Annotated in this window: 50 protein-coding genes, 1 tRNA gene and 2 pseudogenes (2 of these 53 only partly in view); 31 read left to right on the plus strand and 22 right to left on the minus strand. The window is 54.9% G+C overall.

The window, feature by feature from the left end; all coding sequences use genetic code 11:
- A protein-coding gene (gene aceE, locus BJ985_RS04895; RefSeq protein ID WP_179386772.1) for a pyruvate dehydrogenase (acetyl-transferring), homodimeric type crosses the window boundary here: on the plus strand, positions 1-2,679 show its 3' portion. The gene continues 69 nt to the left of window position 1, outside the view; only the last 2,679 of its 2,748 coding nucleotides appear in the window; its start codon lies off the left edge, out of view; it ends in the stop codon at positions 2,677-2,679.
- Positions 2,680-2,793: 114 nt separating this feature from the next.
- Here aceE and BJ985_RS04900 read toward each other — a convergent pair whose 3' ends face one another.
- Positions 2,794-3,792 (minus strand): alpha/beta fold hydrolase, encoded by a 999-nt coding sequence (locus BJ985_RS04900; RefSeq protein ID WP_179386773.1) that lies wholly within the window; start codon positions 3,790-3,792, stop codon positions 2,794-2,796.
- 27 nt (positions 3,793-3,819) lie between these two features.
- Between BJ985_RS04900 and BJ985_RS04905 the strand changes: the two genes are divergently transcribed.
- Together BJ985_RS04905 and BJ985_RS04910 are read left to right on the plus strand one after the other, a co-directional pair.
- A complete protein-coding gene (locus tag BJ985_RS04905; protein WP_034668319.1) occupies positions 3,820-4,113 on the plus strand; it encodes an acyl carrier protein in 294 nt (97 codons plus the stop codon).
- Entirely contained in the window at positions 4,110-4,895 is a 786-nt protein-coding gene (locus BJ985_RS04910; protein ID WP_005324369.1) for an HAD-IIA family hydrolase, read from the plus strand. Before BJ985_RS04905 ends, BJ985_RS04910 begins: the two co-directional genes overlap by 4 nt.
- Positions 4,896-4,974: 79 nt before the next feature.
- On the opposite strand, the gene BJ985_RS04915 is transcribed toward BJ985_RS04910, so the two are convergent.
- Positions 4,975-5,385 carry a hypothetical protein gene (locus BJ985_RS04915; RefSeq protein ID WP_179386774.1) on the minus strand — a complete coding sequence of 137 codons (411 nt, stop codon included), beginning with the start codon at positions 5,383-5,385 and terminating at the stop codon, positions 4,975-4,977.
- Between the two features lie 475 nt (positions 5,386-5,860).
- Entirely contained in the window at positions 5,861-6,655 is a 795-nt protein-coding gene (locus tag BJ985_RS04920; protein ID WP_005328174.1) for a serine hydrolase domain-containing protein, read from the minus strand.
- Positions 6,656-7,007: 352 nt separating this feature from the next.
- Between BJ985_RS04920 and BJ985_RS04925 the strand changes: the two genes are divergently transcribed.
- Entirely contained in the window at positions 7,008-8,678 is a 1,671-nt protein-coding gene (locus tag BJ985_RS04925) for an alkaline phosphatase D family protein (RefSeq protein WP_179386775.1), read from the plus strand.
- A gap of 147 nt (positions 8,679-8,825) precedes the next feature.
- Here BJ985_RS04925 and BJ985_RS04930 read toward each other — a convergent pair whose 3' ends face one another.
- Positions 8,826-9,914: an alkene reductase gene (locus BJ985_RS04930; protein WP_179386776.1), complete on the minus strand. Its 1,089-nt coding sequence runs from the start codon at positions 9,912-9,914 to the stop codon at positions 8,826-8,828.
- 58 nt (positions 9,915-9,972) lie between these two features.
- Between BJ985_RS04930 and BJ985_RS11700 the strand changes: the two genes are divergently transcribed.
- A complete protein-coding gene (locus BJ985_RS11700; RefSeq protein WP_257020384.1) occupies positions 9,973-10,107 on the plus strand; it encodes a hypothetical protein in 135 nt (44 codons plus the stop codon).
- Here the strand turns inward: BJ985_RS11700 and BJ985_RS04935 are convergent.
- A complete protein-coding gene (locus tag BJ985_RS04935) occupies positions 10,104-11,696 on the minus strand; it encodes a mechanosensitive ion channel domain-containing protein (RefSeq protein ID WP_179386777.1) in 1,593 nt (530 codons plus the stop codon). The genes BJ985_RS11700 and BJ985_RS04935 overlap by 4 nt on opposite strands.
- Positions 11,697-11,839: 143 nt before the next feature.
- Between BJ985_RS04935 and BJ985_RS04940 the strand changes: the two genes are divergently transcribed.
- Positions 11,840-12,376 carry a hypothetical protein gene (locus tag BJ985_RS04940; protein WP_236587101.1) on the plus strand — a complete coding sequence of 179 codons (537 nt, stop codon included), beginning with the start codon at positions 11,840-11,842 and terminating at the stop codon, positions 12,374-12,376.
- 54 nt (positions 12,377-12,430) lie between these two features.
- On the opposite strand, the gene BJ985_RS04945 is transcribed toward BJ985_RS04940, so the two are convergent.
- A complete protein-coding gene (locus BJ985_RS04945) occupies positions 12,431-13,486 on the minus strand; it encodes a trimeric intracellular cation channel family protein (protein WP_179386779.1) in 1,056 nt (351 codons plus the stop codon).
- A gap of 108 nt (positions 13,487-13,594) precedes the next feature.
- A tRNA-Ile gene (locus tag BJ985_RS04950) sits at positions 13,595-13,668 on the minus strand.
- Between the two features lie 111 nt (positions 13,669-13,779).
- On the opposite strand from BJ985_RS04950, the gene BJ985_RS04955 reads away from it, so the two are divergent.
- Together BJ985_RS04955 and BJ985_RS04960 are read left to right on the plus strand one after the other, a co-directional pair.
- Positions 13,780-14,775, plus strand: coding sequence for a DUF5067 domain-containing protein (locus BJ985_RS04955; RefSeq protein ID WP_179386780.1), 996 nt, complete (start codon positions 13,780-13,782; stop codon positions 14,773-14,775).
- Positions 14,776-14,848: 73 nt separating this feature from the next.
- Positions 14,849-15,460 (plus strand): hypothetical protein, encoded by a 612-nt coding sequence (locus BJ985_RS04960; RefSeq protein WP_179386781.1) that lies wholly within the window; start codon positions 14,849-14,851, stop codon positions 15,458-15,460.
- Between the two features lie 54 nt (positions 15,461-15,514).
- Here BJ985_RS04960 and BJ985_RS04965 read toward each other — a convergent pair whose 3' ends face one another.
- A complete protein-coding gene (locus BJ985_RS04965) occupies positions 15,515-16,084 on the minus strand; it encodes a Panacea domain-containing protein (protein WP_179386782.1) in 570 nt (189 codons plus the stop codon).
- A gap of 98 nt (positions 16,085-16,182) precedes the next feature.
- Complete coding sequence (locus tag BJ985_RS04970) at positions 16,183-16,665, minus strand: MarR family winged helix-turn-helix transcriptional regulator (RefSeq protein ID WP_236587102.1); 483 nt, start codon at positions 16,663-16,665, stop codon at positions 16,183-16,185.
- 90 nt (positions 16,666-16,755) lie between these two features.
- On the opposite strand from BJ985_RS04970, the gene BJ985_RS04975 reads away from it, so the two are divergent.
- From BJ985_RS04975 to BJ985_RS04985, 3 genes are all read left to right on the plus strand, one after another.
- Positions 16,756-17,175 (plus strand): organic hydroperoxide resistance protein, encoded by a 420-nt coding sequence (locus BJ985_RS04975; protein ID WP_179386784.1) that lies wholly within the window; start codon positions 16,756-16,758, stop codon positions 17,173-17,175.
- Between the two features lie 54 nt (positions 17,176-17,229).
- A complete protein-coding gene (locus BJ985_RS04980; protein ID WP_005328206.1) occupies positions 17,230-17,649 on the plus strand; it encodes an organic hydroperoxide resistance protein in 420 nt (139 codons plus the stop codon).
- 490 nt (positions 17,650-18,139) lie between these two features.
- Positions 18,140-19,105, plus strand: a complete 966-nt coding sequence (locus tag BJ985_RS04985) for a Fic family protein (protein ID WP_179386785.1) — start codon at positions 18,140-18,142, stop codon at positions 19,103-19,105.
- A 464-nt stretch (positions 19,106-19,569) separates the two neighbouring features.
- Here BJ985_RS04985 and BJ985_RS04990 read toward each other — a convergent pair whose 3' ends face one another.
- Positions 19,570-20,109, minus strand: a complete 540-nt coding sequence (locus tag BJ985_RS04990; protein ID WP_236587103.1) for a zinc-binding dehydrogenase — start codon at positions 20,107-20,109, stop codon at positions 19,570-19,572.
- Positions 20,110-20,334: 225 nt separating this feature from the next.
- Here BJ985_RS04990 and BJ985_RS11705 point away from each other — a divergent pair.
- The 6 genes and pseudogenes from BJ985_RS11705 to BJ985_RS05015 form a co-directional block, all read left to right on the plus strand.
- Positions 20,335-20,490: pseudogene (locus BJ985_RS11705) on the plus strand (OsmC family protein); the annotation flags it as partial.
- 469 nt (positions 20,491-20,959) lie between these two features.
- Entirely contained in the window at positions 20,960-22,432 is a 1,473-nt protein-coding gene (locus BJ985_RS04995) for a DUF3375 domain-containing protein (RefSeq protein WP_179386786.1), read from the plus strand.
- Complete coding sequence (locus BJ985_RS05000) at positions 22,429-23,079, plus strand: DUF4194 domain-containing protein (protein WP_179386787.1); 651 nt, start codon at positions 22,429-22,431, stop codon at positions 23,077-23,079. Before BJ985_RS04995 ends, BJ985_RS05000 begins: the two co-directional genes overlap by 4 nt.
- Complete coding sequence (locus BJ985_RS05005; RefSeq protein WP_179386788.1) at positions 23,072-26,434, plus strand: ATP-binding protein; 3,363 nt, start codon at positions 23,072-23,074, stop codon at positions 26,432-26,434. The genes BJ985_RS05000 and BJ985_RS05005 overlap by 8 nt, the downstream gene beginning before the upstream one ends.
- Positions 26,421-27,551, plus strand: a complete 1,131-nt coding sequence (locus BJ985_RS05010) for a DUF3322 domain-containing protein (protein ID WP_179386789.1) — start codon at positions 26,421-26,423, stop codon at positions 27,549-27,551. Before BJ985_RS05005 ends, BJ985_RS05010 begins: the two co-directional genes overlap by 14 nt.
- Before the next feature lie 159 nt (positions 27,552-27,710).
- The gene (locus BJ985_RS05015; protein WP_150850208.1) at positions 27,711-28,379 is read left to right on the plus strand and encodes a hypothetical protein; all 669 of its coding nucleotides are present in this window, start codon (positions 27,711-27,713) and stop codon (positions 28,377-28,379) included.
- 183 nt (positions 28,380-28,562) lie between these two features.
- On the opposite strand, the gene BJ985_RS05020 is transcribed toward BJ985_RS05015, so the two are convergent.
- Entirely contained in the window at positions 28,563-29,441 is an 879-nt protein-coding gene (locus tag BJ985_RS05020; protein ID WP_179386790.1) for a hypothetical protein, read from the minus strand.
- Positions 29,442-29,877: 436 nt separating this feature from the next.
- Here BJ985_RS05020 and BJ985_RS05025 point away from each other — a divergent pair, with 436 nt between their 5' ends.
- Positions 29,878-30,015, plus strand: coding sequence for a CPBP family intramembrane glutamic endopeptidase (locus BJ985_RS05025; RefSeq protein ID WP_179386791.1), 138 nt, complete (start codon positions 29,878-29,880; stop codon positions 30,013-30,015).
- 191 nt (positions 30,016-30,206) lie between these two features.
- On the opposite strand, the gene BJ985_RS05030 is transcribed toward BJ985_RS05025, so the two are convergent.
- Complete coding sequence (locus BJ985_RS05030) at positions 30,207-31,973, minus strand: DUF726 domain-containing protein (protein WP_179386792.1); 1,767 nt, start codon at positions 31,971-31,973, stop codon at positions 30,207-30,209.
- 511 nt (positions 31,974-32,484) lie between these two features.
- On the opposite strand from BJ985_RS05030, the gene BJ985_RS05035 reads away from it, so the two are divergent.
- The 4 genes from BJ985_RS05035 (at position 32,485) to BJ985_RS05050 (ending at position 36,048) form a co-directional block, all read left to right on the plus strand.
- Positions 32,485-33,144: an RNA-dependent RNA polymerase family protein gene (locus tag BJ985_RS05035; RefSeq protein ID WP_179386793.1), complete on the plus strand. Its 660-nt coding sequence runs from the start codon at positions 32,485-32,487 to the stop codon at positions 33,142-33,144.
- 57 nt (positions 33,145-33,201) lie between these two features.
- Positions 33,202-34,418 (plus strand): IS3 family transposase gene (locus tag BJ985_RS05040; RefSeq protein ID WP_101679514.1). Its coding sequence is split into 2 segments (ribosomal slippage): positions 33,202-33,463 and positions 33,463-34,418, totalling 1,218 coding nucleotides; the frame shifts between segments, so codons are not numbered across the junction.
- 20 nt (positions 34,419-34,438) lie between these two features.
- Entirely contained in the window at positions 34,439-35,215 is a 777-nt protein-coding gene (locus BJ985_RS05045) for a reverse transcriptase domain-containing protein (RefSeq protein WP_179386794.1), read from the plus strand.
- Complete coding sequence (locus BJ985_RS05050) at positions 35,212-36,048, plus strand: RNA-dependent RNA polymerase family protein (RefSeq protein ID WP_179386795.1); 837 nt, start codon at positions 35,212-35,214, stop codon at positions 36,046-36,048. The genes BJ985_RS05045 and BJ985_RS05050 overlap by 4 nt, the downstream gene beginning before the upstream one ends.
- Here the strand turns inward: BJ985_RS05050 and BJ985_RS05055 are convergent.
- Positions 36,035-37,227, minus strand: a protein-coding gene (locus BJ985_RS05055) for an IS3 family transposase (protein WP_100067808.1) whose coding sequence is annotated in 2 segments (ribosomal slippage) — positions 36,035-36,948 and positions 36,948-37,227 — 1,194 coding nt in all. Because the reading frame shifts where the segments join, the coding sequence is not laid out codon by codon here. The genes BJ985_RS05050 and BJ985_RS05055 overlap by 14 nt on opposite strands.
- Positions 37,228-37,317: 90 nt before the next feature.
- Here BJ985_RS05055 and BJ985_RS05060 point away from each other — a divergent pair.
- The gene (locus tag BJ985_RS05060; protein ID WP_179386796.1) at positions 37,318-38,640 is read left to right on the plus strand and encodes an RNA-directed DNA polymerase; all 1,323 of its coding nucleotides are present in this window, start codon (positions 37,318-37,320) and stop codon (positions 38,638-38,640) included.
- Here BJ985_RS05060 and BJ985_RS05065 read toward each other — a convergent pair.
- Together BJ985_RS05065 and BJ985_RS05070 are read right to left on the minus strand one after the other, a co-directional pair.
- Positions 38,627-39,819 (minus strand): IS3 family transposase gene (locus tag BJ985_RS05065; RefSeq protein ID WP_100067808.1). Its coding sequence is split into 2 segments (ribosomal slippage): positions 38,627-39,540 and positions 39,540-39,819, totalling 1,194 coding nucleotides; the frame shifts between segments, so codons are not numbered across the junction. The genes BJ985_RS05060 and BJ985_RS05065 overlap by 14 nt on opposite strands.
- An 837-nt stretch (positions 39,820-40,656) precedes the next feature.
- Entirely contained in the window at positions 40,657-41,013 is a 357-nt protein-coding gene (locus BJ985_RS05070) for a hypothetical protein (protein ID WP_179386797.1), read from the minus strand.
- 293 nt (positions 41,014-41,306) lie between these two features.
- On the opposite strand from BJ985_RS05070, the gene BJ985_RS05075 reads away from it, so the two are divergent.
- From BJ985_RS05075 to BJ985_RS05085, 3 genes are read left to right on the plus strand one after another with little or no spacing between them, the layout of a single operon-like run.
- The gene (locus BJ985_RS05075) at positions 41,307-41,639 is read left to right on the plus strand and encodes a helix-turn-helix domain-containing protein (protein WP_179386798.1); all 333 of its coding nucleotides are present in this window, start codon (positions 41,307-41,309) and stop codon (positions 41,637-41,639) included.
- Positions 41,632-42,435, plus strand: coding sequence for an ImmA/IrrE family metallo-endopeptidase (locus BJ985_RS05080; protein WP_179386799.1), 804 nt, complete (start codon positions 41,632-41,634; stop codon positions 42,433-42,435). Before BJ985_RS05075 ends, BJ985_RS05080 begins: the two co-directional genes overlap by 8 nt.
- A 7-nt stretch (positions 42,436-42,442) precedes the next feature.
- A complete protein-coding gene (locus BJ985_RS05085) occupies positions 42,443-43,033 on the plus strand; it encodes a PIN domain-containing protein (RefSeq protein ID WP_179386800.1) in 591 nt (196 codons plus the stop codon).
- Positions 43,034-43,171: 138 nt separating this feature from the next.
- On the opposite strand, the gene BJ985_RS05090 is transcribed toward BJ985_RS05085, so the two are convergent.
- From BJ985_RS05090 to BJ985_RS05105, 4 genes and pseudogenes are all read right to left on the minus strand, one after another.
- A complete protein-coding gene (locus BJ985_RS05090) occupies positions 43,172-43,597 on the minus strand; it encodes a hypothetical protein (RefSeq protein WP_179386801.1) in 426 nt (141 codons plus the stop codon).
- Between the two features lie 484 nt (positions 43,598-44,081).
- The gene (locus BJ985_RS05095) at positions 44,082-44,507 is read right to left on the minus strand and encodes a hypothetical protein (protein WP_179386802.1); all 426 of its coding nucleotides are present in this window, start codon (positions 44,505-44,507) and stop codon (positions 44,082-44,084) included.
- A gap of 731 nt (positions 44,508-45,238) precedes the next feature.
- Positions 45,239-45,454 (minus strand): annotated as a pseudogene (locus BJ985_RS05100) (UTP--glucose-1-phosphate uridylyltransferase); the annotation flags it as partial.
- 182 nt (positions 45,455-45,636) lie between these two features.
- A protein-coding gene (locus tag BJ985_RS05105; RefSeq protein WP_101679514.1) for an IS3 family transposase occupies positions 45,637-46,853 on the minus strand; the annotation gives its coding sequence in 2 pieces (ribosomal slippage) (positions 45,637-46,592 and positions 46,592-46,853; 1,218 coding nt in all).
- Positions 46,854-47,161: 308 nt separating this feature from the next.
- On the opposite strand from BJ985_RS05105, the gene BJ985_RS05110 reads away from it, so the two are divergent.
- Entirely contained in the window at positions 47,162-47,935 is a 774-nt protein-coding gene (locus tag BJ985_RS05110) for a glycosyltransferase family 92 protein (protein WP_179386803.1), read from the plus strand.
- Positions 47,936-48,077: 142 nt separating this feature from the next.
- Here the strand turns inward: BJ985_RS05110 and BJ985_RS05115 are convergent, their stop codons facing one another.
- Positions 48,078-48,983 (minus strand): UTP--glucose-1-phosphate uridylyltransferase, encoded by a 906-nt coding sequence (locus BJ985_RS05115; RefSeq protein ID WP_179386804.1) that lies wholly within the window; start codon positions 48,981-48,983, stop codon positions 48,078-48,080.
- A gap of 734 nt (positions 48,984-49,717) precedes the next feature.
- Here BJ985_RS05115 and BJ985_RS05120 point away from each other — a divergent pair.
- Both BJ985_RS05120 and BJ985_RS05125 read left to right on the plus strand, forming a co-directional pair.
- Positions 49,718-51,715 carry a glycosyltransferase family 2 protein gene (locus tag BJ985_RS05120; protein WP_179386805.1) on the plus strand — a complete coding sequence of 666 codons (1,998 nt, stop codon included), beginning with the start codon at positions 49,718-49,720 and terminating at the stop codon, positions 51,713-51,715.
- Positions 51,705-52,310 (plus strand): hypothetical protein, encoded by a 606-nt coding sequence (locus BJ985_RS05125; protein ID WP_179386806.1) that lies wholly within the window; start codon positions 51,705-51,707, stop codon positions 52,308-52,310. Before BJ985_RS05120 ends, BJ985_RS05125 begins: the two co-directional genes overlap by 11 nt.
- A 48-nt stretch (positions 52,311-52,358) precedes the next feature.
- Here the strand turns inward: BJ985_RS05125 and BJ985_RS05130 are convergent, their stop codons facing one another.
- The gene (locus BJ985_RS05130) at positions 52,359-53,303 is read right to left on the minus strand and encodes an NAD-dependent epimerase/dehydratase family protein (RefSeq protein ID WP_179386807.1); all 945 of its coding nucleotides are present in this window, start codon (positions 53,301-53,303) and stop codon (positions 52,359-52,361) included.
- A gap of 335 nt (positions 53,304-53,638) precedes the next feature.
- Here BJ985_RS05130 and BJ985_RS05135 point away from each other — a divergent pair, with 335 nt between their 5' ends.
- Together BJ985_RS05135 and BJ985_RS05140 are read left to right on the plus strand one after the other, a co-directional pair.
- Positions 53,639-54,682 (plus strand): ATP-binding protein, encoded by a 1,044-nt coding sequence (locus BJ985_RS05135; RefSeq protein ID WP_179386808.1) that lies wholly within the window; start codon positions 53,639-53,641, stop codon positions 54,680-54,682.
- Between the two features lie 168 nt (positions 54,683-54,850).
- A complete protein-coding gene (locus tag BJ985_RS05140) occupies positions 54,851-56,014 on the plus strand; it encodes a hypothetical protein (RefSeq protein WP_179386809.1) in 1,164 nt (387 codons plus the stop codon).
- A gap of 53 nt (positions 56,015-56,067) precedes the next feature.
- On the opposite strand, the gene BJ985_RS05145 is transcribed toward BJ985_RS05140, so the two are convergent.
- Positions 56,068-57,671: the 3' portion of a hypothetical protein gene (locus BJ985_RS05145; RefSeq protein WP_179386810.1), read on the minus strand. 244 nt of this gene lie beyond the right edge of the window; the window shows 1,604 of its 1,848 coding nt (coding positions 245-1,848); its start codon lies beyond the right edge, outside the window; the stop codon is at positions 56,068-56,070.

The following is a 57,671-nucleotide window of genomic DNA, read 5'->3' on the forward strand; positions in this document are numbered from 1 at the left end:
CTTCACGATAATGATCCAGAAGAGACCCGCGAGTGGATGGACTCCCTCGATGGTCTGCTGGACCACTCCGATCCGGAGCGCGCACGCTACCTGATGCTGCGCCTGCTCGAGCGCGCCACTGCGAAGCGCGTTGAGATGCCATCGCTGACGTCTACGGACTTCGTCAACACCATCCCCACCACCATGGAGCCGGAGTTCCCAGGTGACGAGGAGCTGGAAAAGCGCTACCGCCGCTGGATCCGCTGGAACGCAGCCATCATGGTGCACCGCGCACAGCGCCCGGGCATTGGCGTGGGCGGCCACATCTCCACCTACGCAGGCGCTGCCCCGCTGTATGAGGTCGGCCTGAACCACTTCTTCAAGGGCAAGGGCGATCCTTCGGGCGGCGACCAGGTCTTTTTCCAGGGCCACGCTTCCCCAGGCATGTACGCGCGCGCATACATGGAAGGCCGCCTGACCGAAAAGGATCTGGATAGCTTCCGCCAAGAGGTCTCCCGCGGTGAGGGCGAGGGCCTGCCGTCCTACCCGCACCCGCGCCTGATGCCATGGTTCTGGGAATTCCCCACCGTGTCCATGGGCTTGGGCCCGATTAACGCTATCTACCAGGCACGCTTTAATAAGTACCTGGAGACCCGCGGCATCAAGGACACCTCCAACCAGCACGTCTGGGCATTCTTGGGCGATGGCGAGATGGACGAGCCAGAATCCCGCGGCCTTCTGCAGATCGCATCCCTCTACGAGCTGGATAACCTCACCTTCGTGGTCAACTGCAACCTGCAGCGCCTCGACGGCCCGGTTCGCGGCAATACCCAGATCATCCAGGAGCTGGAGTCCTTCTTCCGCGGCGCCGGCTGGGAGGTCATCAAGGTCATTTGGGGCCGCGGCTGGGATAAGCTGCTGGAAAAGGACACCGAGGGTGCCCTGGTCAACGTCATGAACACCACCTCCGATGGTGACTACCAGACCTTCAAGGCCAACGATGGCGCCTATGTACGTGAGCACTTCTTCGGCCGCGATGAGCGCACGGCCAAGCTGGTAGAGGACATGTCCGATGATGAGATTTGGGCACTGCGCCGCGGCGGCCACGATTACCGCAAGGTCTACGCCGCCTACGCTCGCGCGCTGGAGAACAAGGGCACCGGCAAGCCAACCGTCATCCTGGCGCACACCATTAAGGGCTACGGCTTGGGCCACAACTTCGAGGGCCGCAACGCTACCCACCAGATGAAGAAGCTGACCCTGGATGACCTGAAGCGCTTCCGCGATAAGCAGGAGATTCCGTTCTCCGATGCGGAGCTGGAAAAGGATCCATACCTGCCGCCGTACTACCACCCGGGCAAGGATTCCCCGGAGATCAAGTACATGCTGGAGCGTCGTAAAGAGCTCGGCGGCTTCCTGCCGGAGCGCCGTGAGGACTTCACCCCGCTCGAGGCGCCGGCGCTGGATAAGCTGCGCTCCGTGCGTAAGGGTTCCGGCAAGCAGGAAGTAGCTACCACCATGGCCCTGGTGCGCACCTTTAAGGAGATCATGCGCAACAAGGAGCTGGGCAAGCGCGTTGTGCCGATCATTCCGGACGAGGCCCGCACCTTTGGTATGGACTCCTGGTTCCCCACCATGAAGATTTGGAACCCGCGCGGCCAGAACTACGTCCCGGTTGACCATGACCTGATGCTCTCCTACCGCGAGGCCACCGACGGCCAGATCATGCACGAGGGCATTTCTGAGGCCGGCGCCGCTGCCTCCTTCACCGCGGCAGCTACGTCCTACGCCACCCAGGGCGAGGCCATGATTCCGCTGTACATCTTCTACTCGATGTTCGGCTTCCAGCGCACCGGCGATGCCTTCTGGGCGGCCGGTGACCAGATGGGCCGCGGCTTCATTATCGGCGCTACCGCCGGCCGCACCACCCTGACCGGTGAGGGCCTGCAGCACATGGACGGCCACTCCCCGGTCTTGGCCGCTACCAACCCGGCCGTGGTTTCTTATGACCCGGCCTTCGGCTACGAGGTTGCGCACCTGGTCACCCGCGGCATTGAGCGCATGTACGGCAAGGACAACGAGGCCATCATGTACTACCTCACCGTCTACAACGAGCCGGTGCACCAGCCTGCCGAGCCGGAGGACTTGGACGTGGAGGGCCTGCACAAGGGCATCTACCACTACAACACCGCTGAGGGCGGCTCCATTGCCGCCAATATCTTGGCTTCCGGCGTGGGCGTGCACGAGGCGCTGCGCGCGCAGCAGCTGCTTGCCGACGACTTCGATGTCAAGGCCTCCATCTTCTCCGTCACCTCCTGGAACGAACTGGCCCGCGACGGTGCCCGCCGCAACAAGGAGGCCCTGCGCAAGGGCGAGGAGCCGACCGAGGCATTTGCTACCTCCCAGCTCAAGGGCTACGAGGGTCCGTTCGTTGGCGTCTCTGACTTCACCACCGAGCTGCAGGAGCAGATCCGCCCGTACGTCCCAGGTACCTACATCACCTTGGGCGCGGATGGCTTCGGCTTCTCCGATACTCGCGAGGGCGCACGCCGCTACTTCAACATCGACGCCGAGTCCATCGTCGTCGCAGTGCTCGATGGCCTGGCTCGCGAGGGCAAGATTGAGCGTTCCGTTGTGGAGAAGGCAGCCAAGGATCTCAAGCTGGATGATCCGACCGCTACCACCCACATCGAGGACTAATCCCCGCATTGGTGCGAGCTAGAACCGCACCAATGCGTTACAAGTAAGGCGCCGCCGGCTTCCCGCCGCGGCGCCTTTTGCATGCCTCCAGAGTGGCTCTATCGAGCAGCCTGCCTATATCGCGTCGAGGACGCGGCCGAGGGCCGCGGAGATGGCCTCAGGGTCTTCGAGGATCACCATGTGTCCGGAGCCTTCCACTGTCTGCAAGCTCGCGGCGGGCCAATTCTCACAGAGCACTTCGGATTGCGAACGCGGGGTGACGATATCGGCGGTGCCCACCACTACCTCACCATGGAGTTTTGCCAGCCGTTCTGCGGCACCATACTCGGCGTGATCCAAAAGGTCATCGAAGAAGCCGGAATAGGAGGCCAAGGGGGTATCGAGAAGCATGGCAACGTGGAACTGCAGCTTCTCCATCTGGGGAAAGCCGGCTAGGGTCACGGCAAAAAGCGGGGCAATAAAGCGGGCAGCTTCGAAGCGGGCACTATCGACGCGGCCAGGTAGGCGCAGGCACAGGCGGTAGAGCGCGTGCAGGGACTTGGACTGCAAGATCTGGGCCACGCCCTTGGCCGCAAAGCGGCGCATAGAGGTAGAAATCAGCAGAGCGCCCTTGATGCGCTCATAAACCTCGGCCGGCGCACGACGGATGAGGTTCAAGGCAACCATGCCGCCCAGGGAATGGCCCACGATGACCAGATTGCCGTGGGGAGCACGCTCGCGGATGACGGCTAGGACGTCGTCGGCAGCCGCGTCAATGGTGCACTCTTCTGGGGCGACCGTGGAGGATTGCCCATGCCCACGCAGGTCCACCAACAGTGCGCGCGCGTTGCGGCCGCGCAGGTAATTGGCCTGGTCATAATAGGCCTCTGAAGACAGGCAATAGCCGTGAATGAAGACCACCGTCACTGGGGCGTCCTCTTGGCCAACTTCGTACCAGGCGATGTCTAAGCCATCGTGGTCCACGGTGCCGGACGCGCTGATGTGGGTAAGCCCCGGCTCGGTAGAGGGATCATGCAATCCGCCATAGAGCTTTTCCAGCTCGGCGCGGTGTGAGGGGCGCAGGCGCTTGAGCCAACTACGCGCCACAACGGAAGAACGTTTTCTCAATGCCATAACGGGATCAATACTAGACTGGTGGGCATGGCAAACGACCTCAGTGCCCAATTGCAGGCAAAGTTTAATGCGAGTGCGCCGGACAAGGAGCCGGAGCGCGATACTCTCGGCCAGCTCATCGCACTCATCCACAAGGTCACCGGGATCGAGGAAGACTTGGGCCGCGAGACCCGCCTGAAGGATATCGGCGTGGAGTCGCTCGATCTGGTGGAGCTTACCGTTCGCGCGGAAGAGGCTTTCCAGGTGCGTTTTTCTGAGGAGACGATGCTCAACAGCGAAACCATCGGCGATATCGCCGAGTATGTGGAGGATCACCAATGATTTCTTACCTATCAGACATGGACGGCGTACTCATCAAAGAAGGTGAGATGATCCCTGGTGCCGATAAATTTATCCAGGCACTCAAAGACAATGACATCGAGTACATGGTGCTCACCAATAACTCCATGTCTACCCCGCGGGACCTATCTGCACGCCTGCGTAATACCGGCCTGGATATCCCTGCAGAGCGCATCTGGACCTCCGCTACCGCTACCGCGAACTTTCTTTCCAGCCAGGTAAGCTCCAGCAAGGCCTACGTAGTGGGCGAATCCGGCCTGACCACCGCCATGCACGAGGCGGGCTGGATCCTCACCAACGATGACCCGGACTTCGTTGTACTTGGCGAGACCCGCACTTACTCCTTTGAGGCGATTACCACCGCCATTAACCTCATCCGCGATGGTGCGCGTTTTATTGCCACCAACCCGGATGTCACCGGCCCCGCCCCCACGGGCGTACTTCCAGCTACCGGCGCCGTAGCTGCGCTCATTACCGCCGCCACCAACCGCGAGCCTTATTACGTGGGCAAGCCAAATCCGGTCATGATGCGTTCGGCGCTGAATAATATCGGCGCCCACTCGGAGGAGACGATCATGATTGGTGACCGCATGGATACCGATGTGAAGGCGGGCCTTGAGGCCGGTATGCGCACGGTACTGGTACGTTCCGGCATTTCCGATGACCACGAGATTTCCCGCTACCCGTACCGCCCGTCGGCCGTGCTGAAATCCGTGGCAGAGCTGCCAGACAGGATCCTGGATCCTTTCGCAGAGGCGGAATAGTCCATAGCCGAGCGCACCACCCGGCGGCAGAAGCAAAGGGGTTGGCCAGCAGCAGCTGGTCCAACCCCTTTCGTGCCTTCTACGGCAGGCGCACGGCAGCACTAAAGCCGTGGCGCTGCGCGAGGTAGCGCACGACGCAATCAAGCGCGTCCAGCTCCTCGCGGGTGCCGGTAAGCACCTGGTGACAGCCGATACCGCTGCCTGCGTTGGCGCAGGCGTTGCCGCCTTGGGCAAGCGCCGCTACGGAAAGCCCATCCCGGAACCAACGAGTGCACCACTGAGCGGTCAGTGGGTCATCGCCCGGAATGATAAATTCCGACTCGGTACGGATGCACCGATCCATGGCGTGTTCAATCTCCGAGCGCAGCGTGCGCGGCATCCCGGAAATCTTGAGCATACCGGTGACCACGGTGGCGCCGCCGTTGACGGAGGGCCACGTGGAGGTGGAGGCCGGCTGTTCAACCGGCGCAGGGTTAACGCACGTATTCATAGCCGATTCTCCCTCGACATAGATCACCACCGCACGAGGCCTGCCGGCCCGGCGCGATGCAAGACGAGCTTCGTCTTCCCCAACGAACTGTCTGATGCGTCTGCTCACAATTTTCCTGCGTCACACCCCTCCCTACAACCCTCAACTTTCACTTCAACCCCCATTCGCTAAACCTCAACCCTAGGTACAGACTGGGGCCAAAGTTGCAGGTGAAACCAATGTTACAAATGTGAAATTTGGAGTTTGCTGAGAAAATTCTGCCCCTTCTTGACGGAAGGAAACAGAAGCCCTGCTCACGCACGAGAACGCGCAACTAGAATCTCACGCAACCGCCGCCCGTGCGCTCGCGCCGGTCTCCTGCGCCGGATGGCCCCTTCTCGCACGAAATTCCCCGACTTCTCCCCGCCCCGCGGGGGAGCCTTCCACCGCACCACTTCCCCCAGTGGAAGGCGCTCGCTCCACCAAAGCGGGCAGATTACAAAGAGTTCCAGATGGCGGTATTCGTATCGTGCCAGAGCGGCTTGCACCATTCGCCAAAGTCGCGGTTTGTGAGCGCGACCATGGCATAGTCGCCGGCGACCCAGAGGTAGGTGCCGGACATGCCGAAGTGACCGACGGCGTCGGCAGGCAGGGCGCCCATCCAGTGATCTTTGTCGCCGTGGATTTCAAAGCCTAGGCCCCAGGTGCAGTCTTTGAAGCTGCCGTAGCCCGGAACAATGCCGCGCAACCCGTCGAAATGCACGCGGCGCATGTCGGCCACGGTGGATGGGTGCAAAAGCTGTGGGTCCTGGACTTCCGTAGCAAAGGCCGCGAGGTCCTCCACTGTGGAGACCAAACCGTGGCCGGCCGAGCCTTCGAGCCGGGTGGACTCCATGCCCAGCGGGGCCAATATGCCTTCACGCAGGTACTCGGCAAAGTCCATGCCCGTGGCTTCGGCCACGGTATCCGCGGCCCACTCATAACCGGCCGAGGAGTAGATGCGGCGCTCGCCCACCGGCTTTTGCGACTCCCGGGAATCAAAGGAAATCCCAGAGGCATGCGCAAGCAGGTGCTCGAGCGTGGAGCCTTCCGGGCCGGCTGGCTGCTCAAGCTCCACGGCTCCTTCTTCCACGGCCAGCATCACGCCGTAGGCTGCGACCAGCTTGGTCACCGATGCCACCGGGAACTCGCGGGCGGTATCCCCCACCGTTTCTTGCACTTCGCCGCGGTGCAGCAAGGCTCCGGCCACCGTATCCGCGGGCCACTGGCTAATTTGGCTAAATTCACTCATACTCTCTAGCCTACTGAGCCGCATTCGGAAGGAATGGACCGCTTTGGGCGCGCCTTTTCGAGCCGGTCACTCCTTAGGTCTACTGGGTTCCGCACACCTTAGGTCCAAGGTGATCGGGCCGATCTGAGCGAATGGCCCCCTCAATTCAGCCCTAAAGTCCTCAAATCAGCCCGATCAGAATGGACCTAAGCCACAGAAGCCGGCGAAAGCCCCTCGAAACCGCCCAACCGCCAGACGCGTCAGGCCCACAGGAGGCCACCCAAGTAAACCACCGGTTAAAACAACAAGAACATTTTATGGAATCGGGCAGGAAACGGTTGCACACCCAATAGACATGAGAAAACTTTCAACCATGTCTAATAATTCTAAGAACACGGGCAACGCAGTTAACCGCCGCCGCTTCCTGCAATCCACCGGTACCGCCGGTGCCGCCATCGCTCTGTCCGGTGCAGCCGCCAACGCACAAAGCAGCCTCTCGCCGCGCGTGGAGCAGCACATGGTGGAGCCCAAGCTGGGCGAGCGGCCCTTCCTCCACGGAGTTGCCTCGGGTGACCCGATCCCGGATTCGGTCATCTTGTGGACCCGCGTGACCCCGGAGGCCGATGCGATGCCGGGCTCCGAGCTGGGCGAGGCCACCCGGGTGGAGTGGGAAATTGCCAAGGATGAGGGCTTTGGGGACGTCGTCAAGCGGGGCGAGGTGAACACCGACGCCAACCAGGACCACACCGTGCACGTGGACCCACACGGCTTGGAGCCGGAGACCGTGTACTTCTTCCGCTTTAAGGCGCAGGATAAGTACTCGCCCATTGGTCGCACCAAGACCGCCCCGGCGCTGAGCGCCTCCCCGGAGGAGCTGACCTTTGGCGTGGCTAGCTGCGCCAATTGGGAGTCCGGCTTCTTCAATGCCTATGGCGATATTGCCCAGCGCGGCCGCGCGGACCAGCTGGATTACATGATTTTCTTGGGCGACTATATCTACGAGTATCCGCAGCGCGAATACGCCGGCTATGGCCCGGTGCGCCTGCACCACCCGGCGCACGAGATTATCTCGCTGGAGGACTACCGCATCCGCTTCGGCCGCTACCGCACCGATGAGAACCTGCAGGCCGCACATGGTGCACTGCCGTGGGTTGTGGTGTGGGATGACCACGAGGTGGCCAACGATAACTGGCGCGAGGGCGCCGAGAACCACACCGAAGGCGAGGAAGGAGCCTTCCTGGACCGCCGCAAGGCCGCGATGCAGGCCTACTTCGAATGGATGCCGGTGCGCGCGACCAACCCATCCGAGCAGGGCCACCTCTACCGCAGCCTGACCTTCGGCGATCTGGTGGAGCTGACCATGATGGACCTGCGCACCTACCGCGATGAGCAGGTGCGCTTTGGCCCGCGCAAGATGGCCGCTGAAGGCCGCACGATGCTCGGCTCTGAGCAGTACAACTGGCTGCTCAATAAGATCGAGACCTCTTCTGCCAAGTGGAATATGCTGGGCAATTCCGTCATGTTCTCCCCTATGAACCTGGCTACCCTGCAACAAGATGACAAGACCAAGCCGGTCTCTTCCTCGCTGTCTTCCAATATCACCGGCATTCCGGTCAACGGCGACCAGTGGGATGGTTACTCGGCGGAGCGCCGCTTGCTTATCGACGCCCTCTCTAAGCACGACTCCCACACCCTCTTTGTCACCGGCGATATCCACTCCGAGTGGGCGCACAATATCAGCAAGGATGGCCGCATTTTCGGCGCCGAGATGGTCTGCGCCTCCGTATCAGCGCCTAACGTGAACGAGCAGCTGAAGCTGCCGGAGGGCAATGAGCTGTCCAAGCTGGCCGAGCGTTACTTGATGGGCGCCAACCCGCACACCCGCCACGTGGATCTGGACCACCACGGCTACAGCTTTGTCACCGTGCGCCCGGATTCGGCGGAAATGCACTGGTTGCGCGTGGATAACCTGCTCACTGCCAAGTCCCCGGTGCGCGAGGCCGTGACCATGACCTGGCGCCCGGGTGAGGGCTACAGCAAATAGTTGTAAGTTCTGTCACATGACAGGTACTCGGTGTTAACGAACGGGTAGTACACCTTCGATAGAGATAGTGAAAGACCCTCTCTGGGGAATTTCACTACCTATCACTCGCCCGCCTTTCGGGCCCCCTTTGGTGCCGCGGATTCTTCCCTAGTCCGCGGCATACTCATAGTCGATGTAGCCGCGCTCGCCGCCCAGGTAGAACGTATCCTGGTCCGGCTCGTTAAGCTCGAGGCCTTCGCGCCAGCGGCGCACCAGATCCGGGTTGGCGATGAGCTGGCGGCCTACTACTGCGGCATCCACGTAATCCAGCTCGATTTCGCGCTGGGCATCCTCCTTGGAGGTCATCGTGGGGAAGCCATCATTCATGAGCACCTTGGTCACGCCGTTTGCGCGTGCCTTCTGTGCCAGCGTGGCGATGAGCTCGCTGTCCGGCTCGCCATGCAGCAGGGATACGTAGGCCAGGTTCAGCGGTGCCAGGGCGTCGAGAAGCCCGCCGTAGGTGGCCAGCATGTCTTCCTGGTCGTCTTCGATAACGCCCTGCACGTTGTGTGCCGGGGAGAAACGCACGCCCACGCGGTCGGCACCGATTTCTTCTACCACGGCGCGAATGACCATCTCTGGCAGGCGCCAGCGATTTTCCGGGCTGCCGCCAAATTCATCTTCGCGCTTATTGGCAGACGGCGCCATAAACTCGTGCAGCAGGTAGCCATTGGCGCCGTGGATCTCCACGCCGTCGACACCAGCATCAATAGCCCGGCGCGCGCCCTGGCGGAATTCGTCCACGATGCGCGGCAGCTCTTCCGTCTTCAGCTCGCGCGGGACCGGCGCATCCATCTTGCCGGCGAAGCCACGCACGGTTCCGCCCCAATCGAAGGCGCTCGGCGCCTCCGGGTTCGCACCGTCGATCAGGTCCGGGTGGCTGGTGCGGCCGCCGTGCATGATCTGCATGAACAGGGTGCCGCCTTCCTCGTGCACGCGGTCTGCGACGGCGCGCCAGCCTTCTGTCTGCTCGTCGGTCGCAATGCCTGCCTGGCCCGGGAACGCGCGGTTGGTCCACGCCGGGAAGGTTCCCTCCGTAACCACCAGACCGGCCGTGGCACGCTGCGAGTAGTACTTCTGGTGCAGCTCGGTAGGTACACCGCTTTCGCCTGCACGCTGGCGGGTCAGTGCCGCCATGGTGACGCGGTTCTCTAGCTTGAATCGGCCAAGTTCCAGTGGTTCGAAAAGTGAAGTCATGCCCAGTGCAACGCGCAGCCGGTCCGGTCTATTTCACCTCTGCCAAACACAATCCTTTATGCACTTCAAAAGCTCAGACGTGCGCACATTCCATTGCCAAAAGGATAATGACACCAGCGTGTATGCCAGCTTTACCTCGCCCAATAATGAGCGCTGGACGGACCGACTCACTGTAGAAGGCCAGCCCTACTAGCGCGGCTCTGCCGGGATTTCTTGGCCGGTGCTGCCGGCAGTTCCGGAAGCTTGGGTGCCGTCGCCGGCATCACTTCCGGCAGTGGGCGCAGTGCCGGCCCCGTTGCCGGAATCGGTTCCGCCGTTGGCGGCGCTCGGGGCGGGTGAGGCATTGCCGGTAGCGTCAGTTCCCTGGCCACCGCCGCCACCGCCGCCGGCAGGTGAATCGGTAGCGCCAGTGCCATTAGAACCTTGCGGGTTGGCGGTCTCCGTGGGAGTAGCGCTGTCTTCCGTCGGCTCGTACTTCGTGCCGGTCTCGGTGGTTTCGGGGGTGGGGTTGGTAGAGGGGGCGTCGGAAAGCTGCGAGGAAGAGGCCTCCGCGCCGCTATCGCGCCAATGCTCGGGCGAAAGCCAGCCCGCATCCGCATTTTCGGGGTTGCTTGAGGCCAGGGCCAAGGCACCGACGACAAGCAGAGCCAGTATGAGGCCCGTGGTAGAGGCGCGGACCCGGCCGCCAATGGTGGCGATCTTCTGGAACTTGGTATTGGTCTCCAGCGCGCGCCAGATGCCCTGGGTGGGCTCGGGCTCCTGGTCCTCCTCATCCGGCAGCGCGGGCTTTCCGGGGCCATCGCTTTTCGGGCCATCCGCCTCGGGTGACTGGTGTTCTGGCCGGGAATCGGGGCGCGAGCCCTCCCCTGCCGCGGAGGCATCCTTGACGGATTCTTGGGCCGCGGCATTGTCGCCCACCGGAAGAATCGGGCGCTGGATTTCGTCCAAGTCGGTCACGTTGTAGTGATCCCAGAACTCGGAAAGCAGCGCGGAGCGAATGGCGCGCTCCACCGCCCACTGGCGGGCGGGGGTTACGGTAACCAACACGCGGTAGGTCACGTGCCACGACTGTCCGGCCGCCTGCGGGGCAACCAGCTGGGTGGCCGGCAGCACCTCGAGCCCGCCATTGACGTCTACGGCGATGGACGGTTCCTGGATGGCCTGCTCGGAAATCGTGCGCACCCGGCGCGTGATTTCTGGCAGGGTCTCGCCTTCTTGCACCGGCACATCAAAGTTGACCACGGCGCGCGACCACTCCTGGGAGTAGTTGGTGACCGCGCCGGCCGAGCTATTGGGCACGGTGACCAGCTCGCCGGTGGGTGTGCGCACCTTGGTAGTGCGCAGGGTCAGCATCACCACGGTGCCTTCCACGTCAGTCACGCCATCGAAGCTGACATAGTCGCCCACGCCAAATTGCTTTTCCGAAAGGATGAAGAAGCCAGAGAGGAAATCCGCAATGATGGACTGGGCGCCAAAGCCCACGGCGGCCGAGACTATCGTCGCCGGCACCGCCGCACCTACCGCAGGCACGCCGAGATTGGTCAGCGCAGCCCAGATGATGAGGAAGTACGCTGCTGCCTGCACGATGTAGACCAGCGCACCGGTCAGTGCCAGGCGCGCCTTGGTGGCTTCTTCGTCTTCATCGAGGCGGCGCTCCATAATGCGGATGGCCAGCCTGCCGATGCGCGGGATCAAAATGCCTATCAGCAATAGCGCGATAAGCGGCAAGCCATGGTCAACAAAAAGGCTCCACAGCTCGTAGAAGTAATACTTCAGATTCATGCCTCTAGATTAAGCCGCGTGCCTGAAAACTAGATGCCAGTTGACTGCCAGCAACCGTGCAAAGCCCTCCCCTGCTGGCGCGCACCCTCTATGCCCTGCGCAAACTCCTGCGGGCTCGGCCGGGCTTGGCTACTCTGTGGGGCATGAAGAAATCATTCCTTATCCCTTTCTTTTCCCTTGCCCTCTTTACCACCGGCTGCGGCGGCAGCGATGACACCGCCACCACCATCTCCACGGTGAAGGAAACCGTAACGGAGACCGCCTCCGAGACCAGCACCACCGAAACAAGCACGGAGGAATCGACCACGGAAGAAACCACGACCGAAACTCCGCAGGAGCGCGAGCCGCGCACGCAGACCCCGGAGCCGGCGACGAATAATCAGCAGCCGGCCAATACCGCGGGGTATCAGTGCGCGGACGGCACCTGGGTGGAGTTTGCCGGACTGTGCAAGGAATCCAATAACCAGCCACCGGTCCAGCCCGCACCACAGCAACAGGCACCGCAGCAGGGCCAGGCCAATAACGGCGGCCCGAGCGCGGATTGCCCGGCCTACCTGTGCGGCTATGGCAACGATGCCAATGGCAACCGGAATAAGACCTCGGGCGAGACCCAGGCACAGTGGGGCTGCGAGCAGGGCTACATCACGGATCCGCAGGTCTGCGGTGCGGTGGGGCGCTAAGCCGTTTCCCGCGAGGCCTCCGCGAACTAGGCCGCCGCGCCCGAACCCACAGACCTAGTCGCGAGAGTTATAACGCTTCATGAGGCGGTCAATGAGCTCATCGGTAAGCTTGTCATCTTCCAAGATGGAATCCAGCAGGCGCTGCGATTCCTCATGGGAGGCCTGCTCTTCTGCCTCGTAGGAGTCACCGCTAAGGTCCATACCAAAGTCGGTGTTCTCGGACTCCGCGGTCTGGGCACTGAGCTGATCGACGTCCGATTCAAACGACTGCATAAACTCGCTGGCCTCCGCCGCGGCCTCCTTGCGACGCTTGCCGGAGCGCACTTCCTTTTCAATGCGGCGCTGCAGTGCAGCCTCCATCTGACGGTGGCGCCACGAGCGCACGCGGTGCGGCTCCAAGCGGCGGCCCACCGCGCGGCTCTTATTCTCGGCCTTCTTCGCCAGCACCTTCACCTGCGCCGCGGTGTGATTAATCGGCGCCCATTCCTGATACGCCGGCACGCGCCAGCCGGCCCAAATGCCCAGCAGAGCCAAGAAGATGGAAACCAGCGGCCCGATAATCATGCCCACGGCCATCATGTCATAGTGGTGGCCCACTAAGACGATGATTGCGCAGGCCACGGCCGGGATGACCGTTGGCTGGTTATCGCCAAAGACGCTAGGCTCGCGCCCCATGACGATGTCACGAATCATGGATCCGCCGGTGGCGGTAAACACACCCATCATGATGCACGGAATAAGCGGCAGCCCATAGGTAATGGCCTTCACGGCGCCGGTGGCAGCCCAGAGGCCGGATACGACGGCGTCGCCATGCGCTTGCAGATAGTCCCAGGTCTTGCCCTTGAAGTAGACAAAGCGGGCAATGAGCGCGCCGGCAAAGGCCAGGTAAAGGTATTCCGGCTGGCTCATGGCCGCCACGGTGCCGCGGTTAATAAGGACGTCGCGCACCATACCGCCGCCCAGGGAAGAAAACATCGCGATGAAGAAAAAGCCGATGATGTCATAGCCGCGTTTGCGCGCCATAGTGCCGCCGATGATTCCCATCAGCAGCACGCCGCTGATATCGGACCAGCGGTAGAGAGATTCAATGAGCGGATCCACTTCAACCATATGGTTATTAGACTTCACCGCCCGCCACCGCGCAATTAACACACCCATATGCGCAGCCAGGCACGAGAAAAGGCGCCGGCCTTGCTTGCCGACGCCTCCTCCTCACCGTGGGGCCAGCGGGGCTCGAACCCGCGACCAACGGATTATGAGTCCGTAGCTCTAACCGACTGAGCTATAGCCCCACGCGGATCACACACCACTAGGGCGAAGATCCGCTCCCAAAAGAGTAGCCAATGCGGGGCTAAAGACCAATTTGCCCAGCGCAGTGCAGCCCCATCCGGTATAAGTAAATTATGCGCCACATCACAGCCTCTTTCCTTATCGCAGCTGCCCTGACCCTCTCCGCCTGCTCCGCCGACTCGGACCAGGCCTCCTCCACTAACTCCGACGAAAACTCCTCTAACAGCCAAGGTTCTGCCAAAGACGCGAAAGCCGTCATTGGCACGTGGGAACAAAAAATTGGCGAAGGTGAGCACACATCTACCTTCACCGCTAGCGTGACCGAAGATGTCATTACCGTAGAGTGGGATTACGGCTCCGGCAATAATGAGCCACTATGGATTGGAACCTTTGACGCCGCCAAGGCAGCCAAGGGCGAAACGGTAGCCTCCAAGAAAGACGCCGGCGGCGTGGATCCCGTATCCGATGGCATGATGCCGGACACCCTGGACTTCAAGCTCGAAGACGATCAGCTCAAATTCAAGTTCAGTACGGAAAGTGTCCCACTGGACGTCGCGCTGAAGAGGATTGACGACGAGCCCAAGACCACAAGTGAGCTCCAAAACACCGATTCCACCCGATCCTTCAAAGACAACGTTCTGGAAATCCCAACCGCCACGGTCAAGATCACCGGACACCACGTCATCGACCCGGGCTCGCCCGGCAATAGGCTTGGCGATAAACCCATCGTTGTCTTCGACTACGAGATGACCAATAAGACTGACAAAGAGCTGCGCACCGCGGATTTCACTTCCATGTTCACCGCAATCCAGGACAACGACGAGAACTCCGTCAACGAGCTCAAGACCGGCTTCAGCGAAAACATCGACACTGACAACTTGATGGACAAGATCAAAAAGGGCGGCACCGTCAAGAGTTCCGCTGCCTTCGAGCTCGATGACCTCACCACCCCAGTAGAACTCGTAGCCAGGGAAAAATACGGCGAAGAAGAAGTGGGCTCACAGACCTACAAGCTGGAGGAATCCACACCGATGGAAAAGTCTCCCGAGAAGGATGACTTACCACCTCGTCCGTCTCAGAAAGAAAAGGACTCCACGCATTCGGTTTAGCGACTCGTTAAACGGGATACCTCGCCAACCGTTCACCCCGCACCACACCCCAAAGGGCGCTACAGTATCCCCTATGCAGCGCCCTTCCTTATTTCCCGTAGCGTCCATCCTTCTCGTCACTGGCCTCACCGTGAGCGCCTGCGGCTCCGGCTCCGATTCCGATAACAACTCCGCGCCGGCAAATGAGCCGGCCTTTTCCACCGCACAGGACAATAGCTCCGCCGCGGACGAAGCCGAAGAAGAATCCGGCCCAGAGAAGGACACGAAGCAACGCCGCACCGAAACGGTCACCAAACAGGCCGAACCGGAGCAGCCCGCACCGCCGGCCGGCGGCAACCACAACATCAACGCGGGCCAGATTGGCGGCTACTGCGGAACGTCCTCGTCTGGCGATTCCATCGACGCCGGCGACCTGACCTCCTGCGAATTCGCCGCCGCGGTCTTCGACGCCGCGATGCAGGCTAGCTACACCATGCGTTCGAAAGATCCCACGGTGACGGCGGTATACCACGCAAATATCACCGCCAGCAGCCCAGTGACCAAGCAGTCCTATAACCTGGACTGCCGCATGGGCAGCGACCAGCGAATGCTCACCTGCGAAAAGCCCGGCGATAGAACGGTGCGCGCCTCATTCCAAACCGCGGACAAAAGCGTGTGGACCAAGCGCGTAGCCACCACCAACTAAAGAAGAGTTGACGGTTCAGTCGAATCACGTCTTCCACCGGAAGGCAGTACTCATTCATCGGGTTGCAAGAATCTCAAGAGCGCCCTTCCAGCGTTCTACTGAAGCTTGCAAGCGCTGCTGCAGGTCACTGCCGGAAAGATGCTGCACCGAAAGCATAGGCCGCGTCGGACCCTGAGCTCCACGTGCTTCCTGCAAGGCATAGTATTTTTTCATTTCCAGCTGTGAAATCGGCTCGTTAGCATTCGCCTCGGGGCCCATCTGACCACGAGCGACAATCCATGGACGTTCCGAGTGCGTAAGTTCAATCAGCTCGTTGGATGTCTTATCACCATAAAAGGCAATCACAGCATCGATGATCTTTTCGGCTTCGTCCCCTATTGCCTCTACATCAGCTCCCGGTAACACCGTGGAGGTTTTCTCGGAGCGTTGATATTTATTCTCGCGATAGAGGTCGGGTTCAACCGGACCGTCTTTCCACGCCTGAAATTCATTCGAGACAAGAGGTCGCCCGTACCAGCCCAAGCTCCATGCTTGGCAGTAATACGCAAGCTTCTCCAGCTTCCACGCATCGACCCACCCCAGTTTGTTGTAGATAACCTGCGCGACGTCTATTGCTGTAGCCATGACCCCTCCTCTCATAGTGCGAAACAATTTTTACGTGTAAAGAGCCAAAATTCTTAAGCCAGTATAGCCGTCCTCATCTGCTATATGAAGGCCACACTTTAACCCACAAAGTCATCCTCAGAAGGCCACGGCAGCTCTACGTCCACAGGCACTCCGGCGAGGATGTCCAGCGATTCCTTGAACTCGGCGAGGTCGAGGCCTACCTCCTTATAGGCCCCCGCCATGGCTTCGGGGATGCATTCGGCACGGGTGCGGAGGGAGGCGCCGTCGGCAGTCAGGGCAGCGAGGGTGCGCCGTTCATCGTCCGGGTCGCGCCAGCGCTGCACATAGCCCTGCTTTTCCAGGCGTTTCAGCAGCGGAGTGAGCGTGCCGCTATCTAGGCCCAGGCGGGAGTCGATGAATTTCAGCGGCACCGGCTCATCCGCCTCCCACAGCACCAGCATGACCAGGTACTGCGGATAGGTCAGGCCGAGCTCCGCCAACAGCGGGCGGTAGGAGCGCACCACTGCCCTATTGGCGCGGTAGAGCGCAAAGCACAGCTGACTATCCAGGACGAGGCGATCAGTGGGCGCGTCATTCATGGCAAAAAGTATAGACGTCAGCAAAACATTGCATCCGATTTAATTGTGTACAATCAAAACCGTTTCGAGCACCCACTGAAAGGAGCAATCATGGACGCCATGTACACCGCCGAGGCCCTCGCCACCGGAGCAGGCCGCAACGGCCACGCCGCAGTCAAGGGCTCGGACCTGGACTTTGCCCTGGCCATCCCCAAGGAAATGGGCGGCAGCGGCGAGGGTGCCAACCCGGAGCAGCTCTTTGCCGCCGGCTATGCCGCCTGCTTCCACTCCGCGCTGCAGGCCGTGGCTCGCAACCAGAAGGTCGAGCTGGGAGACTCTGCGGTGGGGGCGCGAGTGGGCATCGGAAAGCAGGGCGAGGGCTTCCAGCTCGCAGTAGAGCTGGAAGTATCCATCCCCGCCCAGGACAAGGACACCGCCCAAAAGCTTGCCGACGCCGCCCACGAGGTCTGCCCCTACTCCAACGCCACCCGCGGCAATATCGAGGTCACCGTCAGCGTCGTCGAAGACTAGCGTTCTTGCGTACAATCGGCGGACGTACAAAGACCCAATAGAAAAGGAGTCATCATGGACGCCGTTTACACCACCGAAGCACTCTCCACCGGCGCGGGCCGCGACGGCCGCTCTGTAGTCAAGGATTCCGATCTGGATTTCACCATGACCGCCCCGAAGGAGATGGGCGGCAGCGGTGAGGGCGCTAACCCGGAGCAGCTCTTCGCTGCCGGTTACGCCGCTTGCTACCACTCCGCCTTGAAGGCAGTGGCCAAGGACAAGGGCGTAGACGTGGAGAACTCCACCGTCGGTGCCCGCGTTTCCCTGGGCAAGAACGACGAGGGCTTCTACCTCGGCGTGGACCTCGAGGTCACCATCCCAGGCGTTGAGGACGACAAGGCACAAGAGCTTGCCGACGCCGCCCACCAGATGTGCCCTTACTCCAAGGCCACCCGCGGCAACATCGAAGTCAACGTTGGTGTTGCACAGGACTAATCCCTAGTCCTCTCCCCCAGCCCACGCCGCGCTACTTTCAGCGCCGCGTGGGTCTTTTTATGCCTTACGCGACCTCTCAGATTGGTATTCTGCTCTGGAAGATGGCTCGGCGCGGCGGCCAGTCCAGAACTTTATTGATAAAAACGTGCCGTTTCATCAATAAGCCCGCCGTAGGGTGGAGCTAAATTATAAAAAGGCGCGTTTTTAACAAATAGAAAGAACCTCGATGGCACACTCTTATCACTCTTTAAAGTCTATTTTCCATCAGTCTTCACACGGACAATCCTCCGTCGACGAGGCTCACGCTCTTAGGCTGCAGAGTCCGAGTACAATCCGTTGGGACTATCAGGTGCGCGGAAAAGACCTCTTTGTTGTTGTTACCACTCGGCTCCACTCCTTGTGTGAACAGGTCTGGCGCCGAGAAGTTATTATTTCCCGGTTATGGTCCCTGTTACCTAAAGCTGCGACGCGCCACTACATTTTTCAACTCTTGATTGAAGAAATTCAATCTTCGAACGAGATTGAAGGCGTTCATTCCACAAAGAAAGAAATCGCGGAAGCTTTATCCAAGGCGGATTCTACTTCCACCAAGCGCTTCGAGGAAATGTCAGCGCTATATTCTTCGCTTACCGGACTCGATGGAAGTGAGGTCAGCTTTCCCACTCAGCTTGAAGATATTCGCGCGCTCTACGATTCTCTCCTCAAAGGAGAAATCGATGCTGAGAATGGTATCGACGGTGAGCTGTTTCGAAATGGCGTTGTCCACATCTTTGGCGGCAGCACCCAATTCACGTCCGAGGCTCACAACGAGCAAGATATTCGAACCAGACTCCAACAGTTCCTGGCGTGTCAAGCGTCTACTTCAAACGGCCTCATTAATGCCCTAGCAGGGCATTTTATGTTCGAGCACACGCATCCATTTTATGATGGCAATGGCCGTCTCGGCCGGTTTCTCATGGGCTTGAAGCTGCGAGAAATACTTTCTGTACCCACCGCGATGTCTCTTTCTCGAGAGCTCTCGAAAGACCGGCAAAAATACTACAAGTCCTTCACGGTCACCGAAGAGCCTCTCAATCGTGGCGAGGCAACGTTTTTTGTCATTGCGCTCCTAGAGATGTTGAGCTCGGCGCAAGAATCTCTATTAAACTCGCTTGAGCGAAAAAAGTTCGCCCTCGAGAAACTCGAAGGCCGAATTCAAGAACTGCGAAATGGGCCTGGAACTTCCAAAGAGGATCGCCGACTTAATATCCTCTTCATAATGGGACAAGCCGCGCTTTTTGGCCCTCTCTTAGGACTCGATCTCGACACTCTAGCGACCTACTTGGATAAAAGTAAGCAAACCGTCCGTGCCGATACGAAACGTCTAGTTAAGGAAGGGCTCTTGGAAGAGCGGTCACACAAGCCGCTCTCTTTTGCACTCACGGAAGAAGCCCGTGAGTTTCTAGACATTGAATAGCAACACTCGTAGTGAGAGATACTGCCCTTCTTGTCGAGTTCTCAATGCTGATAATGAGAAAGGGGCCAACCTAGCAGTCGTAGTACATCTAATCCTTAACACCTGGTGCCCAACACGCCGTGCCCCTTCGCGCTGCTGTGCATTCCACTCCTGTAGTCACCGCTGCGGATCCTTATTGATAAAAACGCGGGTTTTTAGCAATAAGATCCCCAGAGTGGATGGCTATTTTATAAAATCGTCGATTTTTAATAAATAGGGTTTCTCTGTCCATATCTTAGCCCCGCTAATTCTTCCTAGTACTCTCCCCAGCGAGAAACGTGGCTATTCAGGTTCAGGTGGCATAGAGGGCGAGTGCCACGCCGCGCTTCGCGGCGGATTCCCAAGCACAGTGGACGAAATCGGCGGAGCTAGCGTCGCGGAAGAAATACGTTGCCTACAAAGCTAAGGCGCTGCTCTCCTGCGATTTATGACTCGCTAAGGTCAACCACCCTCCGCATCCCCTCCCCTGCCGAACGGTGAAATGCCTCGGGAACTTGGGAGAGGGTGATAGGGCCATCGGTGACAGATTGCCAGTCAATGCGGGAGCCGGCAAGTAAGTCGACGGCCTGCTCAAGGTGATGCGGCTCGTAGTTATGCACGCCGGTAACAGTGCGCCAGCCGCGGACAATCCATTCGGGGTCCAAGTCGATAGCAGGGCTGTCCGCAACGGAACCGGCGAGTACGGCCACGCCATTAATGTCGAGAGGCTTCAAACAGGTGATAACACCTTGGGGCGAGCCGGAGAATTCCAGCGCGACGTCGAAGTTCTCAACAATATCTAAAGCGGGATCGAAGTCACTAAAACCGGAGATGCAGGCACCCAGCTGAGCAGCGTACCTGCGCCGATGAGAGTTGGGATCCGTCGCGGTGACGGCAGCGCCCGCGCGCAAAGCGGCCTCCACTGCAAGGAGACCGAGCATGCCTAAGCCCACGACTAGGACCCGCTTTTCCTTCAACGAGTCCATGGAGGGACAGGCCGTATCGAGGGCAGCCATAACGGTGGCTCCGGCACAGGAGACGATTGAGGCGGGGACATCGCCAAGCGCGGCCTTCGCCCCTCTTAGGCAACGAACCCGCAGTGCTCCCGCCAAAACACTCTCCATCGGAGCAGACCGAGGCGAGCGCGTAATAGTCAAGAATTCCGATCCAGATTTCACTATGACCAACCAAAGGACGTAAGCAGCTGCAGTGAGGGCTTCTACCTCTGCGTCAATCTCGAGGTCACCAATCCAAGCATTGGGGACGACAAGGCACAAGAGCTTGCCGACGCCGCCCACCAGATGTGCCCTTACTCCAAAGCCACCCGCGGCAACATCGAGGTCAACGTTGGTGTTGCACAGGACTAATCCTGGCGTCTAGCCTCTAGCCCCTCGCTACAGCATTGCTGTGGTGAGGGGTTTCTTTTCACAATTTACTGCCAACCTTGAAATAACGGAGTCTTGAATACAGCCGACACTATCTGCGGGAAATTCAAAATCATTGGGCTTGCTTAGATAAATTAATCCGCACTTTGAGAAAGCGGAAGTATGACTGGTTTCATCATCTTTTACAAACGAAAATCAGGCGAATCCTATATCACGCAATACCCTGACTCTGCTCCGTCTTTGGCGTCGGTGAAAACCAATTCCCGGTACTTCATTGGAGTTGTCCACATCGTCGACGGTTCGGACGGGCTAAATGACCTGTCACCGGCACGGCGAATACTGCCACATGTCGTGCACGGATCCTCTTTACACCCCTACTCGAAAACCCAAAAATCGAATAAATGAACCAGACACCACTGCACATGTCCGCCACAGCTGTCAAAATCGAGTCATGTCTGTTGAAGCTAGGGCCCTCTCACTGCGACGGTTAATGCACAATTCTGCGGCGGTACGACTGCTTGCGGCTGATAACGCGCCGGTAATTTTGGCGCTGATCGCAGAGTACTTCCCCCGCGGTACCCGAGCACGGCCAGCGGCGGAGGTATACGAGTTGATGGTCACTGATTTTGAGGTTATTGCCAACGATTTTGCCATGCCCCGTACGCCCCAGAGTTATTGCACTGACTGGGTAAAAGCAGGATGGTTGGTGAGAAAATCAGGTAAAAGTTCACACGGCGAAACGTTGGAACCAAGCGAAGACGCGCTTTCTGCTCTAGAGGCCATCAAGCGGTGGGAGTCACCGGTATCTGCCGTCACAGCATCACGGGTGGAATCCATTAGCTCGGCCCTGCAACGGTTAGCAAGGGACACGAATAAGGATATCGCCAGTCGCGTTGCCAGTCTCGAGGCAGAACGGAACCGCATTGACCAGGAGATTGAAAAGGCACGTTTAGGACAGTTCGAATCCTTAACCTCAGCAGAGACAGAAGAACGTGTACAAGACGTGCTGAATATGGCAACGGCGGTACCGAGTGATTTCGCCCGAGTGCGCCACGAACTTGAGGCCCTCAATCATCAACTACGCCGGCAGTTATTAGACCCAGAGGGATACCGCGGCGATGTGCTCGAAGAGATCTTCACCGGCGTGGACCATATTGCTGAATCTGAGGCTGGACGCAGTTTCCGCGGATTCTATTCCCTTCTTATGGATAGGGAACGCAGTGCATGGTTGGACCAGTGGATAAAAGAAGTTTTAGAAAGCGATACCGGCCAGGAGCTGGCGCCAGAAATGCGGCAGCACCTGCGAAATCTTTTCCGCGATATGGAAGACACGAGTTTCGATGTCAACCAGACGATGACTGGCTTGGCGCGTAGCTTGCGCAACTACGTTTCCTCAGAGCAGTTCGCAGAAGACAGGCGCATGATTGAGCTCCTAAGAGAGGCGCGCGGTATGGCCATTGATGCTGCGCAGAACTCTGAGCTCAAGGCCTTTCACCGAATGGAGACGCCGCTGCAGCGCATCGGTATGTCCATCCACTCCGTTTCACGCATTCGCTTAGCCAACCCAGGTCGAGAGGTAGTAGAGGAATCACCTGAGGCGTTCCAGCCAGGCGAGGAAAACGCAGAAGCATTACTCGAGCTAGTGCGCGAATCAGAGATTGACTTTGAAGAGTTGCACGAGATGATTCGAAAGGCCGTCGATAAGGCGGGCCCGTGCACCATTGGCCAAGTATTGCAGGCCTACCCTGCCACGCAAGGCTTAGCTAGTGTAGTGGGCTTGGTGCACATTGCGGATCAGCACCCCCTGCCTGACTTGAGAAATTCCACGGAGAAGGTCTTTTGGACCGAAGAAAACGGCACAACACGCGCCGCCTTGATTCCCACTATGTATTTCGACCGCACCACCATTGAGGAGCTATCGTGACCGCTGCACTTAATCACCGCGTCGATTCCGAGCATGAACCGCCGCTTTGGAATTGCGATAAAGGGACGCTGACGTATAACTCACGCCGCGCGTTGGTACAGCTGCTAAAAGGACCACTTATTCGAGCACAGAAGGAACCTGTCTTGTGGGCTGCGATTATTTCAGACGAAGAAAACCTGCGGGCTAGACTGCACGAGTTATTTCTCGAGCTCGTTATCGATGAAGCAGAAGGATTCGCCTTCACCCGAATGGTGGAAGAAGAAACGTTAGCTATTCCGCAGGTGCTGCGCACGGATAAGCTCAAGCACATCGACACAGCCATCTTGTTAAACCTGCGCCAAGAACTGGGGCTGGCGCTACCTGGCGAACGTGTAATCGTGGACGTGGAAGACCTGCGAGAGGGAATCGGGTACGTCCGCGCGGTTGATAACCGAGACGAGGCCGGATTCAATAATCGCTTCAATGCAGCAATCAAACGCATCCGCAATGAATATTCACTGTTAAGCGCTACTGAGACTGAAGGCCGGTTTGAGGTTTCACCCGTATTGCGCCAGCTTTTCGATTCCGCCACAGTTACCGCCATCCGGGACGAGTACGCCCGCCTAGCGGAGACAGGGAATGGCCAAGAGGATGATTCCAATGACTAATATTTACCCAGGCCAATACCGGATAAGCCGCATCCAATTAATTAACTGGGGCACATTTCACGGATACTTTTCCATCCCCGTAGCTAGAAAGGGTTTCCTAATCACCGGCGGATCCGGTTCCGGCAAATCTACCTTATTGGATGCAATGTCGGCGGTGTTAGTACCGCAGAAAGATCTGAAATTTAACGCGGCATCGCAACAGGACCTTGGGCGGCATGATGGTCGCAATCTCGTATCCTATGTGCGTGGTGCATGGCGGCAACAGGAAAATACACAGACGGGTGAGATTGCTCCCGAGTACCTGAGAACGGGCGCAACGAATTCAATTGTGGCGCTGACCTACGATAACGGAGCTGGAAAGCAGCATACCCTCATTGCTATTTTCCGCCTCAATGGCGGTGAAAATTCCGTGAGCCAGGTTAAGAAACTCTACGGAGTGGTGCAAGGAGATGAGGACATCGATAAGCTGAGTTCCCTGCTCACGCGGAGCCTAGATACCCGCAAGATTAAAGCTTTATATAAGGGACCAGGGGCATCTTTCACACAGACGTATAGTACGTTCGCAGATCGCTTTCGTAAGCGCCTTGGGATCAAAAGCGAACTAGGCCAGGTGCTCCTGCACCGCACTCAATCCGCTAAGTCCCTATCCAGCCTGGATCAGCTCTTCCGAGGCTACATGCTGGACAAGCCCTCTACTTTCGAGCGAGCCGATGAAGCTGTGGAGCAATTCGAGGATCTCCGCCAAGCTTACCTGCGGGTGGAGGATGTCAAAGCACAGATTGACACACTCGCTCCCCTTCCCCGTCTGCATGCGCAGCGAGATGTTGCAGAATCTGCCAAGCACAAGGCCGAGGCCATGAGTGAAGCGCTACCAGCGGTCCGAGCTCGCATGGTGGCAGAGGAATTGGACTATCAAATCAGAGCGCTAAACGCACAATTGGCTGAGGCTCAATCAGATGCCGAGTCTCTCGAGGACGAGGTCAAACACCTCGACGAGACGGAGCGGTTAGCAGCAGTGGCTGTGTCTCAACTTAGTGCCGGCGAGCTCGATGCCCTAAGCGCAAAAATGGAGACTGCTGAAAAAGAAATCGAGCACCGCTCCAAAGAATTCCGGCGCTTGGCCACTGCCGCCGGCCGGTGGACCGACAATTATGAGTTCAATCCGCATGGCTTTGCGGAACTTCAGGCTAATGCGAAGCTGCGCATCGCGGACTTCGAATCTGACTCTGCCAAGCTCATCAATCAGCAGCAAGAGGCTGGAGTAGCTGCTCGCGACGCCGCGACAACGTTTGCCACTCTGAAAAGCGAACTCGCTTCTTTCGGTTCGCGAAACACCAACATAGATAAAGCATTGGTAGAGCTACGGTCCCAGCTCGCTCACGATACGGGGTACGCCGAGTCAGAACTTCCCTTTGCTGGTGAGCTCATGGATATTAGTCCACAACAGACGGAATGGGAGCCGGTCCTCCAAAAGCTTCTTCACGGGTTTGCTGCTACCCTGCTGGTTCCGGAAAGCGCACGGAAAGCGATTAATCAGTGGGTCAATTCTCGGAACGTGGGGACCCGGCTCGAATACCGCACCATCCCTGAGTTTGCACCCGCACCAGCAACTGCGCGTAGCCCACAACAACTCATTCACAAGCTGGATTTCCAAGACCACCCTATGGCACCGTGGGTCCGCCATCATATTTCACGCCGATTTAACTATGAATGTGTCAGTTCAGTCGCGGCGCTCGAACAGGTAACTAAGACCCCAGCGGTTACTCGCGATGGCTTAGAAAGCCGCCCTAAGGATAAAGATGGGTCTACCCGCTTTATTAAAGACGACCGCAGGCGTTTTTCCGGCACCAGCTGGTACCGGGTGGGCTCTACCAATGACGCCAAGATTGAGCTGCTGCGCACGCAACTCGATAAAGCAAAAGCCCATGCCAGTGCCACCGCCAAGCTAGTTCAAGACTTAAACCGAAAAATGGATATCCTGCGCACTCAACGTGATAAAGCGAAACTGGTGTTAGAGACTAAGTTTCAGGATATTGATACCGCATCTGCAGAAACTCGCAAACGAGATCTGCAACGGCAATATGATTCTCTTGCCTCGTCACCCGAGGCGAAAGCCCTACATGCCGCGCATAATCGAGCAAAGGATAGGCTAGCTGCAGCCCGTGCCCGCCTTAAGCAATCTCAAAAGCACCTTGGAAGCATTGAGGGCGATCTCCAGCGCTCCACACAGCGTCGCCAGAACATTGGCACCGTACCGACCATCGCTGACGAAGCTATTGCCAAGGAGGTCAAAGAGGCCCTCCACAACGGAAGGCGCAAGCTTTCCATCGATGACATCGATTCCCGGCGCGATGCAGTACAAAACAGCCTGCACGATACATCCCGCGCGGCTGCACGAAACATCGAGGAGATAAATGCCAAGATTGTCTCCGTTCTCCACAAATACTTGTCTCAGTGGCCAGCGGAATCTGCGGATTTACAGCCACAGGCAAACTTTGCCGGTGAGGGCATTGAAAAGTTGAAGTTCCTTCGGGCCGATCGCCTTGCCGATTTCCGTGCTCAGTTCTTGGAACTACTCAACGGAACAACGGTGCAAAATCTGTCTCACCTTGCTTCTTCGTTGCGCCACGCTCGCAGCGATATCGAGCTGCGTATGGAATTTATCAATAAGTCGCTGGAGCGCTCGCCCTTTAATGGCGACCGTATCTTGCGAATTGATGTGAAAGACGCTCGCGGCCAGGTAGTACAGGATTTCCAGCGAGATCTAGATTCCGCGACTTCGCATAGCCTGGCCGAGATCAGCGCAGATGAGCCGGAAGCGGCGTTGCGGCGCTACCATGCTTTGGATAAAATTCTCAGCCGCTTGGGTTCAACCCAACCGGAAGATATTCGTTGGCGCAACCTGGTTCTTGATACCCGAAAACACGTAAGCTTCATCGGCCGCGAATGCTACCCCGATGGAACAACCGCCAATACGTATCAGGATTCTGCTTCCCTCTCTGGTGGCCAGGCACAAAAGTTAGTTTTCTTCTGCCTGGCTGCGGCCCTGCGTTTCCGGCTAGCGGAGCCGGATCAGGATGTTCCCACCTATGGTTCCATCATTTTGGACGAAGCTTTTGACCGCGCAGATCCAGCCTTTACCCGCACGGCAATGTCTGTGTTTGAATCGTTTGGTTTCCACATGATTTTGGCAACGCCATTCAAGCTGATTCAAACATTATCGCCCTACGTCGACGGCACCATCGTGGTCAACTACGACGAGCCCATCATTCATGGCCGTCCACAGGCACGCACAGGCTATTCACTTATCGACGCCGCCTCGTATCCCCAGGAGGACCCCAATGCGGATTCCTAAAGACCTACAAGCACATGCGGCAAAGCTCTTGCGCAACCACTTTGCGGAGGCGCTATCTTCGCCGGATTCCCTCCGTTTGGACTGGCCGCTACATCCACCGACGGCAGCCACCGCCAAACGCGATTTACCAATGACCCAAGAATTCATCCGCGCCTGGCAGCGCTGGCCGCACCAGGAAGAGGTTATCTACGAGTCCCGCAATTGGTCGCGTACTGGGCTGGGCACCAATTCCGTGCCTGTACGCGTGGTAATTGATGGACCTGAACGCATCGCTTCCGCAGCAGGCATGGCCACAACATACTCGCATGCGGTTCAAAGAGCTCAAAAGATCGCCTCGATTTTCCCCGAGCACCCTGACTTCGCTCACACCGTTCACCGTGCTTACAAGCAGTGGAAAGACTTAAGCGCCTACGACCTGCATTGCTTGAGACCGTGTTTGAACTGGTTGCTCACCCATCCCGATTCGGGTGAGTGGGAACGCGCCGTCCCCGTAGAGGGCGTTGATGGCAAGTGGATCGGGTCCCACCGGCGCCTGCTGCTAACCCTGCTTTCTCCTTTCGGCATCGCGGATCTAGGACTGCGCCGCAGCGACGCCCGTATTCGCTTTCGCTATCTCAACCACGTCCCGGCAGTGTCCGACCTCGAGATTCCACTCTCCCACGCCGCATCCCTTTTCTCCACCAGGCCACCGCGAGTGCTCATCGTGGAAAATAAACAAACTTTTCTGGCTTTACCTGTGCTTTCGGACGCCGCTCCGCCCACCATTGCTGTCTTAGGTTCCGGCACCGCAGCACATCAGCTCCACGCCCTCAACTGGCTCCACCAATCCGAAATTACCTACTGGGGTGATCTCGACGCTGCGGGCTTCAGCATCCTCAACGCCGTGCGCGCCTGCTTCCCCCACACCGAATCTCTGCTCATGGATACTGCTACCGTAACTGCGTTTAAGCACCTCGCTGTCCCTGATCCAGGCGACGGTTCAGCCACGCTCACTCACCTCACCACCGAAGAACAGGAAGCCTACCGTCTACTCTTCACCGAGGGCAGGCTGCGAATTGAGCAAGAGCGAATCCCTTTCACACACGCGAGCGACGCTATCCACCACAAATTAGATTGATCTAACGTTTAAAATCGCGCTCGGAAACCGAATGGCGCGGCTGTCGCATAATTGAGCTCGGAACCGTTACACAAATTAGCTCTCAACATTGTCTGGCCCTGATACATATGCTTAGGTAGTATTCGAACATATAATTCAATCTTTCATTTGGAGAGGCCTTTGCCAGACCGGATTCACCCTTCCCTATTACGTATTTTCCAACGCTCGAAACCTGATGACATCATTGCCTTCATCGACGAAAGCTACGTTGCACCGGAGGAAGACTTTTCAGAATCTTTCTATATCTTGGTCGGCACGGCCATCAAATTCGAACACCTTAGTAACACCCGGATCCTCCTCAGGGAGACTGCGCAGTCGAACTATTGGCATACGACCGAATCGATGCGCAGTTGTGATGGCCGGAAGAAAGTCGAAGAAATGCTCAAGTTATGCGATGACTTTGAGGATTTGCAATATATAGCCTGCCTTCGACCACTGCAACGAAATCAGGATATTGAGCATGCTCGTCAAGATTGCCTTGAACTGCTCATTACTGCACTCACCAAGAATGAGCCTTCTCTGAAAGGCATAATTTTCGAAGCACGCCACGCTCAGTCAGATAACGATAAAGACAGAAATACCCTCAAGCGCATGCGCAAGAAAAAGTTACTGCACTCTGGGATCAGTTTGGCATGGGTTAGCCCTGCCGATGAAACTTGCCTTTGGATACCGGACCTCGTCGCTTTTACATACAGGCGCACTTTTACCCACGGAGGGCAAAGCACATCTCTTTACCAAAAATACTTGGAAGAGCATTGTGAAATTCTAAAGGTAACTCCGAAGCAATGATTCCCGAAGCCGAACCGGAATTCACAATAAAATGACCCTCACCTGCCGGTAGCCTCGGTGAGGGTCGAGCAGCTGTACATGATGTAGGGCTGCTCCTGCTAAAGATTATGCCCTACCAACCTCTTTAGAGTCAATAGCAGCTCTATAGGAGCATCATGACGAGTTACATGCGAGCTGACGGAGCTAGTCAACAAATCCCTGTTTACCCAGGCGATCGAGATAAGAATTCCAGTCCTCAAAGACATCTCTTAAGGCATGGATCGGGTCGACATCGATACCGCTGCAGTGTCTAAACTCTTGAAGGCTAAATGCCGCTGCACCGACCGCAATTGCAGCCCGAATAGCAATTTCAAAGGTTTCAACTGCATTCTGACGCTCATCTCTGTCTTGAGCTAATGCGAGCTCAATTTGTCTCACCACATTATGATGCACGGACCGATTGAACCGGCTGTACATTTCTCCGCCCTGGAAGCCGTCGAAATATTCCGCTACCAAATCTGTGTAGTTCAAGAGTTTCTGCGATTTCCCATACCCCTGAGAAGCGAATGCCTGCTTCATCTTTATGTGATCTGCTGTCGCTTCACTGTAGGGTGACGCATTATTCCTCCCACCCGAGTTTTCGTAGCCGTTAACAACAACATTAATTGCACGTACAGTCCTGATCCATGGATCTGCGTCCTCATTCAAATACATCACCAATGCTGAGTTCTCCAAAGCCGACCTTGCAAGAATTGATGGCGTAAGCGGGTAGCGAATATCAGATTTCAGGAGCAGACCAAGAGAATGCAAGATTCCACCTGCGGTTTGCAGCGAAGCCGCAGACAGATCATCAGCTAGACGGGCTATTTTCCATTTCTGGGCGCCACGAATCTTCGGCTCAAATTCAATATCAAGAGAATCTGCCTCTTCTGTTGTAAGGAGCCTAGGAGAGCAAGCAATCTCGTTAACGGTATGGGCGACGGCCTCACAATGGGCTCCAAGGCCTTTCAATGGAAAATATTGCTCGTACTCGGCGAATGAATTCTTCCTTGGCTTACCTCGCCTAGATACGTGCTCGAACACTCTTCTCATGTATCTGTTTTAGCAATTGGTGGAGCACACTGGCGAAAGAGAAATAGTCAAGGACTTAGCCCACCTACAGGCCAATCCGTAGCCCGAGAAAACTCCACTAATGCACCCCTATTGATAAAAACGCGGATATTTATCAATAGGGGCGCGGGCCAGAACGCCCAATTTATATAATCGGCGCTTTTAACAATTAGGGTTTCTCCGTTCACGACTTAACTGCACCAACCCGCAGAAGCAATCTCCCTCCCGAGAAGAGTGGTAATGCCGACCAAATGGAAAACAACGCGACCGACGGACTGGTGCTTGGCCACATGAGCTGGCCTACAGCATCGCATCGGAGGTCGTTCTCATAGTTCTGCTTACCTTCGGCGGGATCGACGTACGCCACATACCACTCCTAGCCGGACTGGTTAGCAACCTCCTAGATAGTATGCGCCACGGCAGCGCGCCCATTACCCTAACCACGCTGGTGATCAACGGCGTAGGCGAAGAGCTATTCTTCCGCGACGTTGCCCGCCGCCAACTTGCCGACGTCCTCTCCCCCGCCCCGCCATCCTCACCCAACTAACGCTCTACATCGCCGTCACCGCCGCAATGGGTATTCCCTTCCTGCTCGTTGCCTCCGTCCTTATCGGAGGCAACGACGCACTAGAAGCCCGCCGTGCCGACAGCCTCATCTCCGCCACTACACTGCACCTAGAGTGGAGCATCGGAATGGCACCTTTCTTGCCGGTAGCAGATTAGGCAGCGGCCCGCCGCCTAGTCTTGAACGGCGCGAGCTAGCTGTACGTTCTCGTAGTAAGCAGAATGCGATTTAACCGCATCGCTCACGTCATGATTGACCGCGAACGAGGCGTCCAGGCCCTCGAAACCAATCGGCTTTCTGCCGCCCATCGCTGCAGGATATAGATACCCGAGAACCCTGTCATTCTGGGAGTGGTAGTTGTGAACAACCCCAGAAAGGGCTTCCCCAACAGAATCCCACGTCTTATCTTGACCAATGGCCGCACCTAGAAGATGCACGGCCTCAACGCGGACCTCATTCTCAGTTCCGGCAGCGCCTGCTAGCGCAGTAGCAAGGTTGAGCATGACACGGCCACCCAAACTATGGCCTACGAGCACCACGGATTCTAGGTTGGAGCGCTGAATAATTGCCGCGAGCGTCATGGCTGTCTTATTTGCACGGTTAACCGCAACTGTCCACGGGTTCTTGACCAAGTCCAGGGCGCCTAGAGCAAAGCCTGCAGGCGTTGCCTTCTTGGCCAACTTCTTTCCGGCATGTTTGACCATTCCCTTCAGCACGGCTCCGCCGGCGAAACCAGCTCCCGGAGCTAGGAAACCGGCAAGCTCCAGCATTTCCTTGCTTCCCCATGTCACCAGGTAAATCGGAGAATCAGGGTAGGCAGCTTCGACCGCCTTAACTTCGGTACGCCAATCGAGCTTCTTCTCAGTGGTAAAACCACGTGCGATGAGAACGGGCGTACCGCTCCCCTTGCGGACGCACTGAATATCAAAGGAGTCATCCTCGCCAATATAGGAATTAAGCGCCTTTACTCCGTAGGCAGAGCCAAGCAGTCCACCGGCAGCAGCAACAACCATGCTGCCACCGGCCATACCTAAACCACCTGAAGCCAGGGAGCCGAAGCCGAGCGCTGCCAGGCCCGCGTTTTGTGCTACTGCGCCAGAAAAGCCTAGGAACGTAGTACCTACCGCACCACCGACCATGGGAGCTGCCAGCAATCCACCGGTAGCGCCCAGGGCTAGAGTTGCGACGCCGGCGGCCGCCAGCTTGGCGGCACGACCAACATTGGCTGCCTTGAATTCACGGAGCTCGCGCCACTGGGTGAGGTCAGCAATGCGATGGTCGAGGCGCTCAAAGTCTGGAACCTGGTGAAGGTGTTCTGCACACACGGTCGGCAAAGCCACCAGACCAAGGCCGGCGGCGGCGAAGTTATCGCACTGAGGGACGGTGCAATGGGACGTCGCCGAGCCGCAGTTCTCGCACACGTACAGGGATTTAGTCTTGGATTTCCTGTGAGTGGACTTGGTCAGGCAGCGGGAGCACCAGCCTTCCTCGGTGGCGTCACTAAGCGTGTCCATAAGCTCAGCCAAAGTGGTAGCCAACTTTGCCGAAGCAATGGCTTGCTCCCTAAGCTCTTGGACCTCTCCTTCGTGGCGCTTGACCGCACGCTTTACCGCTTTTGCCGCAAAATCCCTTTGATCAGCCGGGCTAATAAACTCGTTGGTGAAATTGAAGTCTTCCTGGACCGCAGCCACGGCTGCAGGAAGTTGGGCCTCCAAGTCATCCGACTCTTTCTGCCCCACCGCTGCAAGCCACAGCGCATCAACAATTGCCGGCGAGCCAGTCAGCTCGGCATCACCCTCTACCTCAGGCGCCTGCACATCACCACGCCGCGCAACACGTACAAACCGGCCAAGATTGGAACGCAGCTCGCAAGAAAAAGAGCCATCATCCTCAGGGTTAAACGAAATTGCGGCAGACTCAATCGAGTTCTTCTTGGCCATGGCGTTCAACCTTTCAGTAAAGGAATAGGACGTATATAAACTTTAAACCAACGTTTGTACAATCCCCGAGTAAGCTTGCAAATTAGCCTATCGTTTCAAGAAGCCTTGACCTCTTTAACGAATTCCGGTGTATGGTCCGCACAACCCCGCGATTATAATATCCATTAACCTCATTGACGCGGGACCCCATCAAATGCAACATTTAAATTCTCTAACTAGCGCGTCGGGTGGCCGTCCTCAACCACTAGTAACTTATAGAATTACTTTGCAGGGATCTTCCGCATATCCCCAAAACCGTTTCTCGATCAAATTGGAACGCGGAAGACCTTCAAAAATTACCCCTAGAAGGATTCTAAGACACGCCAGAAAAGTAGCGAGCACCTAGCCATTATAAGAAAGCCCCTTACTCGAAATAGCCCCGAAGGAAACACCTTTGCAATCCAACTTGACTCCCTTTTCCAAAAGCTCCCTTAGAACGCGGTGCATCCTGGCAGCACGAGGCAAGAATGATTTGAGAAAGCTTGACCGGCAGCTGGCAAAGCTCCTTGAACAAGCCGCAACACTGCAACGACGGGAATCCAATTACCGATCCCAATTAGAAAAGCATCAAAATGATCCGCGCTCTAATGAATCTGCGACAAAAAAGCAGATCGAAGCCATTAAGAACCAAAGACTTGGCACGCATAGAGACATTCAAAACAACACAATCCGCTTGTCCGACGAAGTCCGGTCCCGATTAAATCATGAGCTTGGAAATGGCTGTTTTTCTTGGAACCTTTCACTCGGCCCAACAGTGGGGCGACGACAGACATATCAAATTCCTAACGACTTTTATACCCGCTTGTTGGCCCAAGAGGTAATTGCGGATCTGAGGCGACTTAAAGGAGGGAAGCAACTCGACAGAATGTCGACGGTTCGCGCGCTTAAAACGGCTCTAGAACGGGTCCCAAACTACTCTGTTCTTCGCTTGGACATCACTAAATTTTTTGAATCAATCCCACATATGAAGCTAGAGGAAAAAATATCGCGCGAGTCAAGTCTTTCTGCAACCACCCAAGATCTGGTCGCGCTCCTACTTAAGGAGTACAGAAAAGTAAATACCCACGGCACCAAGAAAGTCGGTGTCCCTCAAGGAGTAAACTTCAGTTCAGCCTTGGCCGAAGCATACTGAGGTTACCCTCGTTTAGTGGACACCCTATTTGTGCGGATCTTGTGTCCGTAGGAGAGGATGTTCATTGTGAGTCAACAGCGCAAGAAGTACACGCCGGAGTACCGGCGTGAAGCCGCGAACCTTGTAATCGAGTCAGAGCGCCCGATCGCTCATGTGGCTAAGGAGATTGGCGTCTCCGCCGGGCTTTTAGGCCGGTGGGTCAAACTCGAGCGTGAACGCCGAGGGGCCTCGGATGGGATGAGTGAGGCTGATCTTCGTGCTGAGAATGCTCGTCTGCGCCGTGAGTTGGCGGAAGCCAAGATGGATAATGAGTTCTTGTCAAAAGCGACAGCCTTCTTCGCCGCGAAGCAACGCGAGCAGAAAAGTTCGAATTGATGCAGCAGGAGAAGGCAAACTACAGCATCAAACGCATGGCACGGCTATTAAAAGTGTCTCGGTCTGGATACTACAAATGGGCTGATACGCAGCAGAAGCGACTATCTGGCGAAAATGATCGTGCTGCATTTTACGATGGCGTTGACCGAAAGATTCATCAGATTTGGAAAGACTCCGATGAGGTTTATGGTGCTCCGCGGATCACCGCAGAACTTACCGAGCGCTACCAGATCACCCTGAATCGCAAGACTGTGGCTAAGCGGATGCGCATGATGGGCATTGAAGGGATTTCACCGCGTGCCTTTGTCCCGGTGACAACGATTCAATCCAAGCGTAAGTCAGCTCTTCCTGACCTGGTCAAGCGCATGTTTGATACTGGTGAGCTCAACCGAGTGTGGATGTCGGATATTACCTACCTACGCACCAGCGAGGGATGGTTGTACTTGTGTGCGGTCCGCGACGGCCATTCCCGCAGGGTGCTGGGATGGGCAATGGATAGCGTTCAAGATACATGCCTGGTCGAACGGGCCCTGCGGATGGCACATACACTGCGCGGTGACGTTCCTAATGGGCTGGTGTTCCACGCTGACCGCGGAACGCAATTTACCAGCGAGAAGCTCTGGGAAGTCTGCCATAACCTGGGCATTGCTCAGTCTGTGGGGCGTACTGGTGTGTGCTTTGATAACGCGATGGCTGAGTCGTTCTGGTCGACGCTTAAAACCGAGTTCTACGACCGTAAGCGTTGGCCTACCCGCGATGCTGCGCGCAAGGCCGTTGCCTACTGGATGGAAGTCGTTTACAACCGTCGGCGCCGGCACTCTGCACTAGGGATGGTCAGCCCCGTCGACTTCGAAAACCACATTGGTCTAACCACCAGTAGAAAAGAAATAGCTGCCTAAGCACTAGGTAGCCCCACTACGTGTCCACGATTTGCGGGCAACCCCAATACATGCATGATTTCGATACGCGGTGGTCAGAGCACCCAGGAGTGGCGTTCTATTGCCGCTACGTAGATGACATCATCATTATCGTCGACCCCGACGGGAAAGATGCATTAAAGCTCGCCGTACAAATGGAAAAACAAATTATTCGAGATCTCGGCCGATTAGGCCTTACTATTAACAAGAAAAAGACTGACAGGATCGACGTCTGCACCAACAATTCAGACGAACAAAACTGGCAATTCAATTATCTTGGCTATTCATACCTAATCCGGAACTCAGAAACCCCGCCCATAGTCGTAAAACTTACCCCTGAGCGATTGACACGAATTAAAGAACGCATTCGGCTAAGCTTCAAGTCTTGGAGACGGAGCACTCGCAAAGCGCAAAAAAATAATGACCGCCAAAAATCGCTAGATGCTATCAAGTCTAGCAATGCTCTCCTCCTCAAACGATTAAGGTTTTTGGCTGGAAATACAAAAATCCCCAGCTCACAGGGGACAGTGTCCGTAGGAATCTACTTCTCCAATTCAGCGATTACTTCAACAGATCAGATTCAAACACTCGATAGCTATCTCGAATATCTCCTGTCCGAAAATAGCGAACTTGTCCAAAGCTTCTTTACAAGCACAAAACAACGACAAAGGTTAGACAATATCTCCTTTATTGAGGGCTTCGAGTCAAAAAAATTTCAAATCCTTAAGCCGGGGGAAGTAAAGGAGATTTCTAAATGCTGGAAGGAAAAAGTTAAATGACTAGCAAAAAACGCAATGGCAGGAAGCGGAAATCAAGAATCAAGAACAGCCCTCTCCGCGCAATCATTAGCGATGTTTTACCTTATGAAGTTCCACTCGCCTTTTCCACGGCCGGACTTTTCCGTTTTCTTAAACAGATAGAGTTCGAGTGGATCGAAAATATTATTGTCGTGAAGGCGCTAAATGAAGGGGAAAAGGTCCTGCTTGAACAGCTTCTCGAAGGCTCAGGAAGCTTAAACGAAGCCGGTAGTGAAGCAGTCAAGCGGGTGACAGGTAGGGAGAAGCTAGAAGGCAAAGACTACTTTTCTAAAAAAAGAGAAAAAATAAATTCTAAACCATTCAATTTCCGGATCGAAACTGAAACTGGCAAGCAAAGAATGCTCTCGGTAATTCATCCGGCGTCCATGATCAAGATGGCTATGTTCATTGACGATTACGCAGATTCAATCCTTTACTACTGCCTACACAGTAGATTTTCCTTGCGCTCTCCAAGCCAGAGAACCCAATCAGTGGTTATAAAGGACTCCGTATTCAAAAGCAGGGAAGAAAAAGACAAATGGTCCGTCGAGCAATTCAACCTAGAATCCAGCCACTTTCCTTCATATTTTACTTATAAACAATTTAATAATATAAGTAGATTTATAGGGTCCGAAGAGTATTTAAGCCTAAGTAAGCGTTACAACGTTCTAGCCCGAACCGACATTACTAGGTGTTTCGACAGCATCTATACCCATTCCATGTCCTGGGTTGTAAATGGGCGAGCAAAGAGTAAAGAGCAAACGGGCCTGACCCCCGGAAAGTGGACACGTCGGGGGTTAGCTATGCTGCTCTAGTCAGTGTAGCTGAATTCTCGGCTTCAAAGACGTCAGGAGCTGAAAGATTGCACCAGGAGTGCCGTCGGCGTGTGTTGTAGCGCATGCACCACCGGAAGACTTCTTGGCGGCAGGAGATCGGATTGTCAAAGACTTTCCTGTCACGCAAGATTTCCCGCTTGAGCGTGGCGTTAAACGATTCTGCTAGGGCGTTATCAGCACTCGTTCCTACCGCTCCCATAGACTGGCGCACACCCAACGACGAGCAATAGTTCCTAAAGGCTTGTGAGGTGTACACGCTGCCGTGATCAGAATGGAAAATTGCCCCTTTAAGGCTTCCGCGGACTTTCCTGGCATGGGACAAAGCTTCGATAACCAGTGATACCCGCATGTGATCGGCGAGTGCATGTCCGACAAGTTTGCGCGAGTAGACGTCGATGACCGTGGCCAGGTACATGTTCTTGCCGCCCTTACACGGCAGGTACGTAATGTCGCCTACATAGACGTGGTTTGGCCTGTCAGCTGTGAATCTGCGGCCTACTAGATCTGGCATGACGCGGTGACCAGGCTTACGCCTGGTAGTGACGCATCGGCGGCGTTTGGTAAAGCCTTTAAGTCCCATGGATTTCATGATTCGTGCGACTTTCTTGTGATTTATCGGGCCAAAGCTCGTATCGGCTTTAAGGCTTGCAGCGATGCGTTTAGCACCATAAAGCCCGTATTCATCATCGAAGATGGTCTTGATTCTTGCACCAATAAGAGCATCCGAACACGTCTTTAACCTGCGTTCTTCGCGGGTTTGCACCCATTTGTAGAACGAGGAGCGATTGAGCTTTAACACCTGGCACATCCGCTTAACCGAGAATTCGGTTCGGTGGTCATAGACAAACTGGAAGCGGATCACCAGTGAGTCTCTTCGGCAAAATATTTCGCGGCCTTGCGCAGGATGTCACGTTCTTCGCGCAGCTTTGCGTTCTCTTTTTCTAACTGGCGGATCCGTTCGGAATCATTCGCTGCTTGGACCTTGTCGCGCATGCTTTTTGTGCGGGCACGTTTGCCGGTGCCGTACTTCTTGATCCAAGAATGCAGCGAGGCACGGTTGATACCGAGCTCTGCTGATGCTGAGTTCAGTGAGAGGTCCTCATTGTTTTCGTAGAGGGCCACGGCATCGCGTTTGAACTGTTCGGAGTACCTGGACATGGTGGTAGATTACCTTTCTTCCAGCCCGACTGGGCTGGATATCAGGTGTCCACCAAACAGGGGTCAGGTCCAACTTCTAAACTCCGAAATATGCATAACTTCGGTGATGAATTCGATCAAATTATGCAGTCCGTAAATGATAGAGAAACTAACGGCATCGTGGTCGGGCCCGAAGTTTCAAGAATTTTTGCAGAAGTGATATTGCAATGTGCAGATTCCCGTTTGCTAAGCACGCTGAGGGAACGGGAGAATGCACCAGAATATGAAAAGGACTTTGAGATTAGACGGTATGTTGATGACTATTTCATCTTCGCCCGCACTGAGTCCGTTGCGCAGACGATATTGGACCACCTTCAGGAAACAATTCACGAGTTCAACTTGGATCTGAATTCTGCGAAGACGGAGGTTTTCCCTTTACCTTGGATTTCCGCAATATCAAAAGCGAAGCTTGAAGTAAGTGTGGCCATCTCCCGACGGACTAAAATAGTTTTTCCAAACGAGGACCTTGAAGGGGCACATTTGTACCTCCAAGATAAAGCATTACTTTTAGAACTCCAGGGAATCCTTGGACAAGAGGGAATTACGAGAGGTCAACTTACCAATTACGTTCTATCCGCGCTACTGCGAGTATCGTTGCAGTCTATCGATTATGTTTTAGATCGTTTAAATGATTTTAAAAGCGACGGTTCAGACAGCCAACAACAATCCCTCCTAGCATCGCTTTGCCAAATGATAACGAAGCTGGTTCAATTGAGCCTTCATTTTTATTCAGGTAGCCCCAGTGTTCCTGGAAGTCTAAAGATAGCCGAGCTAACCGTCAGTTTTCAGCAGTTGCTCAATGACGAGCGAGTAGATTACTTGCAGCGGCGTGAGAGCAAACACCTGTTGCGAAATGAAATCATTCAGATCTTGATGCTCCCCAAAGCAGAGAATACCCTCAGTGTAAGTTCACTTAATTTGATTGATTGTTTAAGTCATATGAAAGAAGGCCCTAGCGACGACGAGCTATCAGCAATCTTAGACTCTCGACAGACCGGTATTGACCAACTAGATGCGTTCGGCGTACTCGTTCTGCTCCGCGCGATATACAGAAGAGAGACTGAAAATCAAGGTCAAGACAGCCATTATGAAAGTCTCTGTCAGCGAGCTAAGCAGATAATCGATTCCGCTAAAATCCGCACCGTTAACGATTCTCAAGCAACTTTCCTGCAGCTCAGCCTCATCTTTCACCCTGGAATGAGTGCAGCTACTATCAGTAGCATTACAGGCTTAAAGACCGAAAAAATCCAAGCTGTACGGTCTATTAGTGGAAACGAGAAGAACTCAGTTAATGATCAGATATCCCCATTTTTGTGGGATGTGGGCCTGACCCCCGGAAAGTGGACACGTCGGGGGTTAGCTATGCTGCTCTAGTCAGTGTAGCTGAATTCTCGGCTTCAAAGACGTCAGGAGCTGAAAGATTGCACCAGGAGTGCCGTCGGCGTGTGTTGTAGCGCATGCACCACCGGAAGACTTCTTGGCGGCAGGAGATCGGATTGTCAAAGACTTTCCTGTCACGCAAGATTTCCCGCTTGAGCGTGGCGTTAAACGATTCTGCTAGGGCGTTATCAGCACTCGTTCCTACCGCTCCCATAGACTGGCGCACACCCAACGACGAGCAATAGTTCCTAAAGGCTTGTGAGGTGTACACGCTGCCGTGATCAGAATGGAAAATTGCCCCTTTAAGGCTTCCGCGGACTTTCCTGGCATGGGACAAAGCTTCGATAACCAGTGATACCCGCATGTGATCGGCGAGTGCATGTCCGACAAGTTTGCGCGAGTAGACGTCGATGACCGTGGCCAGGTACATGTTCTTGCCGCCCTTACACGGCAGGTACGTAATGTCGCCTACATAGACGTGGTTTGGCCTGTCAGCTGTGAATCTGCGGCCTACTAGATCTGGCATGACGCGGTGACCAGGCTTACGCCTGGTAGTGACGCATCGGCGGCGTTTGGTAAAGCCTTTAAGTCCCATGGATTTCATGATTCGTGCGACTTTCTTGTGATTTATCGGGCCAAAGCTCGTATCGGCTTTAAGGCTTGCAGCGATGCGTTTAGCACCATAAAGCCCGTATTCATCATCGAAGATGGTCTTGATTCTTGCACCAATAAGAGCATCCGAACACGTCTTTAACCTGCGTTCTTCGCGGGTTTGCACCCATTTGTAGAACGAGGAGCGATTGAGCTTTAACACCTGGCACATCCGCTTAACCGAGAATTCGGTTCGGTGGTCATAGACAAACTGGAAGCGGATCACCAGTGAGTCTCTTCGGCAAAATATTTCGCGGCCTTGCGCAGGATGTCACGTTCTTCGCGCAGCTTTGCGTTCTCTTTTTCTAACTGGCGGATCCGTTCGGAATCATTCGCTGCTTGGACCTTGTCGCGCATGCTTTTTGTGCGGGCACGTTTGCCGGTGCCGTACTTCTTGATCCAAGAATGCAGCGAGGCACGGTTGATACCGAGCTCTGCTGATGCTGAGTTCAGTGAGAGGTCCTCATTGTTTTCGTAGAGGGCCACGGCATCGCGTTTGAACTGTTCGGAGTACCTGGACATGGTGGTAGATTACCTTTCTTCCAGCCCGACTGGGCTGGATATCAGGTGTCCACCAAACAGGGGTCAGGTCCTGTTGACAAATTCTACATCGAGCGATTGATAAACAAGTCGTCCCAAACTGTATACTAGGGAATGGCTCCGAGACATAAGTGCTATCCAGTGGGAAAAGTGGTCGTGCGTACGCTAGGTCACTTTTGCCAAAACACTGGGAGCATGTAATACACACAGGCCAGGTGGACACCAGTCTCGGGGTTCCACCTCTTCCTCTTATATTTTGGAATTTTGCTGGTTAGCCTAATCTTAGAAAGATGCGCTGATACCTAGAGCGATGGTTAAAGGCTGGCCCACCACTACAAGTTTGTTGGGTTCCTAAAAATTCCGTCTTTTTGTAATGTGTTTCGTGAACAAGAAATCAGTGAGATGGAAGCCACCCAAATAGAGGGATTAGAGGGGATTTCCTCCAAATGTTTAGCTCAGAAACAGCAAGATTAGACCCCACCTATCGAGCGGGCACGCCTTTACGCTTTCCTACTGCCTCGACAACCCCTGCGATGCTCGGACAGCGCCATAAGACCATTTTCGCTCCACCTGAAAAGTAGTCTCCACCAATAAGTAGAGGCAATGCTCGCCTCTGAGGTAAAACTGCAGTATGAATTCAGAGGACCGCTCTCTTTACCCAGGATTAAGGAATCCGTCGTCTAAATACTATTTAGCAGCCCCACATCACTTTTAGTCATTTCCGTACAGGAAAACTAAACCGTTTAGTAGGCGGAGAACAAGCAATCCGATAGGCGAAATATAATTTAAACCTCTTCGCCTCACGTTCCTTACCCTTGCCTACCCCGACACCTCTCTAGGAGAACCTCTAATCCGTAATAAGAGCAGGTCCCTACGCCTGGGTATCGGAGGTCGAATTTCCCTGACGGGAATGAAGCCGGCGGGATTGCCTAGTTCAGGGCGGATGCCATCATGGACCGCGACGTGGACAGAGTACCCCTCGTAGAAGAGAAGATTGATGGCGCCAGCAAACTGCAGCTCCCCACGCGCGCCTAACTCAATGCGGCGAAGAACATCAAAAATCGCAGGATCCACAGAGTAACGCCCCGTGGCCACCAAGTCCGACTGCACATCCTCAACCGAAGTCTTTTCCACCATGTCCACAACCTTCTTCACCCGATCAGCCTCGGTAACCACAACATTAAATACGCCTTTAGGACCTGGCCTCGGTGCCGGCTCCGGCACACTTAGCTACCTCACCCTCGAAGAGCAGACCTTACCGCCAACTCTTCACCGCAGGCCAGCTTCGCATTGAGCAGGAACGGATTCCGTAAACTCATGTGAGTGCGGCGTTTGGGAAGATTTACGGACGGATTCAGCTTTAGTCGATCCCACTTTACAGGTTCCTCCCCCAGGAGCCACGAACTCTTGAATCACATTGACTAAATCTTGATTCACGCGTTTAATCGAAGCTGACAAGGAGTGCAACCATGAACATACCTACTGACTTTGGCGATCGCGTCCGTACGCAGCGCCAACTGCGCGATCTGAACCAGCGAGAACTTGCTGCCATGACCGGTGGCATTCTGTCCCAGCCGACTCTTGCCCGCCTGGAGACGGGCCCAGCCACGCCAACTCTTCACCACATCATGGCTCTCGCGTGGGCTTTGGGTATCGATGCGGCTGAGCTTATGGACGCCACGCCGCTCTCTCAACGTGTACGCGTTGCCGCCCGCGGGGACGGCGTTGGCGTGGATACTGCGGCACAGCAGCTGTTGCCTTTCCTTCAACTGCGTGTGAACTTGGACGGCCTCAATGCCTAAATCGAAAAGCGCATCACAGCAAGGCATTGACCTAGCTACCCGCTTTCGAGACGAACACCTGCTAGGTACCGAGCCGATCGATGACATCAATGGTCTAATCAGGCTGGTCGACGCAGACTTCATTGTCCTCGAATTGCCAAGCGGCTTGGATGCCTTGACTCTTCGCGATCCCACCTCAGGTGCTTTGACAGTGGGGATTGGAACGAGCAGTAATCCGTACCGACAAAGGTTCACCGTGGCGCACGAGATTGGCCACATCATGGCCGGCGACATCACAGAAGACGGGGCTTCCCTGCTCTGCGATTCAACGCATCCTTCCGAAACCCGCGCGAACACTTTCGCACGGTGCGTGCTCTGCCCTGTGGAGGCACTCCGTACTCTGTCCCAGACTTCGTCCCAGGAGGAGCTCTTATCGGACGTCGTTCAGCGCTTCCAGGTCTCCCCCACTGTGGCAGCAATCCAACTCTGCGCTGCCGGAGTCATTTCGGAGGAGGCTAAAGAAGAACTCAAAAGCTACTCCACTAAGCGGCTTGCCTCTCAATTTGGTTGGAAAGCCAACTACGACCACGCTGCCAGGATTTCAAAGTTGCCTCGTGCCTCTGAAAGGCTCGTTGCTGATGCTTACAAGGCCTACGACCAGGGACTCGTTGCTCTTCCTTCGGTTGCCTTCGCTGAACAAGTCAACATCGAGGAAGTTCTCGATTCAACGGGTAATGAGCCGCGCCCATCCAACAACGAACACACAGATCGCAATGATATCGAAGCTGACCTAGCAGACTTCTTCGCTGACGAATAGGTGCGGCATGACTAGAAAAATCATTTTCGCCGATACCAGCGTGCTCCTCAACTTCATCTGCGCCGGCGAACAAGATCTCCTCCTCAAGTTCGTGGGCGATGAACAGCTTCACGTACCGAAAGCTGTAAAAGACGAAGTAGAAAGAAAGCTAGAAATTCCGAGGTTCCAAAGCGGCTTTAAAACCTGGAATTCCCTGGTTACCCATGGTCACGTAAAAGTCCTTGAAGACGATTATGACCGCCTATGGAAGCACATCCATCTGTTCTCTGGCCCTGGTTACACAATCCAAAACGGAATGGCCAAGAACCTTGGCGAGTACACTGCTATCGCCCATTGTCTTGCACTCCTTGAGGACGATCCCAGCGTAAAGACGGCAATCATAATCGATGACGAAGAAGCGAAACAGCTCGTACGGAAGCGACAGGCGGCAACAGTCTTCACCACCGAAGCAGTGCTCCTCCGCTGCGTGCACCTTCACGCCCTCACGAATCGCGGTGAGTCACGACGGGTGTGGGAGAAACTCTCGAAGTTCGACAATCTCCTCCCCTTCGAAGAAACTGTGCTCAACGATCGCACTCACTATCACCGCTTTAATTAGTCCTCGCCTCATGCTTTGTCATCGCTGGGTTCCACGACATCTAAAACTATCTTCGTTTGAATTGCTACTGGGCTAAAGGAACTCCAGCGTGATAGCGAAGCTTTTCTAACGGAACTCAGCCCAGAAAAGTCGCCAGCCCTATTCTTCCCTTTCCCTTTTCCTAGCTTGCCTGCGCTCACGCCTTCGAGCACGCTTTGCCTTGCGAATGTCGACGACCCAACGCGGAACAAAAGGCCACGGAAGCGGGATCCCGAACGCACCAGTAAATCCAATGCCTCCAATGACAAGAGCTGCCATGACCGAAAACTTCAGCACCGCTGTTACAAACTCAGGAGGGTTTACACTTTCGACCAACCCTGCGATACCGCCAACGCCGAAAAATAGCGAGCCGTAAGGATAGAAGAAGAGGACGCCATCCCTCTCCATGCCTTCCCAGGCGGGTTCGTCATACCACTCTTCCGATCTGGGATCCCTGCGCACATCCAAAATGTAGTAGGTCCAGAAGAGCACCATAACGAGCACTGACCCAGCATAAAAGAGCAGTTCACCAGTATCCAAGTCCATAGAACATGGCCCCCTATAGCTGCCGGCTGCGGTATGTAATTTAAACGCTACCAGCGTTCACTGGGGAGAGTACTGAGACGAAAGCGAAATATGGATACACACAAGCACCCCAGCCAAGGAAAATTATAAAAGACTTGGCTTTTACGATGCTTGTAGCCCTGCGACCAGGAGGCTCCTTCCCTTTAGCGTGTCTAACTTCCACAGCGTTCGCGCCACGCGGACGCACCCGCCTTCACCCTGCTTACCAGCGAGTCCTCTGCCCCGCCTTGCTTGCCGACGCCCTCCCAACCAACCCCTCGGCTACCGAGGTCAGTCCCAAACTCCTTGACTGCGGCCTTGAGCGAAACATGTGATTAGTCCTCGTACATCGCGACCGCGTCGCGCTTGACCTGATCCGAATAAGCCTTCCTAGGCGTGGAGGTAAACTACCTCTCCCCGACCCAACACGGCAGGAAGCAGAAGTGTCTACCAAACAGGGTCAGGTCTATTCCTGCCTTTCCCTTTTTCTGGCTTGCCTGCGCGCACGCCTTCGAGCACGTTTTGCTTTGCGGATGTCGACAACCCAACGCGGAACAAACGGCCACGGAAGCGGAACCCCGAACACACCCGTAACTGCAATGAAGCAGAGGATGAGAGCTGCCATGAGCAGAAACGTCAGCACCGTGTAGACAAACTCGGGAGGGTTTAAACTATCGACCAACCCTCCGATACCGCTAACGCCGAAAAATAACGAGCCGTAAGGATAAAGGAAAAGGGGGCCGTCCTTTGCTCCGCCGTCTACACCGCCTGAGTCGTACCACTCTTCCGATCTGGGTTCCTTCCGCTCACACTTGATGTAGTAGGTCCAGTAGAGCACCATGACAAGCACTGACCCGGCACAAAAGAGCAGATAGGGAATATCCGTGTCCATGGATATAGCCTCCCGTGGATACTGGTTACGGTATCTAATTAAACGCTACCAGCGTTTGCTGGGCTAAGGCACGAAACGACGTACGGACGCGCATAAGCACCGCAACCAAGGACAATGTATAAGACCGACCACGTGTGATGCTTGGAGCTTTGCGACCAGGAGGCTCCTTCTCTTTAACCTGACCGGCTTCGACAACAACCGCGCCACGCAGACGACCCCGCCTTCACGATGCTCACCAGCGAGCCCTTTGCCACCGCCTTTGCTTGCCGACGCCCCCTTACCACCTCAACCCCCGCACACAGCGCCTACCCAGTACTTTTGGGCTGGAGTTGGCGCTTGAGGGTGTGTGCTGTTTGATGGATAAGGGGGCGTCGCTAAGCGGGGCCCCGTTGCGAAGGCCTTCCGCATCACCACCCTCATCCGGACCGGCACGCTGCACCTCCATGAGGCTGCTGACCTGCGCCCGGAGAGTTTCTGGTTCGTGGAGAAGACCAACGCCGGTGAATCGGAACTCAATAACCTCCGTGGAGCATTGGCCGCGCTGCGGGAGCTCGTTCGGGCTCGGGCAAAAGGAGCGGGCGCTTGGCGACGCCTCCCCCAACCCCCTATCCCAATCCTTAAACCAAGATTGCCCACATTTCCGCCCCTTCACTGAAGCCCCTAAAGAAACCCCATTCGCGCTACTTCATGGGCAAGGTTGAGACCGCGGCCGACGCAGTCTTCTCCGACGTCTAGTTTCGCTCCAGTCGGAATTTTTCCATAATCGCTTCCAAGTCATAGAACAATGCCGGTCCGTACTTCGGGTGGCGAAGGCCAAACTCGACGCTAGCTGGAATGAAGCCAGCGGGATTGCCGAAGTCGTGCCGGATGCCATCATGCACCACGACGTGGACAGGGTGGCCTACGGAGATGAGCAAATCGATGGCGTCAGTAAGCTTCAGCTCCCCAGCCTAAAGACTTGTCTTGAATCATTGAATCCGCATGAATACTTTCCGCCGCAACTGCACCTTCGCTGCCTGCTCGACTATTCCTCGAGCACGAAGATTCTCAACTAGAGCTGCGCACTTATCAACATGGCAAAACTGGGGTTGCCCGCAAATCGTGGACACGTAGTGGGGCTACCTAGTGCTTAGGCAGCTATTTCTTTTCTACTGGTGGTTAGACCAATGTGGTTTTCGAAGTCGACGGGGCTGACCATCCCTAGTGCAGAGTGCCGGCGCCGACGGTTGTAAACGACTTCCATCCAGTAGGCAACGGCCTTGCGCGCAGCATCGCGGGTAGGCCAACGCTTACGGTCGTAGAACTCGGTTTTAAGCGTCGACCAGAACGACTCAGCCATCGCGTTATCAAAGCACACACCAGTACGCCCCACAGACTGAGCAATGCCCAGGTTATGGCAGACTTCCCAGAGCTTCTCGCTGGTAAATTGCGTTCCGCGGTCAGCGTGGAACACCAGCCCATTAGGAACGTCACCGCGCAGTGTATGTGCCATCCGCAGGGCCCGTTCGACCAGGCATGTATCTTGAACGCTATCCATTGCCCATCCCAGCACCCTGCGGGAATGGCCGTCGCGGACCGCACACAAGTACAACCATCCCTCGCTGGTGCGTAGGTAGGTAATATCCGACATCCACACTCGGTTGAGCTCACCAGTATCAAACATGCGCTTGACCAGGTCAGGAAGAGCTGACTTACGCTTGGATTGAATCGTTGTCACCGGGACAAAGGCACGCGGTGAAATCCCTTCAATGCCCATCATGCGCATCCGCTTAGCCACAGTCTTGCGATTCAGGGTGATCTGGTAGCGCTCGGTAAGTTCTGCGGTGATCCGCGGAGCACCATAAACCTCATCGGAGTCTTTCCAAATCTGATGAATCTTTCGGTCAACGCCATCGTAAAATGCAGCACGATCATTTTCGCCAGATAGTCGCTTCTGCTGCGTATCAGCCCATTTGTAGTATCCAGACCGAGACACTTTTAATAGCCGTGCCATGCGTTTGATGCTGTAGTTTGCCTTCTCCTGCTGCATCAATTCGAACTTTTCTGCTCGCGTTGCTTCGCGGCGAAGAAGGCTGTCGCTTTTGACAAGAACTCATTATCCATCTTGGCTTCCGCCAACTCACGGCGCAGACGAGCATTCTCAGCACGAAGATCAGCCTCACTCATCCCATCCGAGGCCCCTCGGCGTTCACGCTCGAGTTTGACCCACCGGCCTAAAAGCCCGGCGGAGACGCCAATCTCCTTAGCCACATGAGCGATCGGGCGCTCTGACTCGATTACAAGGTTCGCGGCTTCACGCCGGTACTCCGGCGTGTACTTCTTGCGCTGTTGACTCACAATGAACATCCTCTCCTACGGACACAAGATCCGCACAAATAGGGTGTCCACTAAACGAGGGTAACCTCAAAACACCTCGTACTTACTAAAGACGTCACCATCACCAACCCTAAATGCCGCCGCAGATTCCTCCATGTTTATCGGAATACAAAGGAAACCAGTGGCCGGAAAGCATCCTCCTTGGGCGCTCCTTAACTGCCTTCTGGTCAAATCTTCCAAAAGAAGAATTAAAATTCAGCAATCACAAACCGAATTCGGTCGCGGGTTAGCTAAACTAGTCCAGAAAGAATCTGCGACGCATGAATTAGGGAAGCAATATGGAACTGCACATTTTAACCATGTCTCGTGGTGATGCGCCTCGCCTCAGGGACTGGATTTTGTACCACCACGAAATCGGCTTCAATTACTTTCATATCATTCTCGACGCCCCGAATGACGAAAGCGAAAACGTTCTTAAAGAAATCTCGGCAGTAGTTCCGTTGAACCTTGACATTACCGTCAAGGAGGCGAACGGCTCTTACTTCGACAATTTATCCCCTGAGGAGAAATGGACTGAAGTTAAGAAGTGGCGATCCGAAAACGCCGAGTATATAGAAAACAGCGGCTTGCCAATTGTAGATCCGCTTTCTGACCGTCAGTACAAGTACTTGCCGGAAAAGTTAGCTGAGTTAAAGGAGTCATTCCCAGAAGATTGGGTTGCCGTTATTGACGTCGATGAGTACATCGCATTGCCTAGCGCATCGACCCTGAAGTCGATTATTAAAAACGCAAAAAGCCCCAGACTTCGGCTATTAAATTTCAATTTTGATATGTCGAATTGGACACCCGATCAGCTTGTACGAAATCAAGTTCATCGCTGGGCTCGCGAAGACATCGTTGAATACGGAAAGGGCTGGGACAAAAGAGTCAAATCAATAGTAAAGATTTCGGAAGCCCTCCCAATGAGTTCTGTACACTCAATTTCTCGCGGCTCTTTTGAGAGGCTCCCAGAAGAAACTGCAAGACTTCACCATTACAAGCACCCAAACCAATCCTTAGGTCTGGAATATTCCGTACTTGATTCCACGATTGCTCCCGAAACCCGAAAATAGCCTCGGACGGGGTTCCCTATTGACTAGATAGCCTGGCCTCAGAACTACGATCATCTAAACGAATATTTCCAGTTTTATACAAGCTCGAAACATAGTCGGTCGAGGCATGGGGCATATACCGGGTTAACGAGTTCGGGTCTCCCTATCCCAGTTCACGCCGGTACTTGTCCATAATCTCCTCCAAATCACGGAACAGCGCCGGACCGTACTTTGGATGACGCAGTCCGAACTCAACGCTGGCGGGAATGAAGCCAGCCGGGTTGCCAAGATCGTGGCGGATACCATCGTGGACTACCACGTGGACGGGGTGGCCTTCGGAGATGAGCAGATCGATGGCGTCGGTAAGCTGCAGCTCCCCGCCCTTGCCGGGTTTGATGCGGCGGAGGGCGTCGAAAATCGCGCGGTCCAATAGGTAACGGCCCGTGGCCACTAAGTTCGACGGCGCATCCTCAACGGCGGGCTTTTCCACCATGCCTACGACCTTCTTCACGCGGGCGTCGCCAGTAGCCTCAATATCGAATACGCCATAGCTTGAGACGTGTGCGGGATCGACTTCCACCGCCAGCAACACGGAACCGCCTTGCTCCTGGCGCACCCGAATCATCTCACTCATGGCTGCGGTCGGCTCAATGACGTCATCGGGAAGCATGACAGCAAAGTAGTTTTCGTCGTCATCCAAAACAGACTCGGCCAGACCCACTGCGTGCCCCAATCCCAAAGGCTTGTCTTGGGTTACGGCAACTGGATGAATAATCTCCGCGGCACGCTCAACCTTCGCTGCCTGCTCGTCTTTGCCACGGGCACGGAGAAGCTCCACGAGATCTGGGAACTCATCAAAGTGGCGCATGACTTCGTCTTTGCTTGGCGACGTCACAATGGCCAACCTCGATGCCCCCGCGGCCGCAGCTTCTTCCGCAATCATCTCAATGCCAGGGGTGTCCACAACCGGAAGCAATTCCTTGGGAACAGTCTTGGTCGCGGGCAAGAAACGAGTTCCCATGCCAGCAGCTGGGACAACGACGGTGCGGACAGAAGTGGAGTTAGCCATGAAGCAATCGTATTATATTGTGCACTCTGACCATGGTTACACCCTCCAGATTTCCGGCAAGCAAATTTCTGACTCGCGCCGACAATAGGGCTGGCTTCGCCCACGCTTAATGAGACTCCAAACGGTTCTTTGCCTCTGTATGCTAGACGCGCTGTGACCACGCATTAGTTAGAACGATGAACACTAGAGCTTCGAATTCATCGGCAGTACACATTTGATTGAGTCTCAAATAATGGGACGATGATGGACCAAGCTCTTATTAAAGCCTATCTCAGGTCCCGACCTTGTCTCGCCTGTCGCACCTATGCCCAGTATCATTAAAGATCTTGGTCTAGACCAGTAAAGGACTCTCTCTATGAAGAAAAGATTTTCCATTCCTTTCGACGCCACTAGTTGTTCCATAGCTCTTCGGCCCGAAAAGGACTTACGCTGGGCTTTTTATGCCTTCAAAATCGATTTCCCAAAGATTGAAAACCCTGAATCTTTGGCAGAATCGACTGGACTCAAATGGAGCCCCGGCCTCAACTCCCTCTACCGATATTCCAGTAGCTCTCAGGGAGGCGAAACCACGTACAACTCCCCCTTCAAACTGCCCCAAGGCTGTGACGAAGTAATCATCGAGCCCGTCCAATGGAAGGATCGGGCTAACCCAATTCCCATCCCACCTTTCGAGCTAGTTGTCACGGCCAATTGGCCTGGGGCAAATGTAGTTACTATTTTTGGAGAGCCGCTTAATGACTGACATTTCTGTAGTAATTGGATTCCGCGATTGGGGCGCACTCCGGCTTGAGCTAGCACTGGAGTCTATCCGTCAATCTTTTGGCCAGTTCGATGGTGAGGTAATTCTTTCTGACTTTGGCTCTACTGACCATGAAGCAAACCGCAGGCTCGCACAGAGACTGGGCGTGAAATACGTATTTACACCGGACCAAGGTTACTGGTCTCGTTCTGAAGCTCTTAATGCAGGATTCGTACACGCGGACGGCGAAATCCTGGTATCTACCGATGCAGACATGGTTTTCACGCCTAAGGCGTTTGAGCGCATTGCCGCCGTAGCCAAACAGGATGGGCAATCTGCTTACTTCTTGCAGTGCCGGGACCTTCCCGAGGGAATGGACGATTCTTGGGTAGCTGAGCACCCCAATAGCTGGAAGGAGATGGAACGAGCTTCTCGGCTACGCCCTCGCTGGGGAATGGGCGGAATGATGGCTATTCCTCGAGAGGGCTTCGATCTCATTCGCGGGTTCGATGAGCGTCTCCATACCTACGGCGGCGAGGATCTCGATTTCGCGCAGCGCGCCCGTCGCGCTGGATACCGAACGGTGTGGATTGATGACCCTGAGGTACGCATGTACCACATGTGGCACCCAAAGACGATTAACACCGTTAATCAGACCGACGAAGGCAGAGAAGCTGTTCGCTTCAACAGGTCTGTCGTCCACCACGACAAGTCGTTCGTACGGAATACCAGTGAGTGGAAGCATCGCCGCGGAGGCGAAAACCCGGTTGTGTCAGTGGCAATTTCCACATATAACCGCGCGGATTTCCTTAGAGAGACAATCCTCTCTGTTCTCAACCAAACCATGCAGGATTTCGAAATCGTCATCGTCGACGACGGTGGTACTGACCACACGAAACAAGTTGTCGACGATTTTAACGACTCTCGAATTAAATATTTTTGGCAGGAGAATCAAGGCATCTCCGCCGCTCGAAACCTTGCAGCCGAGAAAAGCACCGGCTTCTATACTGCTGTCATCGATGACGACGACCTCATGCACCCTAACCGGCTCCAATGGCAGCTAGAAGGAATCGAGGCCGGCGCCGTTGGTAACGTTGGTTGCTTCATCAACTTTGAGCACGACGACGGAACCATGCAACTCTTCGTGGGTAAGAATCCTACCGCGGAGCGTTCCATTCCTACTGGTTCCGCACCGGGGCATGGTACTTGGATGCTGCAAACAGATGTCATTCGAAAGCTAAAATATGACACTTCTCTTTCCAGCGGCGTAGACAACAATTTCTTCCTTCGCCTGCTCCGCTCTGGCTACAAAGTAACCCACACAGGCAAGCCCCTCACGCTTCGCCGTATGCATTCAAGCCAGGTAACTAATACCGACGTAGGCAATCAAACGCGTGCGGCCGCAGAAACCCTCAGCTTCTTGCGCTGGCGATATGACGGAGCACAGCGCAAAATCGCTGAAGAACGGGCCAATGCCACACCACAGTGGCCAAAGATTGGTGACAAAAAGGAGATGATGGAGGAAGCACGCCGCTACCTCCCCGATCACCTCAGCACCAAGAATTTAATCGTCACCTCGCCCCTACCCCAAGCGGAATGGACCGGCCAAGTTACTGCCACGAAGGTCCATCTACTAAAACACGGGGAAGACGAAGCCGAGGAAGTCATCACCGACGTTTCAATCATTCTCACCGCTAGCTACGAAGATATGGTCACACTGCGCCAAAATGGGGCCGAATTCCGTGTTGCCCTGGCGGACGGAGATGCACCTAGTGATCCGTTAAACGTACTAGCAAACGGCATCATTCCTTCCCTGAATGCCAGCGAGCCCGATGCAGTATTTGCACTTTTCGTCCGGCTCGCACCGGAAGGCAAGTTTGACGTGTTCGTAGGCAACCATGGCTTGATCGCCGACAAGTTCAACACTCTAGAGAACAAAGCCAACGCGTTTGTAGTAGGACCGAAGCACTTCGAGGCAGATAATGAAGTTTAAACGAATTCAGGAACCAGGAAACCGAACTGGCTACGAAGCCGTTCTCTCGGAATACGACTCTATTCCCCCGAGCAACAAGGTCATCATTGATGAACTGCCGGAAAAGATTGACCCGAACCGCGAGGCCATTGCGCTATATCTCATCTTTGGAAAGTGGGTAGGTTCTGATTTCGCAGTCCCCCAGTGGATGTCCCCTCATACCGGTGAAACCATTGCGCGGGCAGCATCACCTATCACTGTTCACCCAACGCCTTTTGAGTACTACCCAAAGGGCCTTCCTATAGGCAACCGAGACCTCTTATGCACCGACTCCGTCGAGGTTGGCAACGAGCAAAGTACGGTTTCAGTCCTTCCCGCTCACTCTTGGTCCGGCGCAGTGAGAGGTTTCGATTCGCTCATGGTTTCTTCTAACGCCTTTGCGTTTCAGGAAACCCCCGAAGACGTAGCCCCGCTAGTAGGAATCGCCGTTCTTTTCGCTGAGGATCTGAACGCCGATTCTGTTTGTGTCCGAGCTAATCTTGCCGAAAGTGAAGAGAACCGAATAGCCGAGCTTCTTTCAAGCGTCCGCTTGGGTTTTAAGGCTACACAGGGCTAACCGCACAGAAATAAGGGCTCTCGCAAGTTCTAGCGAGAGCCCTTAACTCTATTCAGCGCCGAGGCCACGGAAATAATCAAGGGTTTCCTCAATTCCCCGCCCAAGGTCATACTCCGGCTGCCAGCCCAAATACCTTTTTGCTTTTGAAGAATCTAGCGAAGAACGAGGAACATCGCCCAATCGAGCCGGGGCAAACTCCGGGTCATCGGCCACACCCGCCGCCTTCGCTACTGCTGTGTGTAGTTCCCTATCGCTAGTCTCCACTCCCGTACCGATATTGAAACGCCCGAAGTCACCGGGTGTGGTAGCCGCCAAATAGAAAGCTCGAGCAACATCTTTGACGTACACGTAGTCACGAGTATTGGAGCCCGAACCAAATACCTTGGTGGGTTTACCGCTCAGAAGCCGCTGGCTGAAAATCGCAACGACCCCGGCTTCACCATGGGGGTTCTGGCGTGGACCATAAACGTTAGCCGGCGCTACGAAACTTACGCTGATGCCATACAACCGGTGGAACATCTCCAGATATAGTTCGCCGGCAGCTTTGCTGGCAGCGTAGGGGGACTCGGGAGCGAGCGGATTATCCTCGCTTACAGGAAAACTTTCGGGCCTGCCATAAATCGATCCTCCGGAGCTAGTGTGAACGATTTTCTGTACACCACTGCGGCGGGCTGCATCTGCCAGTTTGATCGTTGCAATAATGTTCGACTCAGCGTCTTCAACTGGGTCTGCCACCGAATGCCGCACATCAATCTGGGCCGCAAGGTGGAACACAACATCAGTGGGATGCTCTTGGAAGAAGGCACCGAAATCAAAATTCTTTATATCGCCTTCAATGATTTCAACTGTTCCGGATTTCATGGCGGATTCTAGATTGGCTTTCCGACCCGATGAAAAATTGTCCAACACAGACACAGAGTGTCCCTCAGAAACAAGTAAATCCACCAAGTGAGAACCGATAAACCCGGCTCCTCCGGTAACTAGAGCGCGCATGTCCTTAACAATAGCACCGCTTCAAAATTCCCTGCCAATTAACTGTGACCACAAAGAGGACCAGGGATTACTCCCCCTTTTCCTTCACCCATCCTCGTCTGCCATAAGCGTGAAGGACCACATGCTATAAGCCAAATGCTCTCAGGACTCTACCGACCAAGCATAGAAGCCCCGCCACATCAGAGACAGCATCTTATGAAAGCTCAAGGAACTGCCTCCACTCACGCCGCACGTGTTGCGGAGATTTTGCAGGCTCATCGATGGGGCGAATTAGTGAGTAGGCCTTAGTGAGTTAGTCGGTGCAAAAGCGAGAACCTTAAATGTACTATGACTACGTGAGCTATGATCCTAGAAACCTAATTGCTTTGGTAAATGACGAAATTTTGAAACCAAAGCTGCCAATCAATACTTATGACCGGATTAAGTCCCGCACAAAACTTATGCTGGGCGAAGCGAGGTCCCGCGGCTGGGAGACCCAAAAAGTCAAAGACGGCACATGGATATTTTTGAATAACGGTAAAACGGTGGGAGGAACCGTTTACCACGGCCCTTCTACCCAGAGCATGTTCGCTAGAAGGGTTTCCAACGACAAACAAGCCACAAAATTGACCCTTCAAGCCAATAACGTGCCGACGCCTAACGGCCAGAAGTTCAATTCAGCCACTAAGGCTGAGGCCCTCGAATATTTTAAGGCGCAAGATCGCCCTGTCGTGGTTAAACCGAATGGCGGTACCCGAGGGCGAGGCGTGTCTCTCAATATCAAAGATACCGAGTCGTTTGAAAAAGCTTGGACTAAAGCAGCTGACAGCGGCTACGGCGATGAAATTGTAATCGAAGAATACTTCGCTGGTTTCGACATTCGCGTCTTAGTCATCGGTGGCCGTGTACGCGTTGCTTGCTCTAGGCTAAACGCATTTGTAGTAGGTGACGGGAAGCATACGGTTCAAAAACTGGTGGATCTCGAGATCCAACGCCGACAGGCCGATGCTTACCTAAAATCTACGGAGATCAACATAGATGACGATTGGCTGGCCGAAAGCCCTTGGGCACTCGATCAAGTGCCCCAGCACGGCGAAGTAGTCGTCCTAAATCCAATATCCTCCTTAGGTGGAGGCGGCTTTACGCTTAATGTCATCGATAAGATTTCTCGTCAACACATCGCGGTTGCGGAGCGCGCTGCTCGCGCCTTCCCAGGAACTGGAACAGTGGGTGTAGACATCTTCACCTCTTCCCTGAAGCCTGATGCCGACATCACCGTCCTAGAAATCAATACGCAGCCCTTCTTCGACATGCACCACTATGTAAGTTACGGAGAGCCTGTTAATGCGGCTAGCTATATTGTCGACCAGATCGAGCGAACACAGCTGCTCTACTCTTAGGCACTAGTTAAGACTCTAGGCTTTGCTGGGTCGGCGTAACACCGCTGAACCTCTGCACTGCCTCGGGCTTAATAGTGAGAACCAAGGCGAACTAACTTGTCAGCCTGCCCTCGTTGCTAGAATCTGTGCGATAAGCAACCCACTCCTAGCTCAGATGATTGGAACTACATGCGTACCGAGCACCTAAACCATATTCTGGACTCTCTGCCCAGCCTTGAACAAAATTATTGGCAAGATGGCTACACCACAGGCATTCACAACGCGTGGATTCGGACTGTCCGCCGCTCGGGGCGCAACTTCCATATTGACCGCTCGAAAAAGAACCGTCCGTATATCACTCTAAAGGATTCTGCAGATGAACCCATCGGAGTAGTTACTCCTTGGAACGTACCTACCTGCACTAAGACAGCTGGGCGAATCTGCCAGAACAAAGTAAAAACCCAAAAAATCCTGCACACTGCTGGCATTAATGTTCCCTGGTACCAGGTTTTTGGACCGGACGAGGCTGACAAAGCCTTCGACACCGCTTTTGCTCAAGGCCGGAGGGAAGTTGTGGTCAAAGCACCAAGCTTCTCCCAAGGTCTCGGAGTTTTTCTCAACGTTACTGAACAGGACTTTAAAGATCGCTTTCAAGAATGCGTTGAGATGCAAAAGGAACGAAAGCGAGAGCCCTCGGTAATTGTCCAAGAAATGGTTGACGGCTTTGAATTGCGCGTCACCGTTGTGGAGGGAGAGTTTTTCGGTTCAATCATCCGAATCCCTGCCTACGTTACCGGCGACGGAACCCACAATATCGAAGAACTGATGGCGCTTAAGAATGAAGAGCGTCAGAAGGACCGCGCACGAAGCAAGCGGCTTCTTCGCCGAAACGCGAACATGGAAGCGTTCATGCGCTCCAATTCATTGTCTTTCTCCGATATTCCCGAAGCAGGAGAACGCGTTCTCCTCAGCGCAATCTCTAATATTTCTTTCGGTGCTGAAACTGCAAATATCACCGATATCATTTCGGAGGAAATAAGGGACACCGCTGTTCGAGCAGTTGCCGCGATTCCGGGTCTATACACTGGCGGCGTCGATATCATGGTGCGTAGTTTGAAAGACGACATGCCACGAGTTTTGGAAGTCAACTCTTTCCCTCACGCGACATCCTTTATCTATCCCACTTACGGGGAATCTATAAACCCCATCGCGCACTATCTGGACTCGTACTACGCCCAGCACAAGTTTGCAAAAGGCACAGAAGAGACCTTCTCATTGAAAGAAAAGCAGATGCTTTCTTCTCGCCATGACTTCTGCAAACTAAAGCTGCAGCTATTTCCCACCCAAGACTAAAAGTGAGGTCGGTGAGCATGAGCACATCATGTTCACCGACCTACAGCCTTGGGCTAGTCATCTTTCGCCGCTAGCCATTCCTTCCGCAGCCAACGGTCAGCCACGTACAAACGCCAAATGAATTTCACGATCTCTCTTTGAGACGACTTTTCGGGAACGATAAGTTCTCCGTTTGCGGCCGCTTCCAAGATCTTCCCAAATTCGGGAGTGACCTTTGAAATGAGCAGATCCCAGTTAGCAGATTCCACCAACTCACTGGCCATCTGAACGGCCACAGCTTTGGTGTACTCTATCGCTTTTGAATCTTTAAGCCGAGGATCCACCTGTAGGAATTCATCGCTCTCATGAGCAGGAACTTCGGCATATCGCTCGGCAAAGGAGTCTTCTCCAAGATTCTCCGCCGGACCAGCACTCTCAAACCGCCATTTATTGCCGTTGGACAAAGGAATGCGGTTCGCTTCGGGCCAAATCATTTCTAAGGCCCTAAAGAGAACACGCTGTGAAACCTTCTCTGACATCGTCATAGCGTCAGAAATCGCAGCTACCTCTTCATCAGCGATTGGATAAGCAATGACTGCATCACGCTCGTAAAGGTTTATATGTGCATGCAGCCAACGTCCCGACCTAAAGTTTCGGGCAAAGAGATACAAGTACTCGAGGTCGATAGACGTCTCTACTTCACGCTGCCATTGTTCAAGGAAATAAGCGTACTGCGCTCGGATTCCCTCGTTTACGAACCACCCGGCTTGTCGTCGCAAAGCGTTTTGCAAGCCCGACCCAGAATAGTGCAGCTTCTTTGCCTGACCGCCCTTCATTAGTGGCCACTGCCCCAGCATGATTGCGTCACCGGCAACACGCGGCGAGGATCCATAATAAATAGAAGTATGTGGTTCAGATGCCGGGATGCCATCAGACATGAGAATTGTTCGATCAACCTTTTCCGCCAAGCTTGACCGATCAACTGGGGCTGGTGCAGTTACTTCCAAGTTCTTTTTAGCTGCTCGGCACAAATTATGCGCCACTCGGACTTCTTCATCATTCGGCTTGCCAAAGGTTACCCCATAGACAGATTGCTCCGAGTCCCTAACTAGTCCGAGCAATAACCGGCTGTCTTTACCGCCACTCATTCGTACTTGGACGTTTTTGCCCGAAAAATTCGCTAAAGCTCTGTGCGTAGAGGCCTTTAGCGCGTCGGCGAGTGCTTCAGCTGCTTCCTCTTCAGAGTGAAGGTTAGGGAGGTTCGCGGTTAGACCTGCTGGACGAGGAATAATCTTTACTTCTCCGCCATTAACCTCGAGTGCCTCGTCCACTGCAATCGTAGATACGCCTTCAAACGGAGATACGGCATCGAGGTTAAACCCAAACATCAAATACTGATCTAAAAAGTCAGTTTCCAATGCCACTGGAGAAGCTTCTCCCTCTGCTCTTGCTACTGCAGCAAGAAGTGGTCTGTTGCTAGCGAAAACATAATCTTCCGTCTCCGCATAATGTACCGCTTCTAGAGCCGGAATTGTGTTCCATAGTATGACGCGATCGCGATAGCGCTCACCCCAGATCGCCGTATAGCTGCCCCAAACAGGATCGGTGTAAACAACCTCGCCGCCACGCCTGGACACCTTCTCTAACAGGAGCTCGGAAACATCCTGGCCGCTCGAAT

Source organism: Corynebacterium tuberculostearicum (assembly GCF_013408445.1).
In the GTDB taxonomy this organism is placed as follows: Bacteria; Actinomycetota; Actinomycetes; order Mycobacteriales; family Mycobacteriaceae; genus Corynebacterium; species Corynebacterium tuberculostearicum.

Excerpts from the sequence above, each read along its gene's own strand:
- BJ985_RS04900 (WP_179386773.1), bottom strand. The coding sequence starts at position 3,792 with ATGGCATTGAGAAAACGTTCTTCCGTTGTGGCGCGTAGTTGGCTCAAG.
- BJ985_RS04905 (WP_034668319.1), top strand. The coding sequence starts at position 3,820 with ATGGCAAACGACCTCAGTGCCCAATTGCAGGCAAAGTTTAATGCGAGT.
- BJ985_RS04910 (WP_005324369.1), top strand. The coding sequence starts at position 4,110 with ATGATTTCTTACCTATCAGACATGGACGGCGTACTCATCAAAGAAGGT.
- BJ985_RS04915 (WP_179386774.1), bottom strand. The coding sequence starts at position 5,385 with ATGAATACGTGCGTTAACCCTGCGCCGGTTGAACAGCCGGCCTCCACC.
- BJ985_RS04920 (WP_005328174.1), bottom strand. The coding sequence starts at position 6,655 with ATGAGTGAATTTAGCCAAATTAGCCAGTGGCCCGCGGATACGGTGGCC.
- BJ985_RS04925 (WP_179386775.1), top strand. The coding sequence starts at position 7,008 with ATGTCTAATAATTCTAAGAACACGGGCAACGCAGTTAACCGCCGCCGC.
- BJ985_RS04930 (WP_179386776.1), bottom strand. The coding sequence starts at position 9,914 with ATGACTTCACTTTTCGAACCACTGGAACTTGGCCGATTCAAGCTAGAG.
- BJ985_RS11700 (WP_257020384.1), top strand. The coding sequence starts at position 9,973 with ATGCACTTCAAAAGCTCAGACGTGCGCACATTCCATTGCCAAAAGGAT.
- BJ985_RS04935 (WP_179386777.1), bottom strand. The coding sequence starts at position 11,696 with ATGAATCTGAAGTATTACTTCTACGAGCTGTGGAGCCTTTTTGTTGAC.
- BJ985_RS04940 (WP_236587101.1), top strand. The coding sequence starts at position 11,840 with ATGAAGAAATCATTCCTTATCCCTTTCTTTTCCCTTGCCCTCTTTACC.
- BJ985_RS04945 (WP_179386779.1), bottom strand. The coding sequence starts at position 13,486 with ATGGTTGAAGTGGATCCGCTCATTGAATCTCTCTACCGCTGGTCCGAT.
- BJ985_RS04955 (WP_179386780.1), top strand. The coding sequence starts at position 13,780 with ATGCGCCACATCACAGCCTCTTTCCTTATCGCAGCTGCCCTGACCCTC.
- BJ985_RS04960 (WP_179386781.1), top strand. The coding sequence starts at position 14,849 with ATGCAGCGCCCTTCCTTATTTCCCGTAGCGTCCATCCTTCTCGTCACT.
- BJ985_RS04965 (WP_179386782.1), bottom strand. The coding sequence starts at position 16,084 with ATGGCTACAGCAATAGACGTCGCGCAGGTTATCTACAACAAACTGGGG.
- BJ985_RS04970 (WP_236587102.1), bottom strand. The coding sequence starts at position 16,665 with ATGAATGACGCGCCCACTGATCGCCTCGTCCTGGATAGTCAGCTGTGC.
- BJ985_RS04975 (WP_179386784.1), top strand. The coding sequence starts at position 16,756 with ATGGACGCCATGTACACCGCCGAGGCCCTCGCCACCGGAGCAGGCCGC.
- BJ985_RS04980 (WP_005328206.1), top strand. The coding sequence starts at position 17,230 with ATGGACGCCGTTTACACCACCGAAGCACTCTCCACCGGCGCGGGCCGC.
- BJ985_RS04990 (WP_236587103.1), bottom strand. The coding sequence starts at position 20,109 with ATGGACTCGTTGAAGGAAAAGCGGGTCCTAGTCGTGGGCTTAGGCATG.
- BJ985_RS04995 (WP_179386786.1), top strand. The coding sequence starts at position 20,960 with ATGTCTGTTGAAGCTAGGGCCCTCTCACTGCGACGGTTAATGCACAAT.
- BJ985_RS05005 (WP_179386788.1), top strand. The coding sequence starts at position 23,072 with ATGACTAATATTTACCCAGGCCAATACCGGATAAGCCGCATCCAATTA.
- BJ985_RS05010 (WP_179386789.1), top strand. The coding sequence starts at position 26,421 with ATGCGGATTCCTAAAGACCTACAAGCACATGCGGCAAAGCTCTTGCGC.
- BJ985_RS05025 (WP_179386791.1), top strand. The coding sequence starts at position 29,878 with ATGCGCCACGGCAGCGCGCCCATTACCCTAACCACGCTGGTGATCAAC.
- BJ985_RS05030 (WP_179386792.1), bottom strand. The coding sequence starts at position 31,973 with ATGGCCAAGAAGAACTCGATTGAGTCTGCCGCAATTTCGTTTAACCCT.
- BJ985_RS05050 (WP_179386795.1), top strand. The coding sequence starts at position 35,212 with ATGACTAGCAAAAAACGCAATGGCAGGAAGCGGAAATCAAGAATCAAG.
- BJ985_RS05060 (WP_179386796.1), top strand. The coding sequence starts at position 37,318 with ATGCATAACTTCGGTGATGAATTCGATCAAATTATGCAGTCCGTAAAT.
- BJ985_RS05075 (WP_179386798.1), top strand. The coding sequence starts at position 41,307 with ATGAACATACCTACTGACTTTGGCGATCGCGTCCGTACGCAGCGCCAA.
- BJ985_RS05080 (WP_179386799.1), top strand. The coding sequence starts at position 41,632 with ATGCCTAAATCGAAAAGCGCATCACAGCAAGGCATTGACCTAGCTACC.
- BJ985_RS05085 (WP_179386800.1), top strand. The coding sequence starts at position 42,443 with ATGACTAGAAAAATCATTTTCGCCGATACCAGCGTGCTCCTCAACTTC.
- BJ985_RS05090 (WP_179386801.1), bottom strand. The coding sequence starts at position 43,597 with ATGGACTTGGATACTGGTGAACTGCTCTTTTATGCTGGGTCAGTGCTC.
- BJ985_RS05095 (WP_179386802.1), bottom strand. The coding sequence starts at position 44,507 with ATGGACACGGATATTCCCTATCTGCTCTTTTGTGCCGGGTCAGTGCTT.
- BJ985_RS05110 (WP_179386803.1), top strand. The coding sequence starts at position 47,162 with ATGGAACTGCACATTTTAACCATGTCTCGTGGTGATGCGCCTCGCCTC.
- BJ985_RS05115 (WP_179386804.1), bottom strand. The coding sequence starts at position 48,983 with ATGGCTAACTCCACTTCTGTCCGCACCGTCGTTGTCCCAGCTGCTGGC.
- BJ985_RS05120 (WP_179386805.1), top strand. The coding sequence starts at position 49,718 with ATGACTGACATTTCTGTAGTAATTGGATTCCGCGATTGGGGCGCACTC.
- BJ985_RS05125 (WP_179386806.1), top strand. The coding sequence starts at position 51,705 with ATGAAGTTTAAACGAATTCAGGAACCAGGAAACCGAACTGGCTACGAA.
- BJ985_RS05130 (WP_179386807.1), bottom strand. The coding sequence starts at position 53,303 with ATGCGCGCTCTAGTTACCGGAGGAGCCGGGTTTATCGGTTCTCACTTG.
- BJ985_RS05140 (WP_179386809.1), top strand. The coding sequence starts at position 54,851 with ATGCGTACCGAGCACCTAAACCATATTCTGGACTCTCTGCCCAGCCTT.